At 66.1% G+C, this 56,461-nt stretch carries 57 protein-coding genes, 1 tRNA gene and 1 other RNA gene (2 of these 59 cut by a window edge); 20 read left to right on the top strand and 39 right to left on the bottom strand.

Annotated features, from left to right (window positions below; all coding sequences use genetic code 11):
* The 5 genes from K254_RS22710 to K254_RS0109855 form a co-directional block, all read right to left on the bottom strand.
* Positions 1 to 311: the beginning of a glycoside hydrolase family 78 protein gene (locus K254_RS22710; RefSeq protein ID WP_035749182.1), read on the bottom strand. 2,296 nt of this gene lie to the left of the window's left edge; only the first 311 of its 2,607 coding nucleotides appear in the window; its start codon is at positions 309 to 311; its stop codon lies off the left edge, out of view.
* Positions 312 to 438: 127 nt separating this feature from the next.
* Positions 439 to 1,332: an aldo/keto reductase gene (locus tag K254_RS0109870; RefSeq protein WP_035749181.1), complete on the bottom strand. Its 894-nt coding sequence runs from the start codon at positions 1,330 to 1,332 to the stop codon at positions 439 to 441.
* A gap of 4 nt (positions 1,333 to 1,336) precedes the next feature.
* Positions 1,337 to 2,242, bottom strand: a complete 906-nt coding sequence (locus K254_RS0109865) for a carbohydrate ABC transporter permease (RefSeq protein ID WP_051389035.1) — start codon at positions 2,240 to 2,242, stop codon at positions 1,337 to 1,339.
* Positions 2,243 to 2,248: 6 nt separating this feature from the next.
* A complete protein-coding gene (locus K254_RS0109860) occupies positions 2,249 to 3,133 on the bottom strand; it encodes a carbohydrate ABC transporter permease (protein ID WP_026555220.1) in 885 nt (294 codons plus the stop codon).
* Positions 3,134 to 3,271: 138 nt separating this feature from the next.
* On the bottom strand, positions 3,272 to 4,615 hold the full coding sequence (locus K254_RS0109855; RefSeq protein ID WP_196810905.1) for an ABC transporter substrate-binding protein: 1,344 nt from the start codon (positions 4,613 to 4,615) through the stop codon (positions 3,272 to 3,274).
* Positions 4,616 to 5,003: 388 nt separating this feature from the next.
* Here K254_RS0109855 and K254_RS0109850 point away from each other — a divergent pair, with 388 nt between their 5' ends.
* Positions 5,004 to 6,017, top strand: coding sequence for a LacI family DNA-binding transcriptional regulator (locus K254_RS0109850; RefSeq protein ID WP_026555218.1), 1,014 nt, complete (start codon positions 5,004 to 5,006; stop codon positions 6,015 to 6,017).
* Positions 6,018 to 6,057: 40 nt separating this feature from the next.
* Here the strand turns inward: K254_RS0109850 and epsC are convergent, their stop codons facing one another.
* The 3 genes from epsC to msrA all read right to left on the bottom strand — a co-directional run bounded on the left by epsC (position 6,058) and on the right by msrA (position 8,287).
* Positions 6,058 to 6,645, bottom strand: coding sequence for a serine O-acetyltransferase EpsC (gene epsC / locus K254_RS0109845; protein ID WP_026555217.1), 588 nt, complete (start codon positions 6,643 to 6,645; stop codon positions 6,058 to 6,060).
* Between the two features lie 101 nt (positions 6,646 to 6,746).
* A complete protein-coding gene (cysK, locus tag K254_RS0109840; protein WP_026555216.1) occupies positions 6,747 to 7,682 on the bottom strand; it encodes a cysteine synthase A in 936 nt (311 codons plus the stop codon).
* Positions 7,683 to 7,762: 80 nt separating this feature from the next.
* Entirely contained in the window at positions 7,763 to 8,287 is a 525-nt protein-coding gene (gene msrA / locus K254_RS0109835) for a peptide-methionine (S)-S-oxide reductase MsrA (protein ID WP_026555215.1), read from the bottom strand.
* A gap of 99 nt (positions 8,288 to 8,386) precedes the next feature.
* On the opposite strand from msrA, the gene K254_RS0109830 reads away from it, so the two are divergent.
* The 3 genes from K254_RS0109830 (at position 8,387) to K254_RS0109820 (ending at position 10,695) form a co-directional block, all read left to right on the top strand.
* Positions 8,387 to 9,433 (top strand): Nif3-like dinuclear metal center hexameric protein, encoded by a 1,047-nt coding sequence (locus K254_RS0109830; protein WP_081710001.1) that lies wholly within the window; start codon positions 8,387 to 8,389, stop codon positions 9,431 to 9,433.
* Between the two features lie 90 nt (positions 9,434 to 9,523).
* On the top strand, positions 9,524 to 10,261 hold the full coding sequence (locus tag K254_RS0109825) for a zinc ribbon domain-containing protein (RefSeq protein WP_026555213.1): 738 nt from the start codon (positions 9,524 to 9,526) through the stop codon (positions 10,259 to 10,261).
* Positions 10,252 to 10,695 carry a VOC family protein gene (locus K254_RS0109820; RefSeq protein WP_035749179.1) on the top strand — a complete coding sequence of 148 codons (444 nt, stop codon included), beginning with the start codon at positions 10,252 to 10,254 and terminating at the stop codon, positions 10,693 to 10,695. The genes K254_RS0109825 and K254_RS0109820 overlap by 10 nt, the downstream gene beginning before the upstream one ends.
* Positions 10,696 to 10,718: 23 nt before the next feature.
* Here K254_RS0109820 and K254_RS0109815 read toward each other — a convergent pair whose 3' ends face one another.
* Entirely contained in the window at positions 10,719 to 11,483 is a 765-nt protein-coding gene (locus K254_RS0109815) for a YaaA family protein (protein ID WP_026555211.1), read from the bottom strand.
* A gap of 153 nt (positions 11,484 to 11,636) precedes the next feature.
* Between K254_RS0109815 and K254_RS0109810 the strand changes: the two genes are divergently transcribed.
* Together K254_RS0109810 and rnpB are read left to right on the top strand one after the other, a co-directional pair.
* Complete coding sequence (locus K254_RS0109810) at positions 11,637 to 13,103, top strand: glyceraldehyde-3-phosphate dehydrogenase (protein ID WP_269209013.1); 1,467 nt, start codon at positions 11,637 to 11,639, stop codon at positions 13,101 to 13,103.
* A 14-nt stretch (positions 13,104 to 13,117) separates the two neighbouring features.
* An RNA gene (rnpB, locus tag K254_RS24850) (RNase P RNA component class A) lies at positions 13,118 to 13,496 on the top strand.
* A 77-nt stretch (positions 13,497 to 13,573) separates the two neighbouring features.
* On the opposite strand, the gene K254_RS0109805 is transcribed toward rnpB, so the two are convergent.
* Entirely contained in the window at positions 13,574 to 13,834 is a 261-nt protein-coding gene (locus K254_RS0109805) for a helix-turn-helix domain-containing protein (RefSeq protein ID WP_026555209.1), read from the bottom strand.
* Positions 13,835 to 13,901: 67 nt separating this feature from the next.
* On the opposite strand from K254_RS0109805, the gene map (K254_RS0109800) reads away from it, so the two are divergent.
* From map (K254_RS0109800) to K254_RS0109790, 3 genes are all read left to right on the top strand, one after another.
* Positions 13,902 to 14,666, top strand: coding sequence for a type I methionyl aminopeptidase (gene map, locus K254_RS0109800; RefSeq protein WP_026555208.1), 765 nt, complete (start codon positions 13,902 to 13,904; stop codon positions 14,664 to 14,666).
* 248 nt (positions 14,667 to 14,914) lie between these two features.
* On the top strand, positions 14,915 to 15,706 hold the full coding sequence (locus K254_RS22705; protein WP_051389172.1) for an HNH endonuclease family protein: 792 nt from the start codon (positions 14,915 to 14,917) through the stop codon (positions 15,704 to 15,706).
* Positions 15,707 to 15,762: 56 nt separating this feature from the next.
* The gene (locus tag K254_RS0109790; protein WP_155848495.1) at positions 15,763 to 15,951 is read left to right on the top strand and encodes a hypothetical protein; all 189 of its coding nucleotides are present in this window, start codon (positions 15,763 to 15,765) and stop codon (positions 15,949 to 15,951) included.
* Here K254_RS0109790 and K254_RS0109785 read toward each other — a convergent pair.
* From K254_RS0109785 to orn, 7 genes are all read right to left on the bottom strand, one after another.
* Positions 15,948 to 17,555 carry a peptide chain release factor 3 gene (locus tag K254_RS0109785; protein WP_026555206.1) on the bottom strand — a complete coding sequence of 536 codons (1,608 nt, stop codon included), beginning with the start codon at positions 17,553 to 17,555 and terminating at the stop codon, positions 15,948 to 15,950. The genes K254_RS0109790 and K254_RS0109785 overlap by 4 nt on opposite strands.
* Positions 17,556 to 17,611: 56 nt before the next feature.
* A complete protein-coding gene (locus K254_RS0109780) occupies positions 17,612 to 18,454 on the bottom strand; it encodes an acyltransferase domain-containing protein (RefSeq protein ID WP_026555205.1) in 843 nt (280 codons plus the stop codon).
* Between the two features lie 58 nt (positions 18,455 to 18,512).
* Positions 18,513 to 19,949: a sugar porter family MFS transporter gene (locus K254_RS0109775; RefSeq protein WP_026555204.1), complete on the bottom strand. Its 1,437-nt coding sequence runs from the start codon at positions 19,947 to 19,949 to the stop codon at positions 18,513 to 18,515.
* 50 nt (positions 19,950 to 19,999) lie between these two features.
* Positions 20,000 to 20,572, bottom strand: coding sequence for a peptide deformylase (gene def / locus K254_RS0109770; protein WP_026555203.1), 573 nt, complete (start codon positions 20,570 to 20,572; stop codon positions 20,000 to 20,002).
* Positions 20,573 to 20,603: 31 nt separating this feature from the next.
* Positions 20,604 to 21,758, bottom strand: a complete 1,155-nt coding sequence (locus tag K254_RS0109765; protein ID WP_026555202.1) for an acyl-CoA dehydrogenase family protein — start codon at positions 21,756 to 21,758, stop codon at positions 20,604 to 20,606.
* 161 nt (positions 21,759 to 21,919) lie between these two features.
* Positions 21,920 to 21,995, bottom strand: a tRNA-His gene (locus K254_RS0109760).
* A gap of 192 nt (positions 21,996 to 22,187) precedes the next feature.
* Entirely contained in the window at positions 22,188 to 22,784 is a 597-nt protein-coding gene (gene orn, locus K254_RS0109755) for an oligoribonuclease (RefSeq protein ID WP_081709998.1), read from the bottom strand.
* Positions 22,785 to 22,965: 181 nt separating this feature from the next.
* Between orn and mptB (K254_RS0109750) the strand changes: the two genes are divergently transcribed.
* Positions 22,966 to 24,540, top strand: a complete 1,575-nt coding sequence (mptB, locus tag K254_RS0109750; protein ID WP_026555200.1) for a polyprenol phosphomannose-dependent alpha 1,6 mannosyltransferase MptB — start codon at positions 22,966 to 22,968, stop codon at positions 24,538 to 24,540.
* A 138-nt stretch (positions 24,541 to 24,678) separates the two neighbouring features.
* Here the strand turns inward: mptB (K254_RS0109750) and K254_RS0109745 are convergent, their stop codons facing one another.
* Both K254_RS0109745 and K254_RS0109740 read right to left on the bottom strand, forming a co-directional pair.
* Complete coding sequence (locus K254_RS0109745) at positions 24,679 to 25,938, bottom strand: glycosyltransferase 87 family protein (RefSeq protein ID WP_026555199.1); 1,260 nt, start codon at positions 25,936 to 25,938, stop codon at positions 24,679 to 24,681.
* Between the two features lie 28 nt (positions 25,939 to 25,966).
* On the bottom strand, positions 25,967 to 27,274 hold the full coding sequence (locus K254_RS0109740) for a glycosyltransferase 87 family protein (protein ID WP_026555198.1): 1,308 nt from the start codon (positions 27,272 to 27,274) through the stop codon (positions 25,967 to 25,969).
* Between the two features lie 230 nt (positions 27,275 to 27,504).
* On the opposite strand from K254_RS0109740, the gene mptB (K254_RS0109735) reads away from it, so the two are divergent.
* Complete coding sequence (gene mptB / locus K254_RS0109735) at positions 27,505 to 29,112, top strand: polyprenol phosphomannose-dependent alpha 1,6 mannosyltransferase MptB (RefSeq protein WP_051389032.1); 1,608 nt, start codon at positions 27,505 to 27,507, stop codon at positions 29,110 to 29,112.
* Between the two features lie 7 nt (positions 29,113 to 29,119).
* Here mptB (K254_RS0109735) and K254_RS0109730 read toward each other — a convergent pair whose 3' ends face one another.
* Positions 29,120 to 29,800, bottom strand: a complete 681-nt coding sequence (locus tag K254_RS0109730) for a DNA alkylation repair protein (protein ID WP_026555196.1) — start codon at positions 29,798 to 29,800, stop codon at positions 29,120 to 29,122.
* Between the two features lie 59 nt (positions 29,801 to 29,859).
* On the opposite strand from K254_RS0109730, the gene map (K254_RS0109725) reads away from it, so the two are divergent.
* Positions 29,860 to 30,630, top strand: a complete 771-nt coding sequence (gene map, locus K254_RS0109725; protein ID WP_026555195.1) for a type I methionyl aminopeptidase — start codon at positions 29,860 to 29,862, stop codon at positions 30,628 to 30,630.
* A gap of 107 nt (positions 30,631 to 30,737) precedes the next feature.
* On the opposite strand, the gene K254_RS0109720 is transcribed toward map (K254_RS0109725), so the two are convergent.
* Positions 30,738 to 31,499 (bottom strand): class I SAM-dependent methyltransferase, encoded by a 762-nt coding sequence (locus K254_RS0109720; RefSeq protein ID WP_026555194.1) that lies wholly within the window; start codon positions 31,497 to 31,499, stop codon positions 30,738 to 30,740.
* 110 nt (positions 31,500 to 31,609) lie between these two features.
* Here K254_RS0109720 and K254_RS22700 point away from each other — a divergent pair, with 110 nt between their 5' ends.
* From K254_RS22700 to K254_RS0109695, 5 genes are all read left to right on the top strand, one after another.
* Complete coding sequence (locus tag K254_RS22700) at positions 31,610 to 32,629, top strand: NAD-dependent epimerase/dehydratase family protein (protein ID WP_051389031.1); 1,020 nt, start codon at positions 31,610 to 31,612, stop codon at positions 32,627 to 32,629.
* A gap of 124 nt (positions 32,630 to 32,753) precedes the next feature.
* Positions 32,754 to 33,266, top strand: coding sequence for a universal stress protein (locus K254_RS0109710; protein WP_026555193.1), 513 nt, complete (start codon positions 32,754 to 32,756; stop codon positions 33,264 to 33,266).
* Positions 33,267 to 33,382: 116 nt separating this feature from the next.
* Positions 33,383 to 33,751 (top strand): ArsR/SmtB family transcription factor, encoded by a 369-nt coding sequence (locus tag K254_RS0109705; protein WP_026555192.1) that lies wholly within the window; start codon positions 33,383 to 33,385, stop codon positions 33,749 to 33,751.
* Positions 33,748 to 34,239, top strand: coding sequence for an SRPBCC family protein (locus tag K254_RS0109700; protein ID WP_026555191.1), 492 nt, complete (start codon positions 33,748 to 33,750; stop codon positions 34,237 to 34,239). The genes K254_RS0109705 and K254_RS0109700 overlap by 4 nt, the downstream gene beginning before the upstream one ends.
* Before the next feature lie 50 nt (positions 34,240 to 34,289).
* On the top strand, positions 34,290 to 35,402 hold the full coding sequence (locus tag K254_RS0109695) for a sulfite oxidase (RefSeq protein ID WP_026555190.1): 1,113 nt from the start codon (positions 34,290 to 34,292) through the stop codon (positions 35,400 to 35,402).
* Positions 35,403 to 35,436: 34 nt separating this feature from the next.
* On the opposite strand, the gene K254_RS25935 is transcribed toward K254_RS0109695, so the two are convergent.
* Entirely contained in the window at positions 35,437 to 35,574 is a 138-nt protein-coding gene (locus tag K254_RS25935; RefSeq protein ID WP_196810904.1) for a hypothetical protein, read from the bottom strand.
* A gap of 123 nt (positions 35,575 to 35,697) precedes the next feature.
* On the opposite strand from K254_RS25935, the gene K254_RS0109685 reads away from it, so the two are divergent.
* On the top strand, positions 35,698 to 38,490 hold the full coding sequence (locus K254_RS0109685) for a PEP/pyruvate-binding domain-containing protein (protein ID WP_026555189.1): 2,793 nt from the start codon (positions 35,698 to 35,700) through the stop codon (positions 38,488 to 38,490).
* Here K254_RS0109685 and K254_RS24815 read toward each other — a convergent pair.
* The 13 genes from K254_RS24815 to K254_RS25310 form a co-directional block, all read right to left on the bottom strand.
* On the bottom strand, positions 38,487 to 39,086 hold the full coding sequence (locus tag K254_RS24815; protein ID WP_155848494.1) for a hypothetical protein: 600 nt from the start codon (positions 39,084 to 39,086) through the stop codon (positions 38,487 to 38,489). The genes K254_RS0109685 and K254_RS24815 overlap by 4 nt on opposite strands.
* Before the next feature lie 101 nt (positions 39,087 to 39,187).
* Positions 39,188 to 39,649, bottom strand: a complete 462-nt coding sequence (locus K254_RS0109675; protein ID WP_026555188.1) for an SRPBCC family protein — start codon at positions 39,647 to 39,649, stop codon at positions 39,188 to 39,190.
* 324 nt (positions 39,650 to 39,973) lie between these two features.
* Positions 39,974 to 40,561 (bottom strand): TetR/AcrR family transcriptional regulator, encoded by a 588-nt coding sequence (locus K254_RS0109665; protein WP_081709996.1) that lies wholly within the window; start codon positions 40,559 to 40,561, stop codon positions 39,974 to 39,976.
* Positions 40,562 to 40,737: 176 nt separating this feature from the next.
* Positions 40,738 to 42,882, bottom strand: coding sequence for a choline BCCT transporter BetT (betT, locus tag K254_RS22690; RefSeq protein ID WP_331271232.1), 2,145 nt, complete (start codon positions 42,880 to 42,882; stop codon positions 40,738 to 40,740).
* 406 nt (positions 42,883 to 43,288) lie between these two features.
* On the bottom strand, positions 43,289 to 43,669 hold the full coding sequence (locus tag K254_RS0109655) for a cupin domain-containing protein (RefSeq protein ID WP_051389029.1): 381 nt from the start codon (positions 43,667 to 43,669) through the stop codon (positions 43,289 to 43,291).
* A 68-nt stretch (positions 43,670 to 43,737) separates the two neighbouring features.
* Positions 43,738 to 44,100 (bottom strand): cupin domain-containing protein, encoded by a 363-nt coding sequence (locus K254_RS22685; protein ID WP_026555185.1) that lies wholly within the window; start codon positions 44,098 to 44,100, stop codon positions 43,738 to 43,740.
* A gap of 263 nt (positions 44,101 to 44,363) precedes the next feature.
* The gene (locus K254_RS0109645) at positions 44,364 to 44,774 is read right to left on the bottom strand and encodes a cupin domain-containing protein (RefSeq protein WP_231391805.1); all 411 of its coding nucleotides are present in this window, start codon (positions 44,772 to 44,774) and stop codon (positions 44,364 to 44,366) included.
* Between the two features lie 656 nt (positions 44,775 to 45,430).
* Entirely contained in the window at positions 45,431 to 46,213 is a 783-nt protein-coding gene (locus K254_RS0109640; RefSeq protein WP_231391804.1) for a M50 family metallopeptidase, read from the bottom strand.
* 47 nt (positions 46,214 to 46,260) lie between these two features.
* Entirely contained in the window at positions 46,261 to 47,418 is a 1,158-nt protein-coding gene (locus K254_RS0109635) for an ABC transporter ATP-binding protein (protein ID WP_081709995.1), read from the bottom strand.
* Positions 47,415 to 49,007: an ABC transporter permease gene (locus tag K254_RS0109630; RefSeq protein WP_026555181.1), complete on the bottom strand. Its 1,593-nt coding sequence runs from the start codon at positions 49,005 to 49,007 to the stop codon at positions 47,415 to 47,417. The genes K254_RS0109635 and K254_RS0109630 overlap by 4 nt, the downstream gene beginning before the upstream one ends.
* Before the next feature lie 4 nt (positions 49,008 to 49,011).
* Positions 49,012 to 50,073: an iron ABC transporter substrate-binding protein gene (locus K254_RS0109625; protein ID WP_026555180.1), complete on the bottom strand. Its 1,062-nt coding sequence runs from the start codon at positions 50,071 to 50,073 to the stop codon at positions 49,012 to 49,014.
* Between the two features lie 250 nt (positions 50,074 to 50,323).
* A complete protein-coding gene (locus K254_RS25930) occupies positions 50,324 to 50,491 on the bottom strand; it encodes a hypothetical protein (RefSeq protein ID WP_196810903.1) in 168 nt (55 codons plus the stop codon).
* Positions 50,492 to 50,545: 54 nt separating this feature from the next.
* Positions 50,546 to 50,722, bottom strand: a complete 177-nt coding sequence (locus tag K254_RS25310) for a CsbD family protein (protein WP_081709994.1) — start codon at positions 50,720 to 50,722, stop codon at positions 50,546 to 50,548.
* A 742-nt stretch (positions 50,723 to 51,464) separates the two neighbouring features.
* Here K254_RS25310 and K254_RS0109605 point away from each other — a divergent pair.
* A complete protein-coding gene (locus tag K254_RS0109605; protein WP_231391803.1) occupies positions 51,465 to 52,331 on the top strand; it encodes a GAF and ANTAR domain-containing protein in 867 nt (288 codons plus the stop codon).
* A gap of 211 nt (positions 52,332 to 52,542) precedes the next feature.
* Here K254_RS0109605 and K254_RS0109600 read toward each other — a convergent pair whose 3' ends face one another.
* The 4 genes from K254_RS0109600 to K254_RS0109585 form a co-directional block, all read right to left on the bottom strand.
* Positions 52,543 to 52,749, bottom strand: a complete 207-nt coding sequence (locus K254_RS0109600; protein ID WP_026555178.1) for a hypothetical protein — start codon at positions 52,747 to 52,749, stop codon at positions 52,543 to 52,545.
* Between the two features lie 56 nt (positions 52,750 to 52,805).
* Positions 52,806 to 53,237 (bottom strand): hypothetical protein, encoded by a 432-nt coding sequence (locus K254_RS22680; protein ID WP_051389028.1) that lies wholly within the window; start codon positions 53,235 to 53,237, stop codon positions 52,806 to 52,808.
* A 204-nt stretch (positions 53,238 to 53,441) separates the two neighbouring features.
* Positions 53,442 to 54,824: a reverse transcriptase family protein gene (locus tag K254_RS22675; protein ID WP_081709993.1), complete on the bottom strand. Its 1,383-nt coding sequence runs from the start codon at positions 54,822 to 54,824 to the stop codon at positions 53,442 to 53,444.
* Positions 54,825 to 55,097: 273 nt separating this feature from the next.
* On the bottom strand, positions 55,098 to 55,715 hold the full coding sequence (locus K254_RS0109585) for a DMP19 family protein (RefSeq protein ID WP_026555177.1): 618 nt from the start codon (positions 55,713 to 55,715) through the stop codon (positions 55,098 to 55,100).
* Positions 55,716 to 56,047: 332 nt separating this feature from the next.
* Between K254_RS0109585 and rox the strand changes: the two genes are divergently transcribed.
* A protein-coding gene (gene rox / locus K254_RS0109580; protein ID WP_026555176.1) for a rifampin monooxygenase crosses the window boundary here: on the top strand, positions 56,048 to 56,461 show its beginning. It continues 1,014 nt past the right edge of the window; only the first 414 of its 1,428 coding nucleotides appear in the window; the start codon lies at positions 56,048 to 56,050; the stop codon falls past the right edge of the window.

Raw genomic sequence — 56,461 nt, 5'->3', positions numbered from 1 at the left:
AGGCCAGCCTCCACCGTTGCGGCGGCGCTCCACACCGATGCGGTGGGACCGGGCCCCCAGACGCGGACCCGAACCGTGGCGCTCTCCCTCGAGGCCAGCGGCTGCCCGGCCGGCCATGGGACCAGGATGGAGTCCACGGACTCGATGCGCCCGCTGGTCCAGACGCGGCCGTTGCGGGTCACCTCAACCTCGTAGGCCTGCTGCCGCCAGCCGGGCACGGCAGTAGTCCGCCACGACAACCGTGGTGCGGGCTCGCCGATGCCCAAAGGCTCGCGGTGGTGTTCGAAGCTGGGAGCAGCAGGTGTGGCCATTGTGGGACACACCTCCTTTCAGATAGTGGCGCACGAAGCGCCGGCGACGGTTGACGGGTGCCACTGGGTGGCCAGCCACCTTTGGTGGCACTGTCAAAAGAACTGCGGGTGAAAGATTGGCGCCGATTTAGGGTGGGTTCCCGGGCGGATCGCCCAGCTCGGCAATGGCCAATCGAAGCTCCTCGGGCACCGGGGTGTTGACCAGGCCGCGGAGCTCTTGCAGGCGTTGGAGACTGGTGATGCCCACGACTGTGGCGTCGACGTCGGGGTGGTGCAGGGAAAAGTCCAGGGCCGCAGCGGCCAGCGGTATTCCGGCGCTTGCACAGAGGTCCCCGAGCCGGCCGACCCAGCGCAGCAGAGCAGCCGAGGCGGGCCGGTAGGCATAGCGGCCGGCGGAAGCTGCGGAACCTGCCAGGATTCCGCCGCCAAAAGGTGCCGCATTGACAACAGTGATGCCCCGGGCCCGGGCGTCGGCAAAGAGCCCGGCTGCGCTGCGGTCCGCCAGGGTGAACCGATTGTGCGAGAGGACGGCGTCGAATGCGCCAGTGGCCAGGTACTCGGCGAGCAGGGGAAGGGGGCCCGCTGCAATGCCAACCGCCCCCACCAGCCCCTGGCCGCGGAGCTGCACAAGGGCCTCAACCGCGCCGCCGGAGGACATCGCTTCCTTGACGGTGATGGAGTATGGATCGTGCAGCAGGTACAGCGGCAGCCGGTCCACACCGAGCCGCTGCGTCGATTCTTCGAAGGAGCGGTTGACGCGGTCGCCGTCAAAGGCGCCCGTCACCGGATCGGCGTCGGCCTTGGTGGACAGGGCGACGCCGTCCGGCACGGAACCGGCGCTGCTGATGGCCGCGCCGAGCAGCGCTTCGCTGCGGCCCTCGGTGTAGTTGTTGGAGGTGTCCACCCCGTCGAAGCCGGCGTGCATGAAGGCATCGGCCAGACGGGCGCTGCCCTCGTGGTCCAGCCGCCCGTCCCCCAGCCGCGAAGCTCCCAGATAGAGGGCGCTGCGTCCACCAGCCACCGGGTCAGCCCTTGACACCGCCGGCGGCGAGGCCGGCCATGATCTGCTTGTTCAGGAACAGGTACAGAACCAGCATGCCCACCACGTTGATGCTGATGGAGGCAAACAGCGGCCCATACTGCGTGGATCCGTACTGGTCGCTGAAGTTGAGCAGGCCTACCTGGACGGTGGCGAGCTCCGACTTGGTGGTAAAGGTCAAGGCAATGAGCAGATCGTTCCAGATGCTGAAGAACTCGACCAGTGCGATGGTGATGATGGCGTTGCGCATCATCGGGATGCCCATGGAGAAGAAGGACCTGATGATGCTGGCCCCGTCAATGGTTGCTGCTTCGAAGATTTCACGCGGAATGGCGCGGAAATAGGCGGTCATGAGGAACACCGTCAGCGGCAGACCCATCACTGTGTAGGTGATGATCAATGGCCACAACGAGTTGGTCAGGCCGGTGCGGAAGTACACGGTGAACAAGGGAACCAGGATCATCTGGCCGGGGATCATGATGCCTGCGATGAAGATCATCAGGACGGTGTTGCGGCCCTTCCAGACCATCACCTCCAGGGCGAATGCGGCGGCAACGCCCAACACGATGATCAACAGCAGCGACGGGATGGTGACGGCCGCGCTGTTGAGCAGATTGGTTGCGATGGATCCGGTGGTCCAGGCGGCCACATAGTTGTCCAGATTGAAACTGCCCGGCAGCTCCCACGTTGGCTTGGAGAAGAACTCGTTCTGGGTCTTGAACGATCCCATGACCAGCCAGAACAACGGATAGATTTCCACCGCCACGAGCAGGGCAATCAGGATGCGGCCGGTGTACTTTCGCACGCCGCGCAGGAGCTGCCTGGTGTTCCTTGCCGGGGGAGGAGCGGCCGGAGGGGAGTAGGTCCGGGGGGTTGTTGCATTGATGGTCATGGTGTCCTATGCCCTCGTGTTGTCGCGGCGGGAAGACCGGAAGATGAACAGGGTCACCAGGAAGCACATGATGGTGAGCGCGAAGGCGATGGTGCTTCCATATCCGTAGTCCGAATAGCCGAAAACTGTGTTGAACATGTACAGCGTCAGCGGTGTCGTTTCGCTGCCCGGCCCGCCGTTGTTCAGTGCCAGAACTGTGTCGAACACCTTCAGCGTGTTGTTGAAGCTGAAGATGACCGAGGACAGCAGCACGGGCAGGGACAGCGGAATCACGATGTGTTTGACAAGCCGGAACCCGGTGGCACCATCCAAGCGGGCAGATTCCATGGTCTCTTCCGGAATGTCCAACAGGCCCGCATAGAGCAGCACCGCGAAGAATCCCATGGAGCGCCACAGTTCCATGACGATGGCCACGAAGAATGTCCCATCACCGGAGGCGAACCAGTCCACCGAGGAGAATCCCAAGGCGTTGAGGCTGGCGTTGACAGGCCCTTGCTGGTCTCCGACGGCAAAGAGGCTCTTGAAGAGCAGGCCGACGGCAACGGTTGGCAGGATGGTGGGGAAGAACACCACCGTCCTGACGAAGTTGGATGCGTTGCGAAGGACGAAGACGTACATCAAGGCCAAGCCGTAGCCCAGAACGATCTGGCCGACGGTGGTGACAGCAGAGTATTTGAGGGTGAAGAGCAGCGCCTGGAGGGCCTGGGGGTCTTCGATGAAGCGCTGGAAGTTTTCAATGCCATTGAACTCAAACCCGCTCAACGGATTGCCCGTGAAGAAGGTCAGGCCAAGCGACCAGAGGACGGGCACGAGCTTGATCAGCGTAAAGAGCAGCAGAGCCGGCCCCAGCAGAATAAGGATTGCGCGTTTGTCGCCGAGGACGTTCTGCACGGTGGTTCCTTTCGTGGAATGATGCCCCGGTGTTCCGACCGGCACGGCCGGGTGGGGCGGTGGGCTGGTGGCGGTGGGCGGGTTCCACTATGCCTCGTGGGAACCCGCCCACCGCCCCTTGGCCGTTGAGTGGGAGGGCTACTTGGCCTTGCCCAGACCCGCCTGGAGGAGTTCCATGTAGGCCTTCGGCGCCATCTGTCCGGTGACGAGCAGGCTGACGTTGGTCTGGGCGTCCTTGGTGGTCTTGGCGTCGAAGAGTGCTTCGAACCACAGCAGCGTCTCGCTGGCCTCGCCAACGATGCCCTGGACCTGGGCCGTCAGGGGCGGAATGTTCTCGACAGGAGTGTTCAGCCGGAATCCGGAGACAACGGACTGGTTCTTCATGACGGAGCTGCCGTAGTTTTCGGCAACGCACGTGAGCCAGTCGCCGACCTTGGGTCCGTAGGACTTGGCGGACAACGCTGTGGCTGCGCCGGCATTGGCCGGCCACTGGCCGCTGTTGCCGGCACCACCGTCAACGGCGGGGAACGGCATGAAACCGACGTTCTCGGCACCGATCTTGTTCTGCTTCGGATCGTTGATGTTGGCGAGCATCCAAGAACCGTTGTAGGTCATGGCAGCCTGTCCGTTGAGGAACTGGGCGTTGGCAGTGTCGGTGTCGCGGGAGGTGATGCCCTCGCCGAACAGGTCCGCTGCGCCCAGATCGGCGATGGCTTGGGCCGCCTCGACGTACTTGGCGTCGGTCAGCTTTGCCTTGCCCTCCTGGACATCCTTGAGGGCGTCGGGGCCCACGCTGCGGAAGATGTAGTTGCCCAGCAGGCGCGTGATGGGCCAGCCCTGGCTTCCTGCTTCGGTGAGGGGAACCACTCCGGCTTCCTTCATCTTCTTCAAGGCAGAGACCAGCTCGCCCCAGGTCTTCGGCTCCTTGATGTTCTGCTCGGCCAGCAGCTTCTTGTTGTAGAAGATGCCCTCGACATTGAACTGGTAGGGCAGCGAGGCCATGTTGCCGCCGTAGGCTGCCTTCACGGCCGAACGGGCCGCCGGGAGGATGTTGTCCCAAACGCCCAGATCGGTGAGGATCTTCTCGTAGTCCGCTGCGAGCCCGCTCTTGCCGAGGTCGCCGGTGGGCTTGACCTGTGCGGTGCCGGCCACAAAGGAGACGGGCAGGGCGTCCTGGCTCGCCAACAGCGTGATCTTCTGCACGACATCGCTTTGGGCCACCGTCTCGGCCTTCAGCGGCAGGGCCTTGTCCTGGCTGACACACTGGTCTTTGGCCAGGGCCGCGAATTCATTGCGGATGATCGGATTCTCCGCAGGCGTCAGGAGCGAGAAGGCCGTAGCGGTGTCCTTGGCCTCGCTTCCAGGTGCGGCAGTGGTGCCCGGGTTGGCTCCGCATGCGGACAGGAGCAGAGTCGCGACGCCGGCTCCTGCCAACAGCTTTGCGATGGGGTGCTTGCGCAGTGGATTTGCTGCAATGGACACAATTCCTCCTTGAATTTGTGGCTTTGATGAACGGGTGCTCAACTCAACAATGTGCTTGACACGTTTCAGCTGCCAACACTTGGTTGACACGTTTCAAAAGTTGACACTAGTCACAGGGAGTATGTGTGTCAAGGGTTTTTGTGTGACTGAACACAGATGATCACCGGAGTGCGTTTCTTGTTCAAAAGTCATTGACACGTTTCAAGAATTGATGCAGAATGAGCAGGCCAAGGCGGTGGCCATCCAGGGATGGCCATTTAGCACCGCGGGTCCGTGTCGTGGCGGCCGCGCCGACTGAAATCGGCGAGGATGTTCCTCGGCAGCTGGCTCCGCTGGCCAGCGCCGACGCACCAGAACCAACCGGCCAAAGAACTCGAAGGGGGACGTCATGCCAGCAAGGGTAGGAATCCGCGAGGTCGCAGCTGTTGCAGCCGTGGCCCAGGGAACGGTGTCACATTTCCTCAACCACCCGGACAGAGTGTCGGAGGAAAAGCGCGAGCGCATCCAGCGTGCCATAGACCAGCTCGGATTTGTCCGCAATGATGCCGCATCCCAGCTGCGCCGCGGCACCAGTGACACCATTGCCTACATCGCCCCCGATGTCAGCAACCCGTTCTTTGCCACGATCGCCGAAGGCGTGGAGCAGCAGGCGGCGGCCAACGGCCTGTCGGTCTTCCTGGCAAATTCCAACCGCAGCCGGGAGCGCGAGGACGCCTACCTGGAAATGTTCCAGGCCCACAGGGTGCTGGGCATGCTGGTGGCCTCGCACGATCCCATTGAAGACAGGCTCTTGCACATCCGGCGGCGGGGAACCCCCACGGTCCTGGTCGGCCAGCGGGCACTGGGCAGTGACCAGCCGTCAGTCTCGGTCGACGACGTCACCGGTGGGTATCTGGCCGTTCAGCATCTGATTGCCCAGGCGGGCCGCCGGATTGCGTTCGTGGGGGGTCCCTTGGGGATCCAGCAGATAGGCGACCGCCTCGAGGGGGCCGGCCGGGCCGTCCGGGAGGCGGGGGATGCCACCATGGAGGTCATCAACGTGGACAATCGCACCATAGCCGAGGGCCGGTTGGTGGCTGCGGCCATCGCCAGCCGCCCGCCGGCAAACCGGCCGGATGCGATCTTCGCCGCCAACGACCTGCTGGCCTTGGGCATCATGCATGGTCTGGTGGTGGACCATGGGATCCGCATACCGGCGGACATGCTGTTGGTGGGCTATGACGACATCGAGTTCGGCGCGGCGTCGATCATTCCGCTGACGTCGATCCGCACACCCCACGAGGGATTCGGCATCGCAGCGGTGGACCTCCTCACCGCAGAGATCGCCAACAGCGACGCCGGCCGAAAGAAGAACATCGTGTTGCAGCCGGAACTTGTCGTCAGAGCTTCGACCCGCGGCTGATCCGCAGCGGTCCGCTGCGGCCCAGTGCGCAGTGAAGGAGTTAGATCCACATGGCGGGGTCGATGTACTCCGCCGGATCCACCGCCGGTGCCATTTCCTTGGCGGCATCGCGGTGCCGCACCTTGCCGGGGATGCCGGTGATGATGGACTCGGCCGGGGCGTCCTTGACCACGACGGCGTTGGCCCCGATCGCAGAATCGTCGCCGATGTAGATGGGGCCGAGCACCTTGGCACCGGAACCGATGGTGACCCGGTTGCCGATGGTGGGGTGGCGTTTGGTCTTGGCCAGGGAACGGCCGCCCAGCGTCACACCGTGGTAGATCATCACGTCGTCGCCGATCTCGGCCGTCTCGCCGATCACCACACCCATGCCATGGTCGATGAAGAACCGCCGGCCCACGGTGGCGCCCGGATGGATCTCAATGCCGGTGGCGAAACGGGCCAGCTGCGAGAGCACCCGCGCAGGGAAGCGCAGCGACGGGTTGGCCCACATCTTGTGCGTCAACCGGTGCACCCAGATGGCGTGCAGGCCGGAGTAGACAAAGAAGTTCTCAAAAGAACCTCGAGCCGCCGGGTCGTGTGACCGGGCGGCTTCGAGGTCCTCGCGTATTCTGGCGAAAATTCCCACAGACTGCTTTCGTGTGTGATGGGCGGGCCCCAAGGCTGGGCCTGCGCGCCCGAGGCCTCCAGTGGCTGGCGCGGGCGCGCCAGCCACTGGGCGGGCGGGGTTTAGCCGCGGATGTCGTCGTACAAAACGGTGGAGATGTAGCGCTCGCCAAAGTCCGGTACGACGGCGACGATCAGCTTGCCGGCGTTCTCTTCACGCTTGGCCAGCTCCAGGGCGCCCCAGACGGCCGCGCCGGCGGAGATGCCGCCGAGGATGCCTTCCTGGGTGCCCAGTGCGCGGGCGGTCTCCACGGAGTCCTCCAGCGTGGCATCGAGGACCTCATCGTAGATGTTCTGGTCCAGAACATCGGGGATGAAGTTGGCGCCCAGGCCCTGGATCTTGTGCGGGCCTGCGGCGCCGCCATTGAGGATGGCGGAGTCCTTGGGCTCCACGGCCACGATCTTCACCTCGGGCTTGCGTTCGCGCAGCAGCTGGCCGACGCCGGTGATGGTGCCGCCGGTGCCGACGCCTGCAACCAGGATGTCGATGGCGCCGTTGGTGTCTTCCCAGATCTCTTCACCGGTGGTCGCCTTGTGGATGGCAGCGTTGGCCGGGTTGGCGAACTGGCGGGCCCAGATGGAGTTCTCCGTGTTTGCCACGATCTCCTGGGCCTTCTCCACAGCGCCGCGCATGCCCTCGGAGCCGGGGGTCAGCACAATCTGCGCACCGTAGGCGCGCAGCATCACGCGGCGCTCGGTGGACATGGTCTCCGGCATGGTCAGGATGACCTTGTAGCCGCGGGCAGCGCCCACCATGGCCAGGGCGATGCCGGTGTTGCCGGAGGTGCCTTCCACGATGGTTCCGCCCGGCTTGAGCTCGCCGGCCTTCTCGGCGGCGTCAACGATGGCCACACCAATGCGGTCCTTGACGGAGTTGGCGGGGTTGTAGAACTCCAGCTTCACCGCGACGGTGGCGTCCAAGCCCTCGGTCAGCCGGTTCAAGCGGACCAGCGGAGTGCCGCCGACAAGCTGAGTGACGTCATCGTAAATACGTGCCATGAAGTTTGACCTGTCTGTGAAGTGGATGAAGTTCTGTTGCGAAACTTAACGCAAGCCTAGCCAGCGCCGCGGGCCCGGCGTTAGGCAGTGAGCCACGCAGAGTAATATTTCCGGGCCTTGGCCAGCTTCGGATTAATGATCACCTGGCAGTAGCCCTGTTCCGGACGGCGGGCGTAGAAGTTCTGGTGGTACTCCTCGGCCTCATAGAAGTTGCCCAGGCGGGTGACCTCCGTGACGATCGGGTGGTCCCAGTGGTCCTGGTTGCGCTCGATGGCGGCCCGGAACGCAGCCTCTTCCTCACCGGTGGTGTAGAACATCGACGAGCGGTACTGGGTTCCGACGTCGTAGCCCTGGCGGTTCAGCGTGGTGGGATCGTGCAGCGAGAAGAACATGTCCAGGATGACGTCCTCGGGGATGATCTCCTCATCGAACGTCACGGCCACCACTTCCGCGTGGCCGGTCATGCCTGAACAGATTTCCTCGTAGCTGGGGTTCCGGATGGAGCCGCCGGTGTAGCCGGACACCACCGAGGTGACGCCCTTGGTGATTTGGTACACGGCGTCCAAGCACCAGAAACAGCCGCCGCCCAATACAAAAGTCTTCATGGTCTATTCAATGGTTGGCGGCCCCAGAAGATTCCCGCACCTCGGCGGCGCGCCACGGCGCCGTGCACCTGTACGCCCCCGATGGGTGAAAATGGAGCTATGGAACGTGTTGAAGCAGTGGAGGACGACGGCGGGACCCAGGGCCGCGGCCCGCAGGAGCCTGGACACGACGAGCCCGCAACGGCCGGCGGCGACGGCGCTGCAGCAGAAGAATCGTCGAAGGAATCGGACGAGACGGCCGACGTGGACGGAGGCGGCGGCGCCGGGGCGGCTGCGGAAGAGCAGGAGGCTGGCGAAGGCGCCACCCCCACGCTGGCCGAGGTCTTGCTGGCGGTTGAGGAGCTATGGCCTGAGTCGCTCGCCGAGGACTGGGACAAGGTTGGCCTGGTCACCGGGCGCCCGCAGTCGCCGGTGGCCCGGATCATGTTTGCCGTCGATCCAACCCTGGAGGTCATCGAGGAGGCCGTCGCCTGGGAGGCCGATCTGCTGATCACCCACCACCCCCTGCTGCTCAAGGGCGTCAATTCCGTGGCCGCCACCTCCAGCAAGGGCCAGGCCGTCCACACGCTGATCGAATCCGGCTGTGCCCTGCTGACGGTGCACACCAACGGCGACAGCGCCGTCGGTGGAGTCTCCGATGTGCTGGCGGATGCGCTGGGCCTGGAAGAGGTGCAGCCGCTGATGCCGGCCGCGCTGGGCCTGCCCGAAGAGGGGATCGGCCGCGTGGGCGTGCTCGCTTCGGTGGAAACCCTGGGCGACTTCGCCCAACGTGTCTTTGAGATGCTGCCGGCGGTGGCCAGCGGCGTGCGGGTGGCCGGCGACAGCGACGGGCTGGTGCGCCGGGTCGCCGTCTGCGGTGGTTCCGGCGACTCGCTGTTCGACGCCGTGAGGGCAAGCGGCGCCGATGTCTACGTCACGGCGGATCTGCGCCACCATCCGGCCTCCGAGGCCCGCGAAAGCGCCCTGAACGGACGCCCCTATCTGGTGGATCTCTCGCACTGGGCCAGCGAATGGCTGTGGCTCCCGGTGGCGGCCCAGGGACTGGAAAACGTCCTTGCCGACCAGGGGTACGCCGTCGAGATGGCCGTGAGCCAGACCAACTCCGATCCCTGGGATTTCATCCTGACTCCGGGGCTGGGTGGATAGTGTCGGCGCACCCCCTCGCGGGCACCGTACGCTAGGACACAAGCAAGGCTCCGCTGCGGCGTGGGCAAAGTCGTCTTCGAGAGGAATTCCATGGCCAAGGCAGCACCCGGCGAGCAGATGCGGCTACTTGAACTGCAGGCGCTGGACGCCAGGCTCAAGTCGCTGGACAACCAGACCAAGGTCCTCAACCAGGACCCGCGCATTGTGGACCTGACGGCGGGGCTGGCCGTGGCCACCAGCGATCTGGTGCTCATCAACACCGAGGTGGCGGATCTGGGCCGCGAGCTGGTCCGGGCCGAGGACGACGTCGCCCAGGTGGCGGCCCGCATTGCCCGCGACGAGGCCAAGCTGAACAGCGGCACCGGCCTGTCCAAGGACCTGGTGGCGCTGCAGTCGGACATCGCCTCGCTGAACAAGCGCCGCTCGGATCTGGAGGACGCCGAGCTTGAGGTCATGGAACGCGGTGACGCCGCGTCGGAGCGCCAGCGCCTCCAGCAGGGCGTGGTGGATGACATCAACGGCTCCTTTGACGGGATCCGTGCCGAGCTCGACGCCGCTCTGGGCACCATCGACGCCGAGCGCCAGAGCACCCTGGCCGAGCGGGCCGCACTGGCCGCGACGTTTGACGCGGCACTGCTGGCCATCTACGACCGCACCCTGGCCAAGTACGGCGTCGGTGCCGCCCGCCTGTTCCACGGCACCTCGGAGGGGTCCGGGATGCAGCTGAGCCCCGGCGACCTCGCGGACATCAAGAAGGCTGCGGACGACGACATCGTGTTCTGCCCCGATTCCGGTGCCATCCTGGTTCGTTCGGCGGAGTGGAACTAACGCCCAACGGGGACGAACCACCTGCCACTCCCGTAGGCCGCCTTCATCACCTGGAAATCTGGGTGATGGACTATCGCCGTGCCAAGGACTCCCTTGGCTGGCTGTTGGAGCGTCTGGGCTATCGGCTGCGCGATGAGTGGGGCGCCGGTCCCCACGGCGGCAGCTGGCGGGGCGCCGGGGAGTACATCGTGCTGGAGGCAGGTCCGGCAGTGGCTGGTCCACACCGCCGTCTTGATTCAGGACTGAACCATCTGGCCTTCCATGCCGGAACGCGGGCCCAGCTGGACGAGCTGGTCCTTGCCGCCGGGGAGCACGGCTGGGAGTTGATGTTCGCGGAAGAGCACCCTTTCGCAGGCGGTGCCGGGCACTATGCGGCCTATCTGCACAACAGTGACGGCTTCGAAATTGAGCTGGTCGCCGACTCTGGGCCGTAGCTCCGCGCTGCAGAGGTGTGGATCTACCCGGGCAGGATGATGTTCAGTGCGTGCGGCTTGCGGGCCGTCCCCGGGACCAGCTCCACGGTCCACCGTTCGCCGGCTGCGGCAGCCAGCTGGGCCGGCGTCGCAGGGGCCTTGCCGCGGCGGATGAGCAGGTGCCGGGCGAGCTCGCCCCGGGTGTGCTTGGCGAAGTGGCTGACCACCGTGCGCTTGCCGTTCTTTTCCGTGAAGACGTTGACGGCCACCGTCTGCCCGGCGGGCGGTGCCCAGGCCGCGGCGTAGGTGGAGGAGCGGCAGTCCACGAGAAGGTGCCCCTCGACGTGCCCGGCCAGGGCCTGGGCCAGCCGTGGCTTCCAATAGCTGGCCAGCTTGCCCAGCTCCGGCAGCCCCACAGACATCGACAATCGGTACGCCGGAATCCTGTCGGCAAAGCCCAGTGCACCCCAGAGGCCGGAGATGACGACGACGGCGTCGTCGGCCTTGCGTTTCTGGGCAGCTGTCATGTCCGCGTAACCCAGGGCGTCATAAAGAACCCCGGAATAGATCTTGTGGGCGGCCTCGGCAGGCTCCACCTGCAGCCTCGTATTGCGGGCCACGTCCTCGCTCAGGGATGCCCCCACACCCAGACGGGCCAGGGCGTCCTCGTGGCCCGAAACATGGGCCAGGGCCGTCAAAACCTCCATGCGGGCGCCTGCCAGCCCGGGAAAATGCAGGTCCTCCAGCGCCACGGGGGCGCCCTTGGCGGCGGGGGTCTTGCCCTCGGAGGGCGGGAGCAGAATAAGCACCACAGAAGCCTACCCGGGTGCGCAGCTGCCGGCGCCGGCGCCCGGGCACTGCCATGTGAGCTGCAACACGTTGGTCCCGTGGGCCAAGTTGGCCGATCTAGAATGGACCATGTGCCCAAACCGACGGTGTTTTGGGCAGGGAAAGGTATTTCAGTGACACTGACCAGCGATGCCGCTCTGGACACATGGATCCAGCGCGAAGCCATGGCCGAAGCAATGATTCCTTTGATCGGCCGACTCTACCGCGACAACAACGTGGTGACCAGCATTCACGGCCGCCGACTCATCAACCAGTCCGTAGTCGGACTCCTCAAGGCCCACCGCTTTGCCCGCCAGATCGACGAGGTTGAACTGCCCGTTGCCGACACCCTGCCGCTGCTGCAGAAGCTTGTCGACCTCAACCTTGGCGCCGCATCCATCGATTTGGCCCGCCTGAGCGCGCTCTACAAGAACAACGCCGACGGCGCCTCCCTGGAGGACTTCCTGCGCAGTGAGCTGGCCGACGTCGTGGACAAGGGCGGCTTCGACGGCCGCACCAGCACCGACGTCGTCCTCTACGGCTTTGGCCGCATCGGCCGCCTGCTGGCCCGCATCCTCATCGAACACTCCGGCGGCGGCCACGGCCTGCGCCTGCGCGCCATCGTGGTCCGCAAGGGCGGCGACATGGACCTCGTCAAGCGCGCCTCGCTGCTGCGCCGCGACTCCGTGCACGGCCCGTTCGAGGGCACCATCACCGTGGACCACGAGAACAACGTGATCCTCGCCAACGGCACCGCCATCCAGGTCATCTACTCGGACAGCCCCGCCACCATCGACTACACGGTCTACGGCATCAACAACGCCCTGATTGTGGACAACACCGGCCGCTGGCGCGATGCCGAGGGCCTGGCCCAGCACCTGCAGAGCAAGGGCGCCGCGCGCGTTCTGCTCACCGCGCCCGGCAAGGGAACGCTGAAGAACATCGTGCACGGCATCAACCACGCCACCATCGAGGACACCGACACCATTGTCACGGCTGCCTCCTGCACCACCAACGCCATCACCCCTGTGCTGAAGGCGCTGAACGACAAGTTCGGCATCGTGCACGGCCACGTGGAGACGGTCCACTCGTTCACCAATGACCAGAACCTGACGGACAACTTCCACAAGGGCGACCGCCGCGGGCGCTCGGCAGCACTGAACATGGTGCTCACCGAAACCGGCGCCGCCAAGGCCGTGGCCAAGGCGCTGCCGGAGCTGGAGGGCAAGCTGACGGGCAACTCCATCCGCGTCCCCACCCCGGATGTGTCCATGGCCATCCTGAACCTGACGCTGGAGAACGCCACCACCAAGGACGAGGTGAACACGTACCTGCGCGATATGTCGCTGAACTCGCCGCTGCGCAAGCAGATCGACTACATCGACTCGCCCGAGGTTGTCTCCACCGACTTCGTGGGCTCCCGCCGCGCCGGCATCGTGGATGGTCTGGCGACCATTTCCACCAACAAGAACCTCGTGCTCTACGTCTGGTACGACAACGAATTCGGCTACAGCTGCCAGGTGGTCCGCGTGATGGAGGAAATGGCGGGCGTGCACCCGCGCGTCTTCCCGCCGTCGGCAAACCTCGTCGGCGCCCGGTAGAGTAGAGAGCTGGATGGGGTGGCTAGGCGGCCGCGCGCCACGCAAGTGGCTCGAGGAACGTCCGGGCTCCGCAGAGCAGGGTGGTGGGTAACGCCCACTCGGGGAAACCCGCAGGCCAGTGCCACAGAGAAGAGACCGCCCCGGACCGCTTGCGGACCGGGGTAAGGGTGAAACGGTGGTGTAAGAGACCACCAGTTCCCTGGGTGACCAGGGAAGCTAGGTAAACCCCACTCGGAGCAAGGCCAGACAGGGCATGATCGAGGGCTGCTCGCCCGAGTGCCCGGGTAGGCCGCTAGAGGGCGTCGGCAACGGCGTTCGTAGATGGATGGCTGCCTCTCGTGCGTGGGCAACTGCGTACGATGACAAAACCCGGCGTATCGGCTGCCCCATCCAACCCTTTTACAAACTGTGTCGCAGTTGATGTCGTTCTGAACGCTCAGAACAACATCAACTGCGACACAGTTTTTTGTTTAAGCCGCCGCTTCAGCCTGGGGGTTGATGGCGGCCCACACCTCGTCGAGGGAGAGGCCGAGCACCGTGGCGAGCGCCGCAATGGTCGAGAAGGCGGGGGTGGCCACGCGGCCCGTCTCGATCTTCCGAAGCGTCTCCGGGGAGATGCCGGCGGCGATGGCGACCTCGAGCATGGACCGGCCGGACCTCGCCTGGCGCAGCAGCGAGCCCAGGAGCTGTCCTCGTTCGATGTCGGCGGGCGTGAGCGGGAGTCTGACCATGGAACCAACTATAGTACCGGTATAGAATTACCGGTATTGTTATTGGGATGTGGAACAGGACGAGCGAATGATTGAGATTTTCAGCCCGGCGGAACTGGAGCGGGCCAAAGTGAGCGGGGTGTTCGTCGCCACGGTGCTGCGGACCCTGCGGGAGCGGGTGGCCGTAGGCACCAACCTGCTGGACATCGACAGGTGGACCGGCGAGATGATTGCCGCGGCGGGCGCCCGCTCCTGCTATGTCGACTACGCCCCATCCTTTGGCCGCGGCCCCTTCGGGCACTTCATCTGCACATCCGTCAACGATGCCGTGCTGCACGGACTGCCCCACGACTACGCTTTGAAGAACGGGGACCTCCTCACCCTCGACTTCGCTGCGTCAGTGCAGGGGATCGTCGCGGACTCCGCCATCAGCTTCGTCGTCGGCGAATCATCCAACCCGTCGGATGCGGCGATGATTGACGCGACCCAGCGGGCCCTCGAGGCCGGCATCGCCGCCGCCACCCCTGGAGCGAGCATCGGGGACATCTCCTATGCCATCGGAACGGTCCTGGCGGCAGCCGGCTATCCGGTCAACACTGACTTCGGCGGGCACGGCGTCGGATCCACGATGCACCAGGATCCGCACATCCCCAACATGGGGCGGCCGGGCCGCGGCTACAAGCTCCGCACCGGGCTGCTGCTGGCCATTGAACCGTGGGTCATGGCGGATACGGCCAGCCTCGCCACGGATGCGGACGGATGGACCCTTCGAAGCGCCACCGGGGCCCGCACCGCCCACAGCGAACACACCATCGCCGTCACCGACGACGGGCCCGTCATCCTCACCAGGTGAACGCCCGGGTTTTGCAAACTGTGTAGCAGTAGGTGCTGCTCAGAGCGCTCAGAACTGGGCCCACGGCGGCGAGGGGCCCGAAGCGAGCTTGCGAGTTTCGGGAGCCGCCGGGGACAACTACTGCTACACAGTTTTATCTGTGGGGGGAGGAACGACGACGGCGGCTGTGGACAAGGCGGGTGGGTGTCGGAGCGCCGTCGTAGACTCATTTCAGTTCCGCGAGTGCAGGCCGAAGGGAAGTGGGTGCCGTGTTCGGAAACCGCCCGCGCCGCCCTCGTCCGCTGCGGCGGTTGGTGATTGCCGTCATCGTCCTGTCACTCCTGGCGGCCATCACCGGCGTCGGCTGGCTTTACGCGGGCGGGTGGATCGGTCCGGGCTCACAGGTGGGCCCGCCGCCCGTGGTGGTGCCCGGGGACGCGGGTCTGGGCAGCCCCGTGAACCGGGTGCAGCCGGCCCAGGCACTGGCCGTCCTGGCTACGCTTGAGGTGAAGGGGCGTGCTCCGAAGACCAACTATGACCGCGCCGCGTTCGGCGAGGCGTGGCTCGACGCGGATGCCAACGGCTGCGACACCCGCAACGATGTGCTCCGGCGCGATCTCCAGGATGCCGCGCTGGTGGCAGGGTCCCGGTGCCTGGTGGCGTCCGGTGCACTGCACGACCCTTACACCGGCACCACCATCGCCTTCACCCGCGGTGCCGACACCAGCGCCGCGGTGCAGATCGACCATGTGGTGGCCCTGGGCAATGCGTGGGCCACCGGCGCCCAGCAGCTCAGCGCGGTGCAGCGGGCGAATCTGGCCAATGATCCTTTGAACCTGCTGGCCGTGGACGGCCCCACCAACCAGGACAAGGGCAGCGGCGATGCGGCCACCTGGCTGCCGCCGGCCAAGGGGTACCGCTGCGCCTATGTGGCGCGGCAGGTGTCGGTCAAGGCCGCGTACAACCTGTGGGTCACGCCGGCCGAACGGGATGCGATGGAACGGATTCTGCGCGGCTGCCCGGGAACCCAAAGCCTGGAATCCGGCTATCCACGGCGCTGATGCGGAACCCGCGCAAGGCTCTGGCGGCAGACGGCAATAAGTGCCATGATGCCGTCATGAGTCCGATCAATTATGTGAACCCGGTCAAGATGGCCCAGGACAATCTGGAGGAGGCCAACCGCCAATTGGCGCAGGCCACCACCGATTTTGCCGCCGGCAGGATCCCCGAGGCGCGCCTGTTGCAGCTTCATGAGCTCAAGGACATCGCCTCGGCCGACCTCGCCCGCGTGGTCAAGGAAAACTAGGACCTCTCGGTGCCGATCGGCACCAGAGAGAGGTCAGGGTTGTTCTTTTCCACCCGGCGCAGTGCCCAGATGTCGTTGAACAGCGCCAGGTACTCGCCGTCGGTGCGCAGCAGCACCTCGGCGCCGTGCACATTGGCCAGCGTTGGCTCGGCCTCCGCCGTCGTCAGGCGGGCCAGCGAATACGGCAGGCGCTCCAGGCGCATCGGTGCGTTGAAGAAGTGCTCCATCCGGTCCTCGACCACCTCGAACTGCATGGGGCCGACGGCAGCAAGCACCGGGGCCTGGTCGCCACGCAGATCCGAGCGCAGCACCTGGATGACACCCTCATGCTCGAGCTGGTCGATGCCGCGGCGGAACTGCTTGTAGCGGCTCGGGTCCTTGGAGCGGGCCACCTGGAAGTGCTCCGGGGCGAACAGCGGGATGGCCGGGTACTCCACCGGGGAATCCAGGAAGAGTGAATCGCCCACGCGCAGCGAGGAGGCGTTCACCAGGCCGACGACGTCGCCCGGGAAGGCCTCGTCGATGACCTCGCGGTCGCGGCCGAAGACCTGCTGGGCGTATTTGGTGGCGAAGGACTTGCCGGTGCGGCCCTGGGTGACCACCATGCCGCGCTCGAAGATGCCGGAGCAGACGCGGATGAAGGCCACGTGGTCGCGGTGGGCCTGGTTCATGCCGGCCTGGACCTTGAAGACGAAGCCGGAGAAGGACGCGTCCACCGGGCGCTTGCCACCGTCGACGTCGGGCCGTGCGGCAGCGGCCGGGGCGTAGTCCACCAGCGCGTCCAGCAGTTCCTTCACACCGAAGTTCAGCGCGGCGGAGGAGAACAGGATGGGGGTGGACTTGCCGGCGTAGAACGCCTCAAGGTCGAAGTCGTCGGGGGAGTCCATCACCAGTCCGGCCTCGTCCACGGCGTCCGTCCAGACATCGCCGAGGGACTCGGCGGCCGCCTCCGGGCTGAAGTATTCCGTCAACGCGATCTGGGCGCCGGCGTTGTTGCGCTGGAACTGCACAAAGCGGTCCTGCTTGAGGTCCCATACGCCGCGGAAGTCGCCGGCAATGCCCACGGCCCAGGTCAGCGGCATCGGCAGCAGGCCCGTGCGCTCGGTGATCTCGTCCATCAGGGCCAGGGCATCAAGGCCCGGGCGGTCCCACTTGTTGATCACGGTGATGATCGGCAGTCCACGCTGGCGGCAGACCTCGAAGAGCTTCATGGTCTGCGTTTCCAGGCCCTTGGCGGCGTCGATGAGCATCACGGCGCAGTCAACAGCTGCCAGCACGCGGTAGGTGTCCTCGGAGAAGTCCGCGTGGCCGGGGGTGTCCAGCAGGTTGATGACGGTGTCGCGGTAGGAGAACTGGAGCGCGGCGGAGCTGATCGAGATGCCGCGGTCCTTTTCCATCTGCTGCCAGTCCGAGACCGTCTCGCGGCGGTTGGACTTGCCGTTGGTGGCGCCGGCGGTGCCGATCACCTTCGCATGCAGGGCCAGGGCCTCGGTGAGCGTGGACTTTCCGGCATCCGGGTGGCTGATCACGGCAAAGGTGCGCCGACGCGCGGCCTGCCCAGTGATCTGGTTGGCGCGGGCGGGGGAGAGGGTCTGCTCGGACACGCTGCTTCTTTCGCTGGTTTACTGCCGTGCCACGGAACGGCACCAAAGCTTCAATTTTAGCGCAGTGCCAGCGCGCCGAATCCGAGCTGCCAGCTGCCCCCGGCGTCGATGCGTTCCAGGACCACGCGCTGGAGCGCCGTTTCGCGGGGCAGCGCGTCCAGATCCTCCATGCTGCGCGTGCGGAAGGTGAAGTAGACGGCATCCGTGGGTTCGTCCCGCGGCGTGCCGTAGGGGGTGAACAGCGCCGCGAACCGGGCGATGTTGCTCGCCGGGTCCAGACGCGGCGCCAGGTAGGGGTCCAGCAGCCAGGATTCGCAATTGGCGTGTGCCACGGGGTGCCCGGGGAAGTGGGCGGCGAAGAATGGGCGGACCATCGCCAGGGAGGCGCCGACGGCGTCGGCGCCCAGGCCGCCGTCCTCGGGGATGTGGACGCCTGCCACCCATTCGCCGGGCTCGACGCCGGGGATGGGCAGAGTGGGCTGGTGGATCAAGTACTGCAGGCGGCCCAGCTGGTAGAGCTGCCCGGCATAGTGGTGGCGAAGCCAACCGTAGGTGTCCATCCCGAAGGTGCCGTGGACGCGGCGGCTGATGGCCATGTTCCGGCCCAGGTCCGCCAGCGTGGCCCGGCTGACGGCGGCGTCGATGCCGCGGGCCTCGTGGAAGCGCAGCAGCTCGGGAGTGAAGCGGAGGTAGGCGGAGATCCAGTCCGCCTGGCTGGCACCGAGCACCGGCAGGGAATCCTCGGCACTGCCCAGACGGGAGGCCAGGAACGCCAGCACCGCCTCGGTGCCGCCACTGGCCGGAGCCGCCAACAGCGCCGCCGCCTCCACCCGGTCCGCGGGCGCAATGCCAGTGGTGTCGAGGAGGGCGGCGGTGTCCAGCGCAGTGGTTTCAGTCATGGCGCCAGCCTACCGAAACCGGCGCTGTTCCAGCACCACAGGTCCCGGGGAGGGGCCGCTAGGACGTGGGGGTTTTGGCCACGAACAGGGTCTCCGCCTGCTCCAACGACATGCCGTTGGTCTCGGGCACCTTGAAGAAGACGAAGAAGAACGACGACGCGGCGAACAGCGCATACATGCCATAGGTCAGCGGCAGCGAGGCGGCCGCCATGACGGGGAAGCTGAGCGTGATGGCGAAGTTCGCGATCCACTGCGCGGCGGCGGCCAGGCCCAGGGCCCGGGCGCGGATCCGCGAGGGGAAGATTTCACCCAGCAGCACCCACACCAGCGGCCCCCAGGAGGCGCCGAAGCTGATGACGAAGACATTGGCGGCAACCAGTGCCACCGGGCCCCACGCGCCGGGGAGCGAGATGTCCGATCCCTCTCCGGTGGCGGAGGCGAAGGCCATCGCCATCGTCGCGAGGGAGACGGCCATGCCGATGGAGCCCGCCAGGAGGATCGGACGGCGGCCGATCCGGTCCACCAGCGCGATGGCCACCAACGTGACGAGGATGTTGGTGACAGAGGTGGCCACGGAGATGGCCAGCGAGCTCTCCTCGCCAAAGCCAACGGCCTTCCACAGCGTGGTGGAGTAGTAGAAGATCACGTTGATGCCGACAAACTGCTGCAGCACCGAGAGGATGATGCCCACCCAGACCACGGGCATCAGGCCGAACGTCCTGCCGCGCAGCGATCCCTTGCGCTCGGCCAGGGAATCCTCGGCGATGGCATCCGTGATTTCACGGATGTAGCGGTCCGTGTCCTCGGCCGGGGCGATGGTGGCAAACACCGCGCGGGCCTGCTCCTCCCTGCCCTTGAAGACGAGGAAGCGCGGGGACTCGGGCAGCGTGAACGCAATGCCACCGTAGACCACCGCCGGGACCACGCCGGCCAGGAACATCCAGCGCCAGGCGTCGATGCCGAACCACAACGGCTCGCCGGCCCCGCCCGCCGTCGTCGCAAAGAGCGCGTCGGAGAGCAGCGCGGCAAAGATGCCCGTGGTGATGGCCAGCTGCTGCAGCGAGGCCAGCCGGCCGCGGACGTGCCGCGGGGAGATTTCGGAGATGTAGGCCGGCGCGATCACCGAAGCCAGGCCGATGCCCAGCCCGCCCACCAGACGCCAGAGGATCAGATCCCACACGCCGAAGGCAAAGCCCGTGCCCAGGGCGCTGGCCAGGAACAGGATGGCACCGAGCTTCATGGCCGGGATGCGGCCGTACTTGTCGGCCACCTTTCCGGCCAGGTAGGCGCCGGCGGCGCAGCCCAGCAGGGCGACGGCGACGGCGAAGCCCGTGACGGCCTCGCTGAGGGCAAATTGGTCCGAGATGGCATCGACGGCGCCGTTGACCACCGAGGAGTCAAAGCCGAACAGGAAGCCGCCGACGGCGCCGGCAACGGCCAGGCCGATGACTCTGCGGGGCACCGTGGCCGAAGGGGTGGATGTGGAAGAAGGCATGGGTGTCCCTAGAGCGGTGAAGAAGGGTGGATCGAGAGGGCCGGACGGGCCTAGTGGCCGAAGGGATCCGGGTCGACACCCGGCAGCCAGGTCAGGCCGGGGATGCCCCAGCCATTGCGCTTGACCATCTTCTGTGCCTTGCGGCCGTAGCGGTTGTTCAAGCGGTCCACGTAGAGCTTGCCGTCCAGGTGGTCGTACTCGTGCTGCATGCAGCGGGCAAACCAGCCCGTGGCCTCGAAGTCCAGCGCGTTCCCGTCGGCATCGAAGCCGCGCACGCGCACCCATTCGGCGCGCTTGAGCGGGAAGCCCTCGCCGGGGACGGAGAGGCAGCCCTCTTCCTCTTCCTCGGGGTCGGGGTCCTTGCCGGAGATCTTGCCGAGCGTCAGCGTGGGGTTGACCAGCACACCGCGGGCGGGCACGTCGTCGTCGTTCTCCATCTGGTAGGTGAAGATCCGCAGGCCCACGCCGATCTGCGGGGCGGCCAGGCCGACGCCGTTGGCGGCGTCCATGGTCTCGAACATGTCCGCAACCAGGGACTTCAGCTCGCCGTCGAAGACGGTGACTTCCTCGGCCCTGCGGTGGAGGACGGGCTCGCCCAGGACTGTGACGGGGTGGATGGTCATGAAGGGATCCTTGAAACTAGGTGCGTGTGGGTCAGCCGGCGATTTCGCGGCCGATGACGTCGCGCATGATCTCGTTGGTGCCGCCGAAGATGGTCAGCAGCCGCGAGGCCAGGAACGCCTGGGCCACCGGGTACTCCAGAATGTAGCCGTAGCCGCCGTGCAGCTGCAGGCAGCGGTCCGTGATGGACTTGACCCGCTCGCTGGCCCAGAGCTTGGCCCGGGCGGCGTCGGTGGCCGAGAGGGTGCCCTCGTTGAACGCGCGGATGGCGTTGTCCACGTAGGCCTCGGTGACCTCCACCTCGGTGAGGATGTCGGCCAGCTCAAAGCGGCTGTTCTGGAAATCGATGATCCGCTCGCCAAAGGCGTTGCGGTCCTTCGTGTACTGCACCGTCTCGGTGTAGATGGCGCGGGCGACGGCGGAGGAGGCGACGGCGATGGCCAGACGGCCCTGGGGGAGCTGGCCGGCCGCGTACTCCAGGCCGCGGCCCACCTCGCCCACCAGATTCGCGCCGGTCACGAGCACGTTGTCGAAGAACAGCTCGGCGGTGTCGGAGGCCTTCAGGCCCATCTTGTCCAGCTGGCTGCCGGTGTTGTAGCCCTCGGTCTTTTCCACCATGAACAGGGAGAAGGAATCCCGGGCGCCGCGTCCGGTGCCGCCGTCCGTGCGGGCCAGCACCAGGGCGCCGTCGCCGGAGATGCCGTTGCCGATGAAGGTCTTCTGGCCGGTGATGCGCCAGTCATCGCCGTCGCGGACGGCCTTGGTGCGGATGCCGCGCAGATCCGAGCCCGCTCCGGGCTCGGTCATCGCGATGGAGGTGACCTTCTCGCCGGAGACCATGCCGGGCAGCCAGGCGGTCTTGAGCTCATCTGAGCCATAGGCCAGCAGGTGGGGGAGGACCATGTCGTCGTGCAGGTGGAAGGCCAGGGCCACGGCGAGGTGGTTGCTCTTGGCGAACTCCTCATCCAGCACGGTGCGGAAGCGGTAGTCGGCCATGCCCATGCCGCCAAATTCCTCCGGCACGGCAAGACCCAGCAGGCCCTGCTCGCCGGCGGCTGTCCACATGGACCGGGGCATCATGTGGGCGGCATCCCACGCGGCGTAGTTAGGGGCGAGTTCGCGGGAGTTGAACTCCGTGGCGACCTCGCGGAACAGTTCGTGGTCTTCGTCAAAAAGATGGCGCTTCATAATGGCTGCTCCTCATGATCCGAATGTCCTGCTGGTTCACCGTGCGGGTGGGATGTGCGCCACTGGACAAGAAACCGGACCGGCACGCAAAAGGCCGCACCGGAAAATTCCAGCGCGGCCTTTGCGTGTCCGGCGCTCTTGCGAGTGATGCCTTCCAACCTTGGGGTGAGATACGGGGGTTGAACCCGCGACCTCCTGGACCACAACCAGGCGCTCTGCCAACTGAGCTAATCCCACCATGTGCCCTTGCATTCCCCGGCGTTTCTTCCGTGGAAAAGGCAACGCAGAAAAGCTTACCGGAAGTTTTGGGGTGCTCGTGACACTTTGGCTGCCACGGGGCCCGTCAGGCCCGTTTCCGGGCCGCTCCGGAAGCCAAAAAACCCGCTGAAATCCCCGTATTTACAGGGATTTCAGCGGGTCCAGGAACTTCTAAAATTTCTTTGCAATCTCTTTTGCCGTGGCCGAATCGGGGCCCGGGGCGGGCACAAACACGGCCTCGCGGTAGTACTTGAGCTCGTTGATCGAGTCCTGGATGTCGCCCAGGGCGCGGTGGCCGCCGTGCTTGGCCGGGGACTGGAAGTAGGCGCGGGCGTACCAGCGGCGCGAGAGCTCCTTGATGGTGGAGACATCAATGACCCGGTAGTGCAGGTGCTCCACGATGGAGGGCATGTCACGGGCCAGGAACATCCTGTCGGTGCCCACCGAGTTGCCGGCCAGCGGTGCCTTGTTGGGATCCGGCACGTGCTCCTGGATGTAGGCCAGCACCTTGGCCTCGGCCTCGGCCATGGTGATGCCGTGGGGGAGCTCGTCAAGGAGTTTGGAGGTGGTGTGCATATCGCGCACAAAGTCGTTCATCTGCGCCAGGGCGGCGGGCTCGGGCTTGATGACGACGTCCACGCCGTCGCCGAGAATGTTCAGCTCGGAGTCCGTGACCAGCGCGGCCACCTCGATGAGCGCGTCATTTTCCAGGTCCAGCCCGGTCATCTCGCAGTCGATCCATACAATGCGTTCATTAGATATAGGCACTGGACAAATGTACCGCCACCATGGCGGTGAGACGCGGATAACACTGTGACGCCGCGGGGAATGGCCGGGGGGTGGCTGCTAAAATGGCGAGGTCGTTGAACCGCCCCGAGGGCCTGTTCCGGCAATGCTGTACCAACGGATCCAAGGGACTTGAACAATCATGACGTCAGGCGGTTTACGCATGGGCACGTCCGAAGATCAGGGACGGGTGGAGGAAGACTCCGCCCGCTCAGAGGCGAGCCCTGCCCCCACCTCTGCACCTGTGGAACCGGCCCGGAAGCCCAAGGCCTACATCGCCATCCTGCAGGGCTTCATCGGCTCCCTAATGATGTTTGCCGGGTCCATCGGTGCTGGCTGGATCGCCAACGGGTCCCCTATGGTCAGGCATCCGCTCGTCATCGCCCTGCGCACCGAGGGCTGGGGCGTCGCCACCTCCACGGTGCTGCTGACGCTGGGCGCCATGCTGCTGGTCCGCTCATGGCTGCGGCTGGGCCAGCGGCTCAAGGACTGGGGCCCCGGCTCCCTGACGTCGGTGGCTGCCGCCGTCGGCGCATGGTCGCTGCCCATGCTCTTCGCGGTGCCCATCTACTCCCGGGATGTCTACGCGTACACCGGCCAGGGCCGGCTGATGCTCGAGGGGAGGGACCCCTACACCGAGGGCATCAGCTCCCTGAGCAACTGGTTCTCGCTGGGGGCGGACCCCACCTGGGCCGAGGCCAAGACGCCCTACGGCCCCTACTTCCTGTGGCTGGCGCGGGCCATCGTCGGCATCACCGGCGCCCAGCCCGATGCCTCGGTGCTGCTGTTCCGGCTGTTGGCCGGCGTCGGCGTGCTGCTGTGTGTCATCTTCGTTCCCCGGCTGGCGGAGCTGCATGGCATCAGCGGCGGCCGCGCCCTGTGGATTGCCGTCGCCAACCCGCTGTTCCTGATCAGCTTCGTGGCCAGCGCCCACAATGACGCCCTGATGGTTGGACTGGCGGTGGCGGGCGTCTACTTTGCCGCCACGGGCCGCCACATCACGGGCATCCTGCTGGTGACGGCGTCCATCGGCATCAAGCCGATCACCATCATTCTGCTGCCGTTCCTGGGCCTCATGTGGGCCGGGGCCGGCGCCACCATGGCGCGCAAGTTCCTCTTCTGGGCGGCGACGGCGGGCATCAGCTTTGGCGTGCTGGTGCTCAGCGGAATTCCGTACCACCTTGGCATCGGCTGGACCTGGGCCATTCTGGATCCGACGCCGGGCTACACGGGCTATTCGCCCTCGGGCTTCCTGGGGCAGCAGGTGGAAAGCCTGGCCAATATGATCGGCCTCCCCGGCGGATCGATCGCCGATTGGCTGCGCACGGGCATGAAATGGTCAGGCATGGCCCTGGTGCTGGTGCTGATGTTCCGCGGCGACTACTCTCACCTGGTGCGCCGGCTGGGGCTGGCGTTTGCCGCCGTCGTCATGCTGTCCCCGATCATCCAGCCCTGGTACATCCTCTGGTTCATTCCGTTCCTCGCCGTGACGGGGATCCGCGACGACTGGCAGATCAAGTCGCTCTACGTCGCCATCACGTTCTTCGTGGTGTTTGGCGCCCAGGACCAGCTCTCCGTCTGGTCCTTCGTGGACCTGCAGGTACAGGTGTCCTCGCTGGCCTACATCGTGGCATTGTCCTTCACCGTGTACCTGCTGGTGCTGGACATCCACACGCGCAGGCTGTTGGTGCAGGGCACGCCCAGCCAATGGTTCAAGCTCCGCAGGCCGCTGTCCTAGGACGGCCTGTGGACTAGTACGGCACCGCAGCCGCACGAGGAAACCACGCCTTAACCAAGAACCGCGCCCCGCCGCCATCCCACAAGGGGAGGGCAGCGGGGCGCGGTAGTCTTTGGCGCGGCTCTTTGGCGGAGCCGGCTAGGCGGAGGCGGCCAGAGCGGCCGGCTTGGCGTTGCGGCCCAGCTCCACCGTCCGCTGGATGGACCACCACAGGAGCACCACCAGCAGCACATTGCGGGTGGTCAGCACCGCCGCCATGATCGGGTTGGCGTGGATCAGCGGCGTGTAGAACAGCGGGTAGATCACGAAGGTGGTTACGGCGATGCCCATCAGCAGCGCGGCGGGCACCTTCCAGCGGTTCCAGTCGTGGGTCAGACCGGCCACCACCACGGGGGCCAGCCAGATGATGAACTGCGGGGAGCCCACCTTGTTGAACACCACGAACGCCGTCGTCATCAGCAAGGCGCCCTCCAGGAACAACTCCTCGCGCTCGGCACCGCGGCGCAGGGCCCAGATGAGCAGGGCTGCGCCGACGGCGGCCGCCAGCACCAGCAGCGGCTGCATCAGGAAGGCCGCCACGGACGCGCCGGGGCCGTAGACCTCCGTGGAGTTGATGGCCACGTTGTCCGCAATCTTCGAGCCGCCCACGTTGAACACGCTCAGCCACACCCAGGGGGTGGAGAACGTGGCCTCAAGCTGCATGCCGCGCTCGCCCTGGTTGGTGAGGAAGTCCAGAATGTGGCTGAATCCACCGGAAACCCAGGTCCCAACGGCGACGACAGCGGTCACCGCCGCGCCCGTGGCCAGCACGGCCAGGCGCTGGCGGCTGGCAATGACGATCGGCAGCAGAACGGCAGCCGGCCACACCTTGATCCAGGTGGCGATGCTCAGCAGCAAGCCCGCCACCACCGGGCGCTCGGCCGCGTATAGCAGGGCAATGAGCACGATGGGGGCCGTGATGCCCTCCACCCGGGCAAAACTGAGGTAGCCCATGAAGACAGTGAAGAACAGCCACCACCACGCCGGGGCGATGCCCTTGGTGCGGCGGGGGCCACGGGTGAGGAACAGCAGCCCCACGGCGTTCAGGGCCGTGATGACAAGCGTCCAGACCAGCAGGTAGACGCTGGGCCCGGCGATGTTGGCCAGGAAGATCGGAATCTGCGCCAGCACCGGGTAGACCCATGGACTGATTTTGCCGTCCAGATCGGCGGGGTTGTAGCCGTCCATGGCCCACTGGCGGTACTGCTCCGTATCGGAGAAGGTGTTGCCGTGGACAAAGAACGTGGCCATCCAGCCCAGAAAGAACAGGTGGACGACGGCGAAACCCCACCAGACGCTGGCGGGCCGGGAAAACCAGTCGATGGCGGCAGGGGGCAGGACCGTGCTGCGGAGGCGGATCAGACGGTCAAAAAACGTTGCAGAAATCTTAGGACTCCTTGGCCGCAAGGTGGGCGCTGGGCTCTTTTTTGCCCAGGAGGAACAGGCGCCGCATGGACCAGCAGAACAGCACCACCAGCAGCACGTTGCGGGTGGTGAGAACCAGCGCCATGAGCGGGTTGTTGTGGCTGAGGGCGTCGTAGAACAGCGGGTAGACGAAGAACGTGGCCACGGCGATGGCAATCAGCATGGTGGCCGGCACCCGCCATTCCTTGAAGTTGTGGGCCAGTCCGACGGCGACGGCGGGGGCCAGCCACACCATGAACTGGGGGGAGCCCACCTTGTTGAACACCACGAAGGCCGTGGCCATGGTCAGGGACCCGGCCAGCAGCAGCTCGGTGCGGTCTGCGCCGCCGGTGCGCTTGCCGTTGTGCAGCGCCCAGAACGTCAGGGCTGCCACGATGATGGCGGCGACAATCAGCAGAGGCTGCATCAGCCAGGACATGAACGCGGTGCCCGGGCCATCCACCTGCATGGAGTTGATGTCGGTGTTCATGTACATGCGCGAATCCCCGATGCCGAGCACGGAGAGCCACAACCACGGTGTGGTGAAGGTGGCCTCGAGCTGCATGCCGCGGTCACCCTGCTGGGTGAGGAAGTCCAGCAGCTTGGGCACGGCGCCCATGGCGGCGGCCAGGCCGACGACGAAGACGGTGGCCAGGACGCCGGAGAGAACCACCTGCACGCGGTTCTTCACTACGGTGAAGAGCGCAAGCATGACGGCGGCCGGCCAGACCTTCATCCAGGTGCCGATGGCCAGCAGGAGGCCGGCGATGAACGGCTGGGCGACGCCGAAGGCCAGGGCGAGGAGCACGATCGGTGCGGTGATGCCGTCCACCCGGGCGAAGCCGAGCCAGCCCATGATGAACACGAACACCAGCCACCACCAGGCGGCGCGGATGGCGTGCTGGCTCCGCCCCCAATCGGTGAGCTTGGCCACGGCCAATCCGTTGAGGATGGTGATCATCAACACCCAGAGGAAGAAGAACGGTCCGGGGCCGGCAATGCCTGCCACGGCCATGGGCATCAGGGCCAGGATCGGGTACACCCAGGGGCTGGGGCCGCCGCTGAGATTGGCGTCATTGAATCCGGCGATGGTCCATTCGCGGTAGATGAAGGTGTCGCTGAAGGCCTCCCCGCGCAGGGAGATGGCCAGCGAGAACACCAAAAACACCAGATGGATGATGATGAAGCCGGCCAGCAGGCCCTTGGGGGAGTTCAGGAAGGCCTCGGCGCGGGCCGGAATGATCCGGCGGCGGAACCGTGTGAGAGCGCTGAAAAATGAGTCCGTGGAAATGGGAGAATCCTTGTCAGATAGGTACAGTCACAGGGCTTCGCCGGGCTGCCGTGGGGCATGCGCCGGCCGGTTCCATCCTATCCCAGCCCCCATTTCCCGCCGTCTGGCCGTGCCGAAACGAACCGGGTCGACACCCGCTGCGGTGCTAAAGTGGCACTATTCCATACCAGATGATCACGACGGCGGGTACTGCCGGCCCAGGGAAGACGCCCGGACAGGACTGCTAATTGATGGTGACCTCAGAGTTGCGCAAGCGCGGAGTGGGGGATTCCTTGGCTGCTCCCAAGGCGCTTCACGGCTCTGATGCACCGGGCGGCGGCGCCGCCAATGGTGCCCGGACGGCCATCCTGCAGGGATTCGTCGGCTCTGTGCTGATGGTCCTTGGCTCGGCGGGTGTTGGTTGGCTGGCCGGCAGCAGCACCCTGATCCGCACCCCGCTGTTCATCATCGCGCGCACCTCGCCCATCGCCGTCATCATCTGCACGGTGCTGCTGTGCGTCGGTGCCCTGCTGCTCCTGCGGTCCTGGCTGCGGCTCGCCCAGCGGATTGGCAGCTGGGATGCCCACTCGCGCCCCGTGCTGATGCGGGCGATGTGGATGTGGTCCCTGCCCATGATGTTCTCCCTGCCGCTGTTCAGCCGCGATTCCTACGCCTACATCGGCCAGGGGCGGCTGATGATGCAGGGGCTTGACCCGTATACGAACGGCATCTCGGCCCTGAACAACTACTATTCGCTGGGGCCGGATACGCTCTGGACCGAGGCGCCCACACCCTACGGCCCCCTGTGGCTTTGGATCGAGCAGGGTGCTGTGGCCATCAGCGGCGGCGTCCCGGAGCTCGCGCTGATCCCGTTCCGGATCGCGGCCCTTGCCGGCGTGGTCCTGCTGGCGGTCTTCGTACCCAAACTGGCTGCCCTGAACGGTGTGAATCCGCACCGCGCGCTGTGGCTGGTGGCGTTGAACCCCGTGGTGCTGATCAACTTCATCGCCAGTGCGCACAACGATTCCCTGATGCTGGGCCTGGTGGTGGCCGGCATCTACTACGCCGCCGTCAAGCGCCCGGTGCTGGGCATCATCCTCATCACGGCCTCGATCGCCATCAAGCCGATCACCCTGATCGCGCTGCCCTTCGCCGGTCTGTTGTGGGCGGGCCACCGGGCGGGCTGGGGCCGGAAGTTCCTGTGCTGGGCGGCGACTCTGGGCATTTCCACGGGGCTGCTGGCCGCCGCCGGGATGGTCAACGGGCTGGGGTTTGGCTGGCTGGGTGCCCTGCAGACCTCCAGCGCGGTGTGGATTTGGTACGCCCCGGTGGGCCTGTTGAGCCATGCCGTGGGCTTGGGTGCATCGCTGTTCGGCGGATCGGGCGATCCCTTCATCGATGTCATCCAGAAGGTCGGCACCGTCCTGTCCATCCTCGCCGTCGTGTGGCTCACGCTGCGCCCGGTCCGCACCGGCCCCTTGGGGCTTGATTTCACGGGCCGGATGGACGGCGGCGCCCTCGGTGAACGCGGCTACGGCACCCTGGTGGTCCGCCGGGCCGCCTGGGCCTTTTCCGCCGTCGTGCTGCTGGCGCCCATGATCCAGCCCTGGTACATGCTGTGGCTGCTGGCCTTCTTCACCGTCACGGGCATCGGCGACGGATGGCAGCTGCGCACGGTGTTCTACCTGACGGCCTTCTTCACCCTGATTGCCCTCACGGACCAGCTGAGCGTTTTCCAGTGGATCCCCATGGAAGTGGTGCGCGGTGTGGCGATCGGCGTCGGGTTCTCCTTCGCCATCTACCTGATGTTCTTCGACAAGAAGACCCACGTCCTGTTCCGGCATCCACGGCGGGTCTGACGGCACCTCAACCCAGGTGCTTCATGGCCTCGCGGGTGGACAGCGGGCTCAGCCGGGAGCGGTTCGCCGCCACATAGGCCAGCACCCACGCCGGGTCGGTGCGGGCGTACTGCCGCAACGACCAGCCGATGGCCTTGCGGACAAAGAACTCGCTCTCGCCCAGATTCGGCTCGACCACCTCCGCCAGCAAAGCGGTGTCGGTGGCCTCCTTGGCGGGCAGCTGGGCAATGATGGCGCTGCGCCGGAACCAGAAATCCTCGTGCACGCTCCAGTTGCGCAGCAGCGGGCCCATCCGCCCGGGGTGTGCCTCCAGCAGCTCCCAGATGCGTCCGGCGATGCCGTCGACGTGGTCCCACCAGGCGCCGGTGGAGATGATCTGCTCGTAGAGCGGCAGGAAGTCCAAATCGCCGCGGGCCAGCTTCTGGTCGGCCAGAAGCGACGCCACGTAGCGCTCCTCCCGGAAGGACGCCTCCCGCCACACCGCCGCCGCCGTGTCCAGCAGCTGCCCGGCACCGCTGAAAGGATGCTCTAGGACCAGTGCCTTGACGGTGCGGCGGAGGATGGGCATCGGCACCCCCAGATACGGCTGGGACGATTTCATGTAGGCCGCCATGCCCGCTGCCTTCTCGGGCAGGGCCGCAGCCGCCAGGGCCGGGCGCAGGGCGTCGAGGAAGGGTTGATTGAGCACCCTGAAAGGCTACTGCGTAAAGTGGACGGCAAGCACAAGACCAACACCAAGGGGCAGCAGTGGGCCAGATCAAGACGCCAGCAGAGATTTCCATTATGCGCGAAGCCGGGCGGGTGGTGGCCAATGCGCTGGCCGCCGTCAAGGCCGCCGCCGCCGTCGGGATGACGCTCAAGGAGCTCGACGCCGTCGCCGCGACGGTGATTGCCGACGCCGGCGCCACCCCGGCCTTCCTGAACTACCACCCGCACTGGGCCAACACGCCGTTCACCGGCACCATCTGCACCTCCGTGAACGATGCCATCATCCACGGCATCCCCACCGACTATGTGCTCGCCGACGGCGATCTGGTCAGCATCGACTGCGGCGCCTTTGTGGATGGCTGGTGCGGCGACGCGGCCATCAGCTTCGTCGTCGGCACGCCCGCTGACGAGGATCTGGCCCTGATCGCGGCCACCGAGGCGGCCCTGGCCCGCGGCATCGAGGCGGCCCGGATCGGCAACAAGATGGGCGACGTGGCCTACGCCATCGGCGGCGAAGCACGCCGCGCCGGCTACAGCATTCTGGCGGACCACGGCGGACACGGCGTCGGCCGCAGCATGCACGAGGAGCCGTCGGTGCCCAACGACGGCCGCCCGGGCCGCGGCATCAAGCTGGAGGAGGGCATGGTGATCGCCATTGAACCCATGCTGATCCTGGGCAAGAAGAAGGACGACTACTACTATGACGACGACGAGTGGACGCTGCGCACCGCCAACGGCCGCCGCGCCGCCCACAGCGAGCACACCATCGCCATCACCGCCGACGGCCCGGTCATCCTCACCCTGCCGTAGCCCGGCCCGCGCTGGTCGAGCGAGGCTGGGACGCAGTTCCCCTTTGATGACGCGTCCACGAATGCGTCCTCAAAGGGGAACCATGTCATGCGCCCGGCCCGCCGCCGTCAGGCGGGTTTGCGGGCCTCGATGAGGTACCGCGTGGTGGTGGCCGTGAAGGACCCGTGCTCCTGGATGTGCCGGTGCATGCTCTTCAGCTTGTCCATGTACTGCTCCACAGTGAAGCCGGGGACCATCCAGATCACCTTGCGCAGGAAGTACACCACGGCCCCCACGTCGAAGAACTCCGTGGCCAGCGACTGGGGGCGCAGCTGGACGATCTGAAGCCCTGCGGCCTCGGCGCCGGCCCGGGCCAGATCGGGGTGCCGTCCGTGGCGGGTGGCCTCGCTCTGCGGCCCGAGGAAGAACTCCACCACCTCGAACACGCTCGCCGGGCCCACCTGCTGGGAGAAGTAGGTGCCGCCGGGTTCCAGCACCCGGGCAATTTCGTCCCACCACACCGTGACGGGGTGCCGGCTTGTCACCAGATCGAACGCGCCGTCGGCAAAGGGCAGCGGCGGGGCATCCTCATCGGCCACCACCGCCACGCCGCGTGGGTGAAGCAAGGCCGTCGCCTTGGCGATGTTGGGCGGCCATCCTTCGGTGGCGACCATCAGGGGCGGGAACTCCTTTGCACCGGCGAGGACTTCGCCGCCGCCCGTCTGCAGGTCAAGGGCGGCCCGGGCGCGGGCCAGGCGCAGCGCCATCTGCTGCTGGTAGCCCCAGGAGGGGCGCTGCTCGGTGGCCCGGCCGTCCAGCCAGGAGAAATCCCAGCCATCCACGGAGGCGGCGTTGGCGTCGTCGATGAGCTGGTCAAAGGTTTTGGGCATGCCGTCGAGCCTAGCCCAATACCGCCGCAGCCGGCCGCTGGGCTATGGCCGGTTTCCCTGCCGTGGTGGAGAATGCAACCAGCAGCACCCCCGGACCGGGAGGACGTCTCATGCGCATTGTGGTCATCGGTGCCACCGGGCACATTGGCAGCTACCTCGTGCCGCGGCTGGCGGCCGCCGGGCACCATGTGGTGGCGCTCAGCCGAGGACGCCGGGGCCCCTACCATCCGGATCCGGCCTGGGACGGCGTGGAACGCATCGCCGTGGACCGGGCCGCCGAGGATGCCGCAGGTGTCTTCGGCGCGAGGGTCGCCGCCCTGGAGCCGGACGCCGTCGTCGATCTCCTCTGTTTCACCGAAGATTCCGCCAGGGAATTGGTGGCGGCACTGCACGGAACCGGCGCCATGCTGCTCTCCTGCGGCACCATCTGGGTCCACGGCCATGCCACGGAGGTGCCCGCCACCGAGGACGCCCCGCGGAATGCCTTTGACGACTATGGCATGGCGAAGGCGGCCATCGAGTCCTATCTGCTGGAGCAGTCCAACGCCGGCGGGGTCCCAGCCGTCGTTCTCCACCCCGGCCACATCTGCGGTCCGGGCTGGCCGGTGGTGAACCCCGTGGGCAATTTCGACCTGTCCGTCTGGGAGCGCCTCGCCGCCGGGGAGCCGGTGGTGGTGCCGATGCTGGGATTGGAAACCGTCCACCACGTCCACGCCGACGACGTCGCCCAGGCCTTCCACCGCGCCCTGTTGGCACCGGCCGCCATCGGCCAGAGCTTCCACACCACCAGCGAGCGGGCCCTCACGCTCCGCGGCTTTGCCGAGGCGGTGGCGGGGTGGTTCGGCCGCGGTGCGGTGCTGGCATTCGCCCCGTTCCAACGATTTGAGGACAGCACGACGGCGGAGCATGCCGCCGCCAGCCTGGACCATGTGGCGCACAGCCCATCGATGAGCATCGCCAAGGCGCATGCCATCCTCGGCTATGAACCGCGCTACACCTCGCTGGCCGCCGTCGCCGAGTCCGTGCGCTGGCTGGCCGCCAATGGCCGGATCAAGGTTCCGACGGCGGAGTTCGGTCCGCCGGTGCCACCGGTGTCGGTAGTGCCCGACGGCGATTGGTTCGAACCCTAGGCAGCCCGGGCCGCCGTCGCCGGCACTTCCGCCAATGGCCGCACCGGCCGACAATGGAGGCAGGAGATTCCGGCCACCCGGCCCAGTTCATCGGAGCACCACCGACACCGGAGAGGCAAGCGCCATGGAGACCGAGTACACGCCCGTACCCTTCGAGAGCGGACCCGTGCTGGTGGGGCTGATGCCGGGGCAGGGCAGGGACGTGGTGGTCCGGGCCGCCGAGTTGGCAGCGACTCTGGGGGTGCCATTGCTTGGTGCCTTTGTCGATCCGAGCAGCTATCTGCTGGAGTGGACTCCTGGCGGGCATGTCGACCCCCTTTCGCTGGCCCCCACGCTTGATCCCGACGACGAAGCGGTCCAGGATGCCAAGGATCTGGAGGACCTCCTCTCGCGGGTGGCCCTGGAGCATGGGGTGGAAGCCTCGTTCCGTGTGGTGGCCGGCGACCGGGCCATGGCCATCGGCCGGCTGGCGGAGGCCGTGGGCGCAGCGGTGATAGTGGTGGGCACCCGGCGGCCCGGACTGGCGGCCAGGGCCGAAGAGATGGTGGGCGGTTCCGTGGTGCACAAGCTCACCACCACCCAGCACACGCCTGTACTGGCCATTCCGGGCGTGGTCCACAAGCCGCACCACGGCTAGGCACACAACAGCCCGCGGCCGGGGGAAATCCTGTGCCGCACCCTCTTGACGAACGTCTGGAACAGGACCATGGTTAAGTAATCAACAAAATGGTTGATAAACGAAAAGGTTGATTAATGCCAGATGCAGCAGCCCGGGGGAGTGATGCCCAGCTCGACAGGGCATTCCTTGCCCTGGCAGATCCCGTGCGGCGCGGACTCATTGCACGATTGTCGCGGGGCCCGGCCACGGTGAACGAGTTGGCGGAACCCTTCGCCATCACCAAACAGGCGGTGTCCAAGCACATCCATGTGTTGGAGGCCGCCGGGCTCATTACCCGCAGCCGGGACGGGGCACGCAGGCCGTGCCACCTGGCCCCGGCGGCACTGGAAGAACTCACGGCATGGATCGACAGCTACCGGCTCGTGGCGGAGGCACAGTTCAGGAGACTGGACACCTTGCTTGCGGCCATGGATCCGGAACCCAGAAAAGAGGCAGGGCAATGAGCACCAAGAACTCACTCACCATCACCGCCGAGCCGGGCGTCCCCTTCATCGACACCGTCCGCGAGTTGGATGCACCGCTGGACGCCGTCTACCGCGCCTACACCGATCCGGCGCTGATCACCCAGTGGATGGGGCCGCGGAACCTGGCCATGGAGATTGTGGAGTTCGATCCCCGGGCGGGCGGCCGCTGGAACTACATCCACCGCGATCCCGAAGGCAATGCCTTTGGCTTCAAGGGCGTCTTCCACTCCATCACGCCGGGGGAGCAGATGCTGCAGACCTTTGAGTTCGACGGCTACCCGGGGCATGTGAGCCTGGAGCGCGTCACCTTCGAGGATCTGGGCGGCCGCACCAAGGTGAGCACGCACGCCGTCTACCAAACCGTTGAAGACCGCGACGGCATGGTCGCCTCCGGCATGGAGGGCGGCATGGCCGAGGGCTACGACCGCATGGAGGAACTGCTGGCCGGTGTGGCCAGCGGCGCGTAGACCGTCCGCGGAACCTTGACACCCCCGCGGACGCGGACCACACTGGCGCCATGGGCGCACTAGAGAACCGCGTCCGCGGCACGGCACCCGAGTCCGCGAGCACCGGTCCCATCACACGCGAGGAACTCCAGCTTGCTTCGCGCAACCACGCGGCCCCGCTGGAGTCGCTCCGCTGGCCGATCACCCCGCCCGGAATGCACTACCTGCTGGTCCACTTCGATGTTCCCCAGCTGGATCCCTTCGACTGGCGGCTCTCGGTGGGCGGCGCCGTCGGAATCCGCCTGAAACTGACCCTGGGTGAACTGATGGTCCGCCCGAGCCGGACCATCACCGTCACCATGGAGTGCGCCGGCAACGGGCGCTCGCGGTTGGATCCGCGGCCCATCAGCCAACCCTGGGATCTGGGGGCCTTCGGGACGGCGGAATGGACGGGCACACCGTTGGCGCCGCTGCTGGCGGAAGCGGAACTGGCCGACGACGCCGTCGAACTGGTCTTCACCGGCGCGGACCAGGGCGTGCAGGGCGGGGTGGCGCAGCATTACCAGCGCAGCCTCAGCATCGACGACGCCCTCGGCAACGATGTACTGCTGGCCTATGAAATGAATGGGCGGCCGCTGCCCCCGGCCCACGGCTTCCCGCTGCGGCTGCTGGTTCCGGGCTGGTACGGCATGGCCAGCGTCAAGTGGCTGCGCTCCATTGAAGCGGTGCGGACGCCCTTCCTGGGCTACCAGCAGGCCATCGCCTACCGCTACCAGCATGACGACGGCGATCCGGGCACCCCTGTACAGCGGATCCGCGTGCGCTCGCTGCTGGCCCCACCCGGCGTGCCGGACTTTCTGACGCGCAACCGGCTGCTGGAAGCCGGGCCGGTGATGCTCAGGGGCAGGGCGTGGTCGGGCAGCGCGCCCGTGGCCCGGGTGGACGTCGCCGTCGACGGCGGCTGGGCCAGGGCGCAGCTGGAACCGTCCATTGGACCGCGGGCCTGGCATGGGTTCAGCTTCCCGTGGGTTGCAACCCCGGGCGTCCACTCGCTGGCGTGCCGGGCCTGGGACGCGTCGGGCGCATCGCAGCCGTTGGAGCCGGAGTGGAACGCCCAGGGCATGGGCAACACCGCCGTCCAACGCTTCGACGTGGAGGTCGTGGCGGCGGGGTCCCTGGGCTGAGCGGCGCCGCCCGCCACTGCACCAGTCCTGCGGGCTAGGCGTCCTCGTCGGCGCCTTCGGCCGGATCCTGCGAGTGCATCCGGATCTCGGGGAGGTCGGCGCCGTCCGTTCCTTCGGCCGCTTCCTCACTGTGTTCGCGGATGTGTTCCTCGTGTGCTGGAACGCTGGTCATTGGGTCCCCTTCGGCTCGTCATGCCGGGCCGCTGCTTCGGCGGCCCGTTCTTCCATTCTGCGCCTTCCAAGCCGGTCCGTCACGGCCCCTGGCGTGCCCCTGAGGCAGGTCTATTCTGAGGTCATGGCGACTAACGGCGGTGCCCTCCCTGCGACGGTGGTTGTGGATCTGGACCAGGTCCACGGCGGCATGCTGGAAGAGGTGGGCGGCAAGGCCGCCAACCTCGGCGAGATGCTGCGGGGCCGGTTCCCCGTGCCAGCGGGATTCTGCGTAACCACCGGGGCCTATCGGCTGGCGGCGGGGGACGTGGGGCTGGGGGAGGTGGCCCAGGCGATCGCCAAAGCTTCGGGTGCGGAGCGCGAGGAGTTGGCGGCCAGGGCCCGCACCCTGCTCGCCGGTGCCACCATCCCCGAGTCCGCAGCCGTCGAGATCCGCTCCGCCTACTCGGCCCTATCCGGCACCAGCGCCGCCAGCCGGAACGGCACTACCGGCGCGGTCGACGGCGTCGACGCCCCGGGGTGGGATGCTCCGGTGGCCGTGCGGTCCTCGGCCACGGCGGAGGATCTGCCCTTCGCCAGTTTTGCCGGCCAACAGGACAGCTTCCTCCAGGTGGTCGGGATTGATGCCGTCCTGGATGCTGTGCGCCGATGCTGGGCCTCGCTCTGGACGGACCGCGCCGTCGCCTACCGTGCAACCAATGGCATTGACGGGGCCAGTGCGGCACTGGCGGTGGTCGTCCAGCTGATGGTCCCCGCCGATGTGGCCGGCGTGTTGTTCACCGCCAATCCCGTGACGGGGACCAGGGGGCAGCTGGTCATCGATGCCAGCCCGGGTCTGGGCGAGGCCGTCGTCTCCGGCATGGTGGATCCAGACCACATTGTGGCCGACGGCGGCAGTGGGCGCATCCTCTCCAGCACCGTGGGGCGTCGGCAATGGGAGGTGCGGCCGAGGCCGGGCGGCGGCACCGAGCGGCTCAGCGGTGCCTCGGACCCGGCGTCCCTGTGCCTAGGGACCTCACACATCCAGGGACTCGCGGCGTTGGCGCGGCGGCTCGAGGCACACTTCGGCGCGCCGCAGGATGCCGAATGGGCCCTGGACGCGGACGGAAGGCTGTGGCTCACCCAGACCCGTGCCATCACCACGCTCTACCCGCTGCCGGCCCGCCGCGATGATGCACCGGCAGATCAGGTCCGCGCCTACTTTTGCTTCAGCCTGGCCCAGGGGCTCACCCGCCCGCTGACGCCCATGGGTTTGGCGGGCATGAAACTGCTGGGCGCCTCGATCGCCGCCCATGCGGGCTTTTCCGTACCGGAGCCCCTTGACGGCCCGTCACCCTTCATGGTGGCCGGCGGCCGCGTCTACATCGATGCCACCACTGTGGTGCGCAGTGAGGTGGGCCGGGTGCTGGCCCCCAAGGTGCTGGGTGTCATGGAGGCGCGCTCCGCCGTCGTCCTCCGGCGGCTCTTCGAGGACGAGCGCTTTTCCATCACCACCCGCTCTGCGCTCCCGCTGCTGCGGCGGGTGGGCCGGATTGCCGCAGCCTACCGGGTGCCGGCGGGGCTGGCCCGGGTGGTGCTCCGCCCGCAGGCTGCGCTGGAGAATGCGCTCGCCTTTGAAGGGAAGCTCCGGGCGCGCTTGGCGACCGGCCGGCCGTCCCCCGATGACGGACCGGGCCTTTTGGCGCGTGCCCGGCAGGTCTTCGAGCAGGATGTCTTTCCGGTGCTGCCCTCGATTCTTCCGGCACCGGCCGGGGGATTCGCCATGGCCGGGCTGGCCCAGCGGCTGCTGCGCGGCATCGCCGAGCCCGGCGAGCTGCAGGCGGTGATGCGCGGGCTGCCCAACAATGCCACCACCGAGATGGACCTCCAGCTGTGGAGCCTTGCCGCCGATGTTCGGGACGGACCCGACGCCGACGCCGTCAAGAACCTGCTGGCCGGCACGCCCGCGGCCGACCTCGCACGAGCGTATCTGGAAGGTGGGCTGCCCGCCTCATTGCAGAGCGGGTTGTCCGCCTTCCTGGGCCAATACGGCCACCGTGCCGTGGGGGAGATCGACGTCGGTCTGCCGCGCTGGTCCGAGGATCCCGGACACATTCTGGGTGTGCTGGCCGGCTACCTGGCCCTGGGCCCCGGCGATGCGCCCGAGGCAAAGTTTGCCGAGTCGGCGCGGGCGGGCGAGGCGATGGCCGCGGAACTGGTGGCCCGGGCCCGGCGGAAGGGTCCGCTGCCGGCGGCGGTGGCCAAGGGCGCGCTGCGCCGGGCCCGGCTGCTCGGCGGGCTGCGCGAGCAGCCCAAGTACCTGCTGATTGTGGCGTTCGATGCGGCACGGCGCGACCTGCTGCGCGCCGGAGTTCTGCTGGCCGAACGGGGCATCCTGGCGGCGGCTGAGGACATCTTCTTCCTGGGCTTTGCCGAGGCCGGCGCCGGATTCGGCCCTCCCGCGGATGGCGGCGCCGCACTGAGGGAGCTGGTTCAGGAGCGGCAGGCCGAGTACGCCCGGGAGCTGCGCCGGCGGCACATTCCCCGGGTACTGCTCTCCGATGGCACCGAACCAGAGGCGGTTCCCGGGACAGGCAGCGATGCGGCACAGACCGAGCCGGGGCAGCTGCGGGGGACTCCGGCGTCGGCCGGAACAGTGTCCGGCACGGCCCGCGTCATCCTGGACCCCGTGGGTGCGCGGCTGGAACCGGGGGAGATCCTGGTGGCGCCATCGACGGACCCGGGGTGGACCCCCTTGTTTCTGACGGCCGGTGGTCTGGTGATGGAAATGGGCGGTGCCAACTCCCATGGCGCAGTGGTGGCGCGTGAATACGGCATCCCCGCCGTGGTGGGGGTGCCGGATGCGACGTCGTTGATCGACACGGGGCGCCACATGGACGTTGACGGCGGCGCCGGCACGGTGCGCCTGGCGGACTAGCGCAGTGTGCCGCCGTCGTCGGCTGCAGCCCCGATGGCGGCGCGTTCGGCCGTCCTGAACGCCTCTTCCAGACGTTCGACGGCCGCGCCGTAGGCGGGCGCGGCGCCGGGGTTCTGGATCCTGGTGCCCGGGCGAAGTCTGGCCGCCTCGGCCATCGCCCGGACCAGGGCGGAAGTTTCAGGTACGCGGACATCCGACATGGCGGGGAAGTCGATGCACCTGCCGACGTCGAGTTCATAGGTGTGCCAGCGGGATATCACCGCGTCGTGCCGGGCGGCCAGGGCGTGCAGCACCGTCGACTCGGCTGCGAGCAGTCCGGCCTGCCGGGAACGCCTGTCGTGGCGACGCAGAAGCAGGAGAGTGGCTACGGAAACCAGAGCGCCCCACGCGAGGAGCACTGGCACGGTTCCTGGGTTGTTGGCGGCGGCCGGCAGGATGGCCGGGGCCAGCGCGCAGAGGCCTGCGAAGCCAAACCAGAAGGCTCCGTCCATGTCGTGCCGCCGGACACCCTTGACTGCCACGGCCCACACCGTCAGGGCCGTGACCGCCGCAACTGCCGTGAACTCCAGCATCTCGGGTCCTTCCACTACGTCCATTGCAGGCCCTTTTTCGGGCGCGGTCAAGACGCATAGAGGCCTTTGGCACCAAGGTGTCAAAGGCCTCCTTCACGGTGGTTGCGGCGCTGTGCCGGCGGTGGCTACTTGGCCGCCGTGGCCTGCGCCAGCTGGGCCAGGCCCTTTTCAAAGTCCTTGCCCACCATCTTGTCCATGTTCATGAAGAGGGCGAAGATCTTGGCGATGCCCTTGCTCTCGCCGGTCATGGTCCACGTCACGCGGGTGCCGGAGCCCTCGGGCGTGAAGGTGAAGACGGTGGGGTTGACGGCCTTGAACGGCTTGGTGAATTCCAGCCGGATACTGATCGAATCGGGCTCTGACACCTTGACGATCTCCATGTTTCCGGACCCCGCCTTGCTGTTGCCGGACCAGGCATACTTGGCGCCGACGCCGGACTGCGAACCGGAATAGGTGCGGTCCATGTTGGGGTCGACGGTTTCCCACGGCGACCACTTGGTCCACTCGTGGAAGTTGTTGACGAGCGCGAAAAGTTCGGTGGCGGGTGCCGGGATCAGTGCATTGCGAGTGACTGTGTAGGAAGACATGCGCTTATCATATGGCCGGTGGCGGACATTGGCTCTTGGCTGTGGACGGCTTAACGGATGGGGATGATGCGTAGCTGCGCGGCGCCGACGTGCTGATCATGAACGAGATCGGCTTGGGCTCGCCTTTGGTGGGCAGGGTCTGGCCGCTGTGAATGACTGGATGCGAGCCCACGAGGTCCGGACCATCGTCCGCACTTTGGCGGCCGCCGGCGCGGAAATCTGCGGCGGCGCCTCCGTTGCGGCGGTTGAAGAGTTCCGACAGGCGTCCCACAGACTCACCGGGAACGGGTGACATCCCCCACGGTGAGGGCCGCCGGTGGAGCGTTAGACGCCGGCCTTGATCAGGAGGGCGTCAACCATCATGAAGAACGTGGCGCGGTGGTCGGCAGCCGCCGGGCCGGTCATGTACTGCAGGGCCGCGCCGTCGTAGATCATCAAAAAGGAGCGCACCAGCGTATCGATGCCCAGCAGGCACCCGCCGCCGCCGCCCTGGGCTGCGGAGGAGAAGATGCTTCCCAGCTCCGCTTCATAGGCGGGGTAGATTTTCGCGGCCAGCGGGCTGGTGGCGGCGTTGCGGGTGGCCCACAGGATGAGTTCGATCTCGGCCAGCAGGCTCGCGGGCTCCTCCTCCAGGGCCCGCCAGTAGCCTTCGGCGACCTGTTCCACGGCCCTGCGGAGCCCTGCATGGACCGGGACGTCGTGGGAAAAGCGGTTCAGGTTCTTCAACCAGGCTTCGGCGGCCGCGTCCATGAGCTCGTCCTTGTTGCTGAAGCAATAGTGTGCCGTGGCCAGGGGGGCATTGGCTTCCTTGGCGATGGCCCGCATCGTCACCGACTGGACGCCTTCTCGCCTCATGAGTTCCACGGTTGCTGAAATCAGTTGTTCTTTTCGTTCAATTGCGGGTATCCGCATGGCCCACTTCCCCCAGTCTCCTGCCGTCGGCCCGATAGGGACAGCTGCTTACATGCTAGCGGCAGCCTTAAATCAACCATGAAGGAAAACTTAATTGGCTGTCGGTGGTGGACGAATTCTTCGTCCACCACCGACAGCCACCCCGCGCCACGGGATCTAACTCATTTCTGGCCGGGTCACCCCTTGGCGCCAGCCGCGCTGTCGCCGCTTCGCGCTGTCGCCACACCCGCGATGGAACCCATGGCCGGCTCTTCCGCCGGGGTGAGAACGGAGGCGTAGTCATGCTGGCTCAAGTAGGTCAAGAAGCCCACGTGGCCCTCGTATCGGCCCAGGACGTCGTCAATCACTTGCTGGTGGGTTACGCCCATCAGGTCGTACCCCTCGGAACCGGTCTGCGCGAAGACTTCCGCGCGGTAGTAGACCTCAGGCTTGGAAGTCACCCGCCCACCAAACCTTGGCACCGGAGCTTCAACCGCCTCGACCTGGTATAGGAAGTCGCGATGGTCCGGAATAGGAACCGCCAGTGAGTAACTGGAAATACCGGTGGATTCGTTCGGGATGATGTCCAGGGAGGCGTGGTAACCCTGCTTGGCGAATTCCTCGACTAGCTCGGCCAGGGCCGGCTGCACGGTGTGTTCCATGAACTGGGCCAGTTCCTTCTTTGCGGGGTACGACCGAATCCCGGCCAACCTCTGACGCCAGGTGCGGTCCGGCACGTGGCCGGCGTGCACGGCCGATTGCTGACGACGCAGAAACTGTCCCAGACGTTCGGCCCGCTCCGTCCGCAGCGCCTTTGCGAAGGAAGCCATCACCAGCCAGGCGATGATCGTCACCGGCAGGGCGAAGATCAGTGTGGCGTGCTCCATGGTGCTCACGCCGCCTGCCACCAGCATCGCAATGGTGAGCAGCGCGGTGAGCACGGCCCAGAAGATTCGCAGCCATTTGGCGCCGTCCTGCGACGCATTCCGGATGGTGGAGGAGAAGTTGGACATCATCATGGCACCCGAGTTGGCGCTGGTGAGGTAAAAGAGCATGCCGGACAACGTGCCCAATCCGATCAGGAAAGAGGCCCCGGGGAACATTTCCAGCAGTGCGTACCAGCCACGTTCCGGGCTGTCTATGGCGAGTTGGGCGAACTCGGTGTTGCCGCCGAGGACCTCGTGCATGGCGCTGTTGCCGAAGATGCTCACTACCAGGAAATCGCACAGCACGGGGGCAGTGATCGCAGCGATGACGAACTCGCGCAGCGTCCTGCCGCGGGAGATGCGTGCGAGGAACAGCCCAACGAACGGGCCCCAGGCAAGCCAGAAGGCCCAGAAGAACAGGGTCCAGCCGGCCATCCAATCCGAACCGCCCGCATCGTAGGCAAACGTCTCCAGGGTGCGGCCGGGCAAGGTAACGGCAAAGCGGCCAATGTTCTCCACGAGGGCATTGAGCAGGAACGAAGTCTGACCGGTCACGAGAATGTACAGCAGCAAGGCCGCGGCAACCCAGATGTTCAGCTCAGCGATCCAACGGATTCCTTTGTCAACGCCGGACGTACACGCGGCGATGGTCAGCACGACGGCGACAATCACCAGCGCGATCTGCAGGGCCAGGCCCTGCTCCAGACCAAAAATTATGGAGAAGCCAATGTCCAGCAAAACCACGCCTATTCCCATTGCCGTGGCCACGCCGAAGACAGTGCCCACCAAGGTGACGATGTCGATCGCATCACCGACGCCACCCTTGACGCGCTTGCCCAGCAGCGGATACAGGGCCGCCCTGATCGACAGCGGCATGCCCCACCGGTAGGCGAAGTACCCCATGGCCATCCCGAGGAGCGCATACATGGCCCAGCCAGCCACTCCGTAGTGGAACATGGTCCACACCACTGCATCCTGGGCGGCGGCCGCCGTTTGGCCTTCCCCTGCCGGGGGATGCATATATTGGGTGATGGGCCCCGTTACGGAGTAGAACAGCATGTCGATTCCCACACCGCAGGCGAACAGCTGGGCCACCCATGTGAAGAGCTTGTACTGCGGCCGGGAGTGGTCCGGGCCCATCCGGACCGAACCCACTTTGGACAGCGCAACCCACAGCACAAAACCGATCACTACAGTGACGGTGAGGACGTAGAACCAGCCGAGATTCTGCGCAATCCAGCCCGTCACCGTTGTCATGGTGGTTTCCGCGTTGGCAGGCATCACCATCGCCCAGATCGAGAAGGCGATAACGATGACTGCAGCGCTGATGAATACGCGCCAGTTAACCTTGGGTCCGCTGTCCTTGGTGAGATTGGGGGGTTGCGTGACAGGGGCTTTGTCGATGGTGGTGCTCAAGGGTCCAACTCCAATTTTTGGTCCAAGCTGCATGAAGCACAGCACGTCATTGTGGTGTTCGCGAACTTTCCTGGGTGGTCAACCATAGAGCCCGGTGCCGAGGCTGCCCTCGGCACCGGAGCGTACAACCGGTTGCCCTCAGCAACAGAGGGCCCAAAGGGTTCCCCTTGTACCAGAGTATCCAACCGATTGCCGCCAGGAGTCGGATTCACCTGTAGTTTTGGGGCGTGGGCATATCCGTCAAAACCTTCTGGAAAGTGCTGCGATTATTGCCTCCCCCAAGGCTGGTCCCGGCAGTTCACTCGACTGCGCTAGGTATGCCCCACGCCAAGGCCGTAGGACCGAGCTGGCGATTCCCAGCAAGTGCCTGGTGCCGAGGGCATGGACGCGGTGTGCATGGCGGGTCTTACGGGGCGAAGGTGCGGTCGCCGGCGAAGAAGCCCAGGGCGTAGTCACGGGTCTCAAACTTGACCGTGGTGCCCTTGGGGAAGAACAGCACGTCGCGTTCCTTGGCGTGCGTCACTTCTCCAGTGGTCTGGTCGGTGAGGATGAATTCACCCTGCACGACAACCTTCATCTCGTCGTAGGTGTACGTGTACACCAGCGGCTCGGAGGCCTTCAGTTCGAAGAATCCGGCGCACATGACCGATCCTTCGGGGTTGTGCAGGGAGTCGCCGATGGCCGCGATCGTGCCGGGCTCGTTCATCGACGGCAGGCCGATGTAGCCGCCTTCAACCTTGTGGATGGATCCGGCCTTGCTCAGTGTTCCTACGAGGGTGGTTTCCATGGTCTCTCCTGTGAATATCGTTGGGAAATGATTCATCGTGGGCGTAGTTGCCGTTTCAGCGGTCCTGGTCAGAAGATCACGTACAGCTTGCGCAGAGTCTCGTGCAGATCCCAGTCACCGCTCCAACCCCGGGGGATGAAGATCGTGTCTCCGGGACCTACGAACTCGGGCTCGCCGCCGTCCGGGGTGATTGTCATCGAGCCCGAAAGAACATGTACAAATTCGTTGGTTTCAAGGACCCAACGGGAGGGCCCTGCGGTGCATTCCCAGATGCCAGAGTCAGTGCCGTTCTCGTCTGTCCACAGGTAGCGTCCACGAGTGTCCATCTGCTGTCCGGTTGCTTCAGGACAAGGGCCCCAATCGTCCAGATCTGTAATGTTTACTGCATCGCGGATAAGTTGAGCGGAGATGCTGGCTGTCTTCTGGGCCATTGTTTTTCCTTTCGTGTGCACTATCGGTTGCTTCTGCCGATGGTGGATTTTGTTTTAGTTGCGCACCGGTTGTCGTAGGGCCGCTTCACCGGCCACGCCATGGGCGGCTTGGTCTACCTGTTGGCTGGCCAACGGCCAAGGCATCGTCAAGGTCACGTCGACAAGAGGGCAAGGCTCCCAGGGGACGCAGGCAACGAGTGTTCTTGAGCGCGGTTGGGAGGAGCAAGGATGGACCTCGTGCCCTGGCGGAGATATGTCAGGGCTCAGAGTTCGAAGTAGCGGAAGGAGTGCGACTCCAGGCCATGGGGGTTGGGGCCGTAGATGGTGACCATGCGTGCGTAGTCCGGCGCCCAGTATCGGCCGGTTCGTCCGGGGTTGACCCGTGCCGAATCGCCCGGCTTCAGAATGACTGTCTTGCCTTCGGTCTGGATATGGAGTTCGCCTTCCAGCACGAAGTTCGTCTCGGTGTGGGGGTGGAAGTCCTCCCAGCCACAGGCCCGAAGATCCCACTCCGAGAGGATGAAGTCGTCCCATGCCCCTACAGGGAGGGCGTTGATGAACATGCAGCGCAGCCGCGGCCATTCGTCCTTCATGAGAGGCAGGGATGTCGCCGGCCAGAAATCGATCTCTTCACCCGTCGTCAGTGACGGGGACTCTGTGCTGGTGGTGGCCATAGTTTTAACCGTTCCTTCAGTGGGCATCTGCGTGGAGGCATGCCCGGGTAAATTCACATGACCTTGCCTCGGCGTGATGCAGGTCACGAAACTGCCAATACATTGACATGAACCAATGTTCATGTCAATTGTTCGTGTTGTCATATTAGGCAGGATCGTGCACGCAGAAGCCCACCCAAAAGGGTGGTTTAAACCATTCCGTATGAGCGTTGCCCCTACCCGCAAATGATAGGAAGGTAGACGGCAGGCCCATCTCCGGTGGGGTCATAATCATGAAACGGTAGGAACGCACGTCCATCCGCAGCACCCGGACACTGGCCCTCGATCGGTTCCGACGGGTGCACGGGTACAACAACCAGGGCCAGTATTCCGCCCTTGGAAACCAGACCCTAGAGGAATGGGTGCAAACCCAATGTCCGGGAAACCGGCTCGTCACCCGATGATGCCGCCCATAAGACGACGGCATGATTCCTGGGATGCTTCTCTGTTTGTCAAGCTGCCGATTGGGGCGGGTTTTTTTGACAGAGTCCGCTGGAATTATCTGACGATGCAGCACTTGATGTTCCGCATGATTTCTCGTTTGTTACGTCCCTCGGGGGTCCAACAGCGATGCGTCCCAGGCGGACAATTGTCCTGCGGAAGCCAACCTGCGCATGTCAGCCGGCCACGATGCCGAGCAGCCACCAGATGGATCCGGCCACGGAAGCGGCGATGACGACCGCGAAGCCGGCGAGCCAGAGGAAGGACGGCACGCCGGTGGAGCGGGCCAAGAGGTAGGCGTCGGAGCTGGCCAGTTCGCTCCGACGCCGGGTGTGGACCGAAACCACCTTGAACCAATCCCGCACCGAGCCGACCAGCAGTGCAGTCCCCAGCCCCAGCCCGACGTAGCTGACGGTGGTGGCATCTGCGAACAGCACCAGCAGCTGGGCGATGAGGGCCGAGCCCAGGGCGACGGCGATGCCGGTGAAGTTCCGCAGGAAGACCAGTGACACGAGCAGCACGACGGCGCCGGACGACAGCGCTGCGCCGGACCACCCTGCGCTGGCGGCCCAGACCAGGGCGGCGCCGACGACGGCGGGGGCCGGGTAGCCCCAGAAACCAGACCAGACGGCGCCCGCACCACGGCGGCCGCTGCTGACCAGCTGGCCGGAGTGGTTGAGCCCGATGCGCAGTCCATGCACGACGCGGCCGGTCATGAGGGCGGCAAAGGCATGGCCGAGTTCATGGACGAACGTCACGTACAGCCCAAACCAGCGCCAGGTGGCCAGCGGAACGCTGAGCACCACGGCGGCGGCAACAATCGCCGCGAGCACCACCAGCGGGACGTGCAGGTCGCTGCCGCGGGCGAACCCATCCAGCAGGGACTGCCACCAGTGCTGGGCCACGGCCCCTGCATCGACGTCGGCAGGGGCCACGGAGTGCAGTGCTGGGGATATCACTGGGGAAGCTTACGGCAAAAGCCTGAGGGCGGGTTCCAGGAAGCCGCCTAGTCCTCCGGAGGGAAGGCCACGCCCTCGCCCACCACGCGCAGGAACAATTCCGTGCCGGGTTTGGCGATGGACGCGTTCCAGTGGCGGATGGTGATGACTTCGCCTCCGGCTGTGTGGCGCAGTCCGTTGGCGCCGGTGCGCCCGGCCAGGGTGGGGTTGTCGGCCAACCTGATCCGGACCATGGTTTCGGGGCCGAAGTAGTCCGTTTGCAGCACGACGCCGCTGATCGGGCCGTCGGCGGCGATGCGGATCTGTTCGGGGCGCAGCATCAACTGCACCCGGCCCTGGACGGGCGGGCGCCGCACGGGGATGCCGCCAAGGGCGCAGGTGGCCAGCGAGCCCTCCATCCAGGCATCCAGAATGACGGCGTCGCCCAGGAACTCGGCGGTGGGCCTGTCCACCGGGCGGGTGTAGACCACAAAGGGATTGCCCACCTGGACCAGCCTGCCGCCGCGCATGATGGCCACCTGGTCGGCGAAGGACAGCGCTTCGGACTGGTCGTGGGTGACCAGGATGGTGGTGATGCCGGCCTCCTTGAGGACTGACGCCACCGCGCGCCGCGTGGCCACACGGAGCCCGGCGTCCAGGGCCGAGAACGGCTCATCGAGGAGCATCAACTCTGGCTCCCGGGCCAGGGCCCTGGCCAGAGCGACGCGTTGCTGCTGCCCGCCGGACAGCTGGTGCGGGCGGCGCTTGGCCATGGACGGATCCAGGGACACCATTTCCAAGAGCTCGGCCACGCGGGTCTTTTCGGCGCGGCGTCCGCCGTCGCGCCGTGCCCCCTCCAGCCCGAAGGCGACGTTCTGCCCCACGCTCAGGTGGGGGAAGAGGGCGCCGTCCTGGGCCACGTAGCCCACCTGGCGCTTGTGGGCCGGGACCCACTGGTCCGCCCCGGCAACGGTGGATCCATTCACATCGATGCGTCCGGCGTCGGGGTGCTCGAAGCCGGCGATGAGCCGCAGCAGCGTCGTCTTGCCTGAACCGGAAGGGCCCACGATGGCGGTGGTGCCGCCCTTGAGCACGGACAGGTTCACGCCCTTGAGCACCGGCTGGGAGCCGAAGCTCTTGGCCACATCCGCGATGTCCAGATGTCCGGCCGGGGCCGCCGCTGCAGTGGTCCGCAGGCCCACCACCGGCGAGGTCTTCTCAATCATTGTCCGGCTACTCTCTTTGACTGCTGGAACAGCAGGTAGGTCATGGGTGCGGAGAGGACGATCATCAACAGGGCGTACGGTGCCGCACCCACGTAATCGATCTCGCTGCTCTTGCTCCAGAATTCGGTGGCCAGCGTGCTGGTGCCATTGGGGGACAGCAGCAGGGTGGCCGTCAGCTCGTTGATGATCGCCAGGAACACCAGTGCCGCACCACCTGCGGCGGCGGGCGCCGTCAGCCGCAGTGTCACCTTGACGAAGGCCGTCAGCGGAGACTTGCCCAGAGCCTGCGCCGCCTCGTCCAGCTCCTTGGGGGCCTGCGAAAGTCCGGCCCGGATGTTGACCAGGGCACGCGGCAGGAAGAGGAGCACATAGGCGGCGATCACCATGCCGGCCGTTTGATAGGTGCCCGGCACCACGCGCAGGCCAATGGTGACGAAGGCCAGGCCGACGACGATCCCGGGCATGGAGCTGGTGATGTAGTTGGAGAGCTCCAGCGTCTTGGAGAACCAGCTGGGGTGCCGCACGGCCAGATAGGCCATGGGGAACCCGACGACGATTGTCGCCAGCGCTCCGGCGGCGCCATAGCCAAGGCTCTGCAGGAGCGCGGGGACAAACTCTGCGGCGTCCCACACCTCGGTCCCTCCTGCGGCAACCCAGCGGAGCACGGACCACAATGGGATGCCCACGGCCAAGGTAGACAGCGCGGCGAGGAACAGCTGTCCCGGCATCTGGTACCAGCCCAGATCCAGGCGCATGGCCTTGGCCTGGGCCCCGGAGCCGATGCGGGCATAGCGGGCCGTGCCGCGGGAGCGGACCTCGGCCAACAGCAGGATCAGGCAGAAGAGCACCAAAACGCTGGCCAGCATGTTGCCGGCGGAGCCGTTGAAGGTGGATTGGAACTGCACCATGATCGCCGTCGTGAAGGTGTCGAAGCGGATCATGGCGAACGCGCCGTACTCGGCCAGCAGGTGCAAGGACACCAGCAGCGCACCTCCGGAGAGCGCCACCCGCAATTGGGGGAGCACCACTCGGAAGAACACGGCCCACGGCCCCAGCCCCAGGGACGCGGCGGACTGTTCGATGGCCGGGTCGAGGCGCCCCAGTGTGGCCGCCGCCGGGATGTACACCAGTGGGAAGTAGGAGAGGGTTGCGATCAGCACACCCGAGAACAGGCCGGCCAGCGACGGCACAGCGGACACCCAGGCGTAGCTGTTGACGAAGGCGGGAATCGCCAGCGGGGCGGCAAGCACCACGGCCCAGACGCGGTGTCCACGCAGCTTGGTGCGCTCCACCAGCCAGGCCCCGCCCACACCCAGCACCAGGCACAGGGGGACAGTGAACACAATCAACAGAATCGTGTTCAGCAGCAGTTCGCCCACGCGGGGGCGGAAGATGAGTCCGACGGCGGTGTCCCACCCCGTGGTGATGGTCATGTAGACCACGTAGCCCAGGGGCAGCAGCGCAAACAGGGCAATGAGGACGGCAATCAACGAGATGGCGGAAACGCCGAAAGGCGGGCGAGGGCGCTTGCCCTTGCCCGCCGTCGTCGTGCCCCCCGGACTGCGGGGGGCCGATAGATCAGTTGTCACAGAATTACAGCAGTCCTGCCTTGGTCATCAGCTCGGTGACCTTTGCGGAGTTCAGCTTGGCCGGGTCGACAACCGGAGCCTGAAGATCCTTGATCGGCACCAGCTTGGCGTTGGCATCAACGTCCGATGCAATGGCGTACTCGAAGGAGGTGCCGTTCTTGAGGACTTCCTGGCCGGTCTTGCCGGTGATGAACTTGATGAAGGCCTGGGCTGCAGCAGCATTCTTGGAGGACTTCAGCACACCGCCACCGGAGATGGACACAAACGCGCCCGGATCCTGGTTCTTGAAGAAGTACGGCGTGACGTTCTTGGAGTTCTCGCCGGTCTTGGCCTGGTCGCCGTAGTAGTAGTAGTGGTAGATCAGTGCGGCGGGGATTTCACCGGCGTTGACGGCCTTCATGGCGGTGCTGTTGCCCTTGTAGGCCGTGAAGTTCTCCTTCATGCCCTTCAGCCACTCTTCGGTGGCGGCCTCGCCCTTGAGCTCGAGCAGTGCTGCCACGATGGCCTGGAAGTCGGCGCCGGTGGGTGATGCAGCCCACTTGCCCTTCCACTCCGGCTTGGCCAGGTCCAGCATGGACTTCGGCAGGTCGGCTTCGCTCAGCTTGGCCTTGTCGTAGACCAGCACGGTCGAACGGGCGGCGATGCCGGTCCACTTGCCCGTGGAGGGGCGGAACTCGGCCGGAACCTGGGCGATGGTGTCCTTGTCGACGTCGGCGAAGAGGCCGGCGTTCTCAACCTGCGCCATTGCAGGGGAGTTTTCGGTGAGGAACACATCGGCAGGGGAGGCTGCGCCCTCGGCAACGATCTGGTTCGACAGCTCGGTGTCGGAGCCCTGGCGCAGGGTGACCTTGACGCCGGTCTCCTTGGTGAAGGCGTCGACCCATTCCTGGGTCAGGCTCTCGTGCTGGGCGTTGTAGACCGTGATCTCGCCGGCGACCTTTGCCTCGGCGGATGCGGGTGCAGAGCTGGTGGCGGCGGGGGTGGCGGTGGAGCCACAGGCGGCCAGGCCGAGGGCGGCGGTGGCGGCGAGGGCGATGCCGGCCAGCGCATTCTTGCGGATCTTCATGGGGGCTTCCTTCTGACACAGAACAAGGGGGAGTCCTGGAGGGATTCATAGCGGGCTCACAGGAAACTGTAGGTTAGCCATGCCTAATTTCCAATCGAAACCACGCCAATGTGAGCGACGTCACCTAGATTACGCCATGTTTACATGGGCTAATCGCCCCGGGGCATGGCTGTGCCGGCCATCGATTCCTTCGAACCAGCCACGGTGGGCTGCAGGAGGGTGGTGGCCGGCACCATTCACCAGTCGGTGTTTAGGTTGACGGCGTCCGCCCGGAGACCGTCCGCACGATCCAGCCGATCGCGGCCAGAATCAACAGGATGACTCCAGCCCACAACAGCCAGTTCAATGACTGGGTAAAGCCGCCAACAAACAGCAGCACAATGGCGACGACGCCCACGATCAACAACAGAGCATTCATGACTACACCTCCCTCCGCTCTCGGTCTTCTTGAACCCTGGATTCCACAGCAGACCTAGTCCTTCTTGAAGGCGTCCTTGACGTCTTCAACGGCATCCTTTAGCTTGCCTTTGGCCTGGTCCGCCTTGCCTTCGGCCTCCAACTTGTCGTTGTCGGTCAGCTTTCCAGCGGCTTCCTTGACCGTGCCTTTGAGCTTGTCGGCTGCACTTTCCACCCTGTCGTCGATTCCCATGGTTTCCTCCTCTCTGTTCCTGATTGGCGCCGGTCCGGGTCAGGAATTCCTGAGCCGGTTGATCAATGCGCTTTTCCGTTGGAAGGAAAAGCCGGTCAGCCCGATGTCTTTGGCCTTGGCGCGCAGCTGGGCTACCGCCCCCTGTTCATAGCTGCGAGCCTGGCCGCCCTTGCGGCCAAGAGTGCCTCGGCCCTCGTTGGCGGCAGCGGGCAGGATCCGCCGGGCGCATGTCCAGCAGCATCCGCGGCGCGGGCCGGGGCGGCGGGGCGTGTGGGGGAGTATCCAGCATCTTTCACTGTCGTCCGATCGAAGAATTGGGGCACTGCCCATGACCGTGACGCGCTGCTGGCTTCAGATCCCACGGTAGAACTGTCCCTCCATCGGCGCAAGGGGAATGGGCCGCAAATGGTGCCGGCACCAACAGTGCACCGGGCCGGTCCGGGAGCGCAGATGCGGCGTAGCATTGGAACAGGCTTGGCCAGAGGCCCGTGGCAATGACCCGGGCATGGCGCACTCCGGCCCGGCAGAGGAGTCTTTGGGACCAGAGATGCCACTCCACGGCGACGGCAGCTTTCAAACGAGGGAGCTCAGAAATGCCCTGTCAGATTCACGATGGCGGCTCACAGACTTCTGGCTGCACTATTTCGCGCTTGGTGGCAGCGCCGGTGGATTTGAAATCGAAGCCTACGTCTTCGGCGCGCACATGCTCCCCGCCCTTGAATGCGACATGGCAGCCGCTGCCATGAATGAACATTCCATGGAGAGCGGTCTGCCGGCCCGGGTTCCGCACAGCGAACCTCCCCAATCCAGCGCCGGCTGGCTGGATGATCTGCTAAACGAGGACAAGGGGACCGCGGACATGGACAGCATCGACACCGACACCGGATCCGAGTATTCCGTGGCCGATGAGCTCCAGGACCTGGTGTTGGACAGCGCCGACGTCGTGGAGTTCCTTGAGGATCTGGCGGCCTATTCAGCCACCAGTGCCCCGGGGGTGGGCCAGATGCCCGTCCAATGCGCCATCACGCTGTACCGGCGGCACCGCCCCTTGACCGGAGCGGGCAGTGATGAAAGTGCCACCATCTTTGACCGGATCCAGCAGAAGCATGGCGCGGGCCCCTGTTTGGAGGCACTGGAGACCGGCCACACCGTCGTGATGGATGACGCCGCGACGGACCCCCGTTGGCCCGAGTATGCCCGGGAGATGCACGCCCTGGAAATCAACAGTGTTCTTGCCGTGCCGATGCCCCTTGAGGGTGGCGCCGCGGCGGCCATGAACTTCTTTTCCCCCGTCAAAGCCATGTTCACACCGGCAATCATCGAACGGGCAGAGAACTACGCATCCTCCGCCCAAAAGGCCCTCCGGCTGGCGGTGCGCATCGGCTCGCGGGACCAGGCTGCCGTGGATCTGCAGGAAGCCATGAAGTCCAGAACAGCCATCGACATCGCCATCGGCGTCATCATGGGCCAACAGCGGTGCTCGCAGGATGACGCCTTTGCCCTCCTGGTCAAGGCGTCCTCGAGCAGGAACCAGAAGCTGCGCGATCTCGCCGAAGAACTGGTCACCAACCTCAACAACAAGGGCGTCCAGACACATTTCGACGCCTGAGCAGCTGCACAAACACGGCCAGGCGCCCGAGCTCAGTCCATCCCGAGGGGCGGCAGTGGCTCCGGATAAGGATTGGGTTCGGGTACCGGCGGTTCCAGAGGCGGTGGCTCGGAGGGATCTGGGATCGCCGGGTCCGGAATCGGCGGTGCAGGCGGAAACGGCTGCCCGGGAATGGGTTCAGGGATGGGTGGAATGGTCATGCCACTGCCTTTCAGGGGGAGGGCTGCGGTACTTCGCAGGCGATCTGTGGGTTCAAGCCCAGGTAATTGAGCGGGCCGACGGCGATGGCCGCGGCAATGGTCCCGGCCTGGTTGCACGTTCCCGGGACGGAAGAAAAGTAGCCGCGCTGGCCGGCGGCAATGGCGCCGACCACCAGCCACAGGATGATGATGATGCTGAGGATTGATCTGGTGCGCATGGCGTTCTTCGATCTCACGGTGGGCCAAAAGTGCCGGGCGGTCCCGGTGGGAGAACCTAGCCGGGCAGGGACATCCGGAAGCCGCACTGGCAACGCAGGACCCGCGTGGGCAGGGAGACATCTGTCAGTCGAGGCCCGTGGTGACTGTCTGGGAAATCTGCCCTGATCCGGATCGGCTCGGCGTTGAACTCCTGCATCGGCTCGCCACAATGGATGTAATGGTGGCCAAATTGAAGGACGCCTGACGACGGCGTGGTGGTGTTGTTGAGTATGGTGGCAATTTGCTCCACTGCCGCCGGGTGGGCGTAGTAGGAATCGCAGGCCGCACAGGTGTACTCGATGTGCACGATCCCTGGTGTCGGCGGGACACGGGACACTATCGACTCAATGATGAGGGCGGCATCACTGCGGCACTCAAGGCACCAGGGGCGTTGTCCGGCGGGCTGGTTGGTGCCGCCGGTGGCACATGAATCGGGAACTGTCGACATAGTTGCTTTCCTTCCGTCCGGGGGTCCACTGCTGCGGGGACCGGCGTCTGCGGTGCACCAAGGCGCCGCCGCCGTTGCGGAGGATCGGGTAGCAGAGCCTGCGTTAACCCTGAACGCGCCATGGCGGAGCCTTGACGGGTTGCTGCTAACCCAAATCAAAACTTAGGACGAATCGGTCGCCAAGGCAACCATTGCTTGGGAAATTTACGCGGTCTGCCACTGGATGCGGTCAAACTCCGCACGCAGCTGCGCTCCGCGGGCAGCGTTGAGGCTTTCGATCCAGGCGATCCGCCCGCGAAGATACGCCTGGAAGTCCGGGTGCCCGCTGCGGTTCTGCTCCCCGGGCCCATCGAGGACGCAATGGTGCAGGATGGCCTTGATCCTGTCGTAGTCGCCGCGGGAGATGTTGGTGTGGGCGTTGACGACGACGCCCGTGACGCTTTGGCGCGTGGCGGCGCCGCGGACGCGGGTCTTGCGGCGGTTGAGGTCGTGGCCCTCGTCGGCTACGATCCGGGCCGCACCGCGGATGAAGGCATCGGCGCCCCGGGCCAGATCCGGACCGCCGCTGAACGCCAGGTCATCCGCATAGCGCGTGTAGCTGGCGCCCACCGCGGCCGCCCAGCCGGCAAGCCTGGAGTCCAACCGGCGCAGTGCCAGATTGGCCAGCAGAGGCGAGGTCGGGGCGCCCTGGGGAAGGTGCGCCCGGGCCAGCGCCTGCCGAACGGCGAAGCGCTCGCCGGGGTCCCCGCCCGCTGGCATGGCGGCCAGGACGCGCGCCGGAACGGCGTGGGTGCACAGCCCGGTGAGCCGGTGGGCGACAGCCTCGGCGTAGCCCGCCTGCCGCAGCACGCCGAAGATCTTCCCGGGTGTGACCCTGGCGAAGAAGGTGGACAGATCCAGATTGATGACCACCTCGTTTCCCGTATGGCGGGCGGCGCCAGTGATGGCGCTGCGCCCCGGGACGAACCCGTGGGCCGCATCGTGCAGGGGGATCGGCTGCAGCAGGTCCCTGAGGATTCTGCGTTGGATGGCGCGCAGCCTGGTGCCAGGGATTTCCAGCAAACGGGGAACGCGTCCGGGCCGGCTCCGCCATTCGTAGCGGTAGTGCTGCAGCCGTGGGGTGCGGGCAGAGCGGTTCCACTGCCCAGGGTCAGCGAACCATTCCAACTCACCGGTGGAGAGCTCCAGTCGTCCGGCCAGCTCCGCCAGGGTGTCGATCCGGGGAATGTCCGTAGCCGAGTCCCGCGCCTTGCCGGCGACTGGGACCAGGTGGGCCAGGCGTATGGGTTTGCGCTGCCGGGCAGATTTGGCGAGCGCCTCGCGGAAGGCGTCGCACTGGCCGACGACGGCGGCCAACTCCCGAGGCGCGTCCGCCGGGGGCCGGTGGTACGCAGCCAGAACGTGGCCGGCCAGCGGCGGCAGCCACCGGCGCCGGGCCCCAAGTGATCCGGCTGCGGAGGCAACCAGGGCCGCTTTGGACCAGGACTCCGCACCCAGAAAGGCGTGCGCCAGGGCCGTGGCCAGGTCAGCGGGCGAGGTCCGTGGCGTGCGGGCCAGGGTTGCTGCACCTGTTGTGGCTACCGCCATCTGCGGCCCCTGACCGGGAGGGTGTTTGACGTCCCACAGGGGAAGGTGCGGCGGCTTCCGGATGACCCATCTGTCTGTGTGGGCCCCGTGCTGCGCGGAGCGCAGGGGCGGGCCCACGGCGCGTGGTGCTGGTCGAACTGCGTGCCCCGGGGTAGCCCCGGAGAGGGAAGTGCTTTCAAGGCACTGCCCACCTCATCCGGAAGCCGTCGCATGCAGCCACGCTAACCGACGTCATGGTCCGTGCACGCCAGGGCACGCCGATGGTTTGGCTGCCTAGAGGATCTGCTCAAGCTTGTCCTGGACGTCGTCCAGTCCGAAGTAGCGGTCCGAGAGAACTTCAATGTCGTCAGCCACGGATTCGTCCACGGCGGCGAGCTGGTCGGCTCTGGACTCCATGTCCGCCGGGATGCCACCGCCGCCGAGGATGCGCAGGAACTCGTCCAGAATGGCCGCGGCGTCCCGAGCGCCGCACCCGGTGAACGTGGCCGCAACAAGGGGGAATTCATCGCCACGGACTTCGTAGGCGTGGTCCACACCGCCGTTCATGATCAACGAGTGGATGTCCATCGCCATGTCCAGATCATCGTCGTCCGGCTGCCCCGGAACTTCGCCTTGGCCCCGTGGTGCAGCGGAGGCAGTGGCTGGTTCATCCACGGCAATGTCGGTCGCCACTTCCTGAGCCCGCTGTTGGAATCGTCTGAGCACGTTCTCGGCGCTGAAGGCGTTCATATCGGAACCGGCACTGAAGTCCTCCAGGACGGGTATGGCCACCTTCGGGTTCCATTTCAGGACGGCGATGCTGGCGGAAAGGCGGACGCCTCTGTCGTCGTCTGCACACAGGGCCTCGAGGCCGTTCCGTCCGGCTTCCTCCTCGGCCAGCGATTCGCCCAACGCTAAGGACTTTCGGATCAACGCATTTGCTTTTCTGACGCTTCCCTCAAAAGAGTCCCATTGAATAACGAGGCGCCTGTATTCAGCAATGCGGAGTGAAACGTCGTTGCTGTCGATCGACCGGTCTTTAACCAAAATTTCCCCCAAGGAATTGTGTCGGCGCGTCTGTGCCCACGCCGATCCGCACATGCGAAAGGCAGAGAGACGAACCTCCCTGCCATCTTCAGAATACAGCCCGGCCGGGGGCTTGCCGCAAGGCCGCCGGCCGGGCTCAGAATGGATGGGCGCGGCCGGAAAAGCCGCGGAGATTGGGCGTTTGGATGGGGTTTCACATGGTTGACGTAATCATCAGCGGCGGCGGGCCGACGGGCATGATGCTGGCCAGCGAGCTGCGGCTGCACGGTGTGGACGTGCTCGTGCTGGAGAAGGATGCGGAGTCGACTGCTGCCGTCCGTTCCCTGGGCCTGCATCCGCGCAGCATCGAGATCATGGACCAGCGCGGCCTGCTGGAGAGGTTCCTCGAACAAGGGACGCAGTACCCCGGGGGAGTCGGCCACTTTGCCGGGATCGAAAAACCGGCCCCCGAGGACCTCGACACGGCTCACCGCTACATTCTGGGCATCCCGCAGCCGGCCACCGACCGCCTGCTGGCCGAGCACGCCGCCGAGCTCGGCGCGCAGATCCGCCGCGGCGCCGAGGTGGTGGGCGTTGAGCAGGACGACGATGGCGTGGACGTCGAGCTCGCG

It is taken from the genome of Arthrobacter sp. 35W (genome assembly GCF_000482545.1).
GTDB lineage: Bacteria > Actinomycetota > Actinomycetes > Actinomycetales > Micrococcaceae > Specibacter.
This window is presented reverse-complemented; position numbering and strand designations above follow the sequence as displayed.

Bases quoted from the DNA above. Each gene is read 5' to 3' on its own strand.
- K254_RS24815 (WP_155848494.1), bottom strand. From the start codon at position 39,086: ATGGACGTAGTGGAAGGACCCGAGATGCTGGAGTTCACGGCAGTTGCG.
- K254_RS0109665 (WP_081709996.1), bottom strand. From the start codon at position 40,561: ATGCGGATACCCGCAATTGAACGAAAAGAACAACTGATTTCAGCAACC.
- K254_RS22685 (WP_026555185.1), bottom strand. From the start codon at position 44,100: ATGGCCCAGAAGACAGCCAGCATCTCCGCTCAACTTATCCGCGATGCA.
- map (WP_026555208.1), top strand. From the start codon at position 13,902: ATGATTGAGATTTTCAGCCCGGCGGAACTGGAGCGGGCCAAAGTGAGC.
- K254_RS0109675 (WP_026555188.1), bottom strand. From the start codon at position 39,649: ATGTCTTCCTACACAGTCACTCGCAATGCACTGATCCCGGCACCCGCC.
- mptB (WP_051389032.1), top strand. From the start codon at position 27,505: ATGGTGACCTCAGAGTTGCGCAAGCGCGGAGTGGGGGATTCCTTGGCT.
- K254_RS0109780 (WP_026555205.1), bottom strand. From the start codon at position 18,454: ATGACTGAAACCACTGCGCTGGACACCGCCGCCCTCCTCGACACCACT.
- K254_RS0109605 (WP_231391803.1), top strand. From the start codon at position 51,465: ATGAATGAACATTCCATGGAGAGCGGTCTGCCGGCCCGGGTTCCGCAC.
- K254_RS0109805 (WP_026555209.1), bottom strand. From the start codon at position 13,834: ATGGTCAGACTCCCGCTCACGCCCGCCGACATCGAACGAGGACAGCTC.
- K254_RS0109700 (WP_026555191.1), top strand. From the start codon at position 33,748: ATGAGCACCAAGAACTCACTCACCATCACCGCCGAGCCGGGCGTCCCC.
- K254_RS25310 (WP_081709994.1), bottom strand. From the start codon at position 50,722: ATGGGAATCGACGACAGGGTGGAAAGTGCAGCCGACAAGCTCAAAGGC.
- cysK (WP_026555216.1), bottom strand. From the start codon at position 7,682: ATGGCACGTATTTACGATGACGTCACTCAGCTTGTCGGCGGCACTCCG.
- K254_RS22675 (WP_081709993.1), bottom strand. From the start codon at position 54,824: ATGGCGGTAGCCACAACAGGTGCAGCAACCCTGGCCCGCACGCCACGG.
- K254_RS0109720 (WP_026555194.1), bottom strand. From the start codon at position 31,499: ATGCCCAAAACCTTTGACCAGCTCATCGACGACGCCAACGCCGCCTCC.
- K254_RS0109830 (WP_081710001.1), top strand. From the start codon at position 8,387: ATGGAACGTGTTGAAGCAGTGGAGGACGACGGCGGGACCCAGGGCCGC.
- K254_RS0109790 (WP_155848495.1), top strand. From the start codon at position 15,763: ATGAGTCCGATCAATTATGTGAACCCGGTCAAGATGGCCCAGGACAAT.
- K254_RS0109655 (WP_051389029.1), bottom strand. From the start codon at position 43,669: ATGGAAACCACCCTCGTAGGAACACTGAGCAAGGCCGGATCCATCCAC.
- K254_RS25930 (WP_196810903.1), bottom strand. From the start codon at position 50,491: ATGAATGCTCTGTTGTTGATCGTGGGCGTCGTCGCCATTGTGCTGCTG.
- K254_RS0109635 (WP_081709995.1), bottom strand. From the start codon at position 47,418: ATGATTGAGAAGACCTCGCCGGTGGTGGGCCTGCGGACCACTGCAGCG.
- K254_RS22680 (WP_051389028.1), bottom strand. From the start codon at position 53,237: ATGTCGACAGTTCCCGATTCATGTGCCACCGGCGGCACCAACCAGCCC.
- K254_RS0109645 (WP_231391805.1), bottom strand. From the start codon at position 44,774: ATGGCCACCACCAGCACAGAGTCCCCGTCACTGACGACGGGTGAAGAG.
- def (WP_026555203.1), bottom strand. From the start codon at position 20,572: ATGACCATCCACCCCGTCACAGTCCTGGGCGAGCCCGTCCTCCACCGC.
- K254_RS0109600 (WP_026555178.1), bottom strand. From the start codon at position 52,749: ATGCGCACCAGATCAATCCTCAGCATCATCATCATCCTGTGGCTGGTG.
- K254_RS0109765 (WP_026555202.1), bottom strand. From the start codon at position 21,758: ATGAAGCGCCATCTTTTTGACGAAGACCACGAACTGTTCCGCGAGGTC.
- K254_RS0109625 (WP_026555180.1), bottom strand. From the start codon at position 50,073: ATGAAGATCCGCAAGAATGCGCTGGCCGGCATCGCCCTCGCCGCCACC.
- msrA (WP_026555215.1), bottom strand. From the start codon at position 8,287: ATGAAGACTTTTGTATTGGGCGGCGGCTGTTTCTGGTGCTTGGACGCC.
- K254_RS0109685 (WP_026555189.1), top strand. From the start codon at position 35,698: ATGGCGACTAACGGCGGTGCCCTCCCTGCGACGGTGGTTGTGGATCTG.
- K254_RS0109710 (WP_026555193.1), top strand. From the start codon at position 32,754: ATGGAGACCGAGTACACGCCCGTACCCTTCGAGAGCGGACCCGTGCTG.
- K254_RS0109825 (WP_026555213.1), top strand. From the start codon at position 9,524: ATGGCCAAGGCAGCACCCGGCGAGCAGATGCGGCTACTTGAACTGCAG.
- mptB (WP_026555200.1), top strand. From the start codon at position 22,966: ATGGGCACGTCCGAAGATCAGGGACGGGTGGAGGAAGACTCCGCCCGC.
- K254_RS22700 (WP_051389031.1), top strand. From the start codon at position 31,610: ATGCGCATTGTGGTCATCGGTGCCACCGGGCACATTGGCAGCTACCTC.
- K254_RS0109705 (WP_026555192.1), top strand. From the start codon at position 33,383: ATGCCAGATGCAGCAGCCCGGGGGAGTGATGCCCAGCTCGACAGGGCA.
- K254_RS0109775 (WP_026555204.1), bottom strand. From the start codon at position 19,949: ATGCCTTCTTCCACATCCACCCCTTCGGCCACGGTGCCCCGCAGAGTC.
- K254_RS0109695 (WP_026555190.1), top strand. From the start codon at position 34,290: ATGGGCGCACTAGAGAACCGCGTCCGCGGCACGGCACCCGAGTCCGCG.
- K254_RS0109865 (WP_051389035.1), bottom strand. From the start codon at position 2,242: ATGACCATCAATGCAACAACCCCCCGGACCTACTCCCCTCCGGCCGCT.
- K254_RS25935 (WP_196810904.1), bottom strand. From the start codon at position 35,574: ATGACCAGCGTTCCAGCACACGAGGAACACATCCGCGAACACAGTGAG.
- K254_RS0109850 (WP_026555218.1), top strand. From the start codon at position 5,004: ATGCCAGCAAGGGTAGGAATCCGCGAGGTCGCAGCTGTTGCAGCCGTG.